Here is a 56175-nt window from a genome sequence, read left to right as displayed (position 1 = left end):
GTCCACGGTCACCACCCGGGCCTCGATGCCCCGCTCGGTCACCGTCTCCGCGGCCTCGGCCGCCACCTGCGCGGATCCCTCCTGGAGCTGGTGGTCGACGACCACCGCGATGAGCGTCGTGCCGGTTCGCCGGGCCGCCCACCGGGCGCCCAGTGCCAGGGCCAGGGAATCGGGGCCTCCGGAGCATCCGACGACCGCCCGGGGCACGCCGTCGATCATCCGGGCCACCGCCCGCGAGACCTCCAGGGCGTGCGGGCCGAGCTCCTTGCGGGCCATCAGCACCCGCAGGAGGCGACCGCCGACCAGGCGGCGTCCAGCCAGGTGTGGGAGGCCGAGTCGTCGGCGGAGTTGTTGAGCAGGAAGGCCTGGACGATGACCCGTCCGTCCGCGGTGCGGATCCATCCCGACAGGGAGGACACCCCGGTCAGGGTGCCGGTCTTCGCGTGGACGACGCCGCGCCCCGCGACGTCGGCGGCGTCCCCGAAGCGGCTGGCCAGCGAGCCGGAGACCTGGGCCACCGGCACGGCGTCGGCGATCGGCTGGAGTCTCCGGGTGGTCAGCGCCGCCCGCCACGCCTTCTCCAGCATGGTGGCGCTCACCCGGTTGCCGCGCGACAGGCCGGAGGTGTCCTGCAGCACCGCCCCCTGCTGCCAGGCGCCCAGCCTGGTGAGCTGGGCCTGCACAGTGGCGGTGGCGCCGGCGAAGCTGCCCGGCTTCCCGGCGGCCAGCGCGGCCTGGCGGCCCAGCACCTCGGTGGCCGAGTTGTCGGAGTGCAGCAGCGCCGTCTTCAGCAGCGTCTCCACCGGGGCGGACTCCACCCTGGCCAGTTCGGCGGCCGAGGTGGGCGCCTTCTTCGCCGCCGGGGTGCCGGTGACAGTGATCCCGGCAGCCTTCAGCTGGGTGGCGAAAGTGGTGGCGGCCTGCAGGGAGGGAGTCGTCGACCTGGTCGCGGAACCGTCGGCCATCCCCTCATTCGCCCACAGCGCGCTGATATGGGTCACCTGATCGGCGTAGCCGGCAGGCCAGGCCGTGCTCCACGTGTCGGCGGTGAACAGCGAGTCGTCGTAGTCGAGGGTCACTGAGGTGAGGCCGTTCTTCTTGAGGGCCGCCGTGGTCCTCCTGGCCAGATCCTGGGTGGAGGCGAACTCGGGATTCGTCGTCGACGGGGTGGCCTGCAGATACGGGTCTCCCCCGCCGACCAGGGTGATCGTCGAGGCCGCGTCCGCGGATCTCACGACCTTCGTCGCGAAGGTCGTGCCGGCATCGACGACGTTGAGCAGGGAGATGCCGGTGAGCACCTTGAGGTTGGAGGCCGGCGTCAGAAGGGCGTCGGCGTTCTTCGAGTACAGCTGGGTGCCGGTGGCCAGGTCGACACTGGCGGCCCCCAGGGTGCCCGGCTGCGCGGTGGGAACGGCCGCGATCCTCGACGCCACCGCGGCCGGGTTCGCCGGCGTCGACGAGTTGGCTGCCGGAGTGGCCGCCGCGACGACGCCGCGCCCGCCCGGGCCCCCCGCCGCCGGGGTCGGGGAGTACAGGGATGAGGGGATCGTCGAGGCTCCTTCGTCGCGGAGCACACCTGACGCCGTGAGCATAGACTTGCCCCACACCGCACCAACTCCAGCGATCACCGCGAGGACGAGTGCAAGAATCAAGAACCGTAAGGGTTGGGACCCTCGCCGACGATGTCTGTCTGCCACTGGGCCCCTCCTCTGAACCGGATATACAGTGTCCGCCATCCGCGCGTCCAAACACAAGAGAGGGTCGACAGTGACCGACGACTTCCAGAATCTGCTCAACGTCACAACGCCCGAGGGCATGACGTTCGACGTCACGATCGAGATCCCCCGCGGAACCAAGAACAAGTACGAGATGGATCACGAGACCGGACGGATCCGTCTCGACCGGACGCTGTTCACCTCGACCCAGTACCCTTACGACTACGGATTCATCGAGGGCACCCTCGGTGAGGACGGCGACCCCCTCGACGCGATGGTGCTGCTCCAGGAGCCCACCTTCCCCGGATGCCTCATCGAGTGCCGGGCGATCGCCATGTTCCAGATGCAGGACGAGATGGGCGGCGACGACAAGGTGCTGTGCGTGGCCACCGCCGACCACCGCCGCGACTACCTGCGCGACATCGACGACGTCGGCAACCTCATGCTGATGGAGATCGAGCACTTCTTCACCGTCTACAAGGACCTGGAGCCCGGGAAGTCGGTCGAGGGCGCCACCTGGACCGGGCGCATCCCCGCCGAGGCCGAGATCAACTCCTCATTCGACCGGGCCAAGGACACCCCCTTCGAGCACCACCACGTGAACCTCGCATAACTCTCCAGAGGGGGCGGACGACCGCCGAACTCCCGATCCCGTTCTTCCGACCCGAGCGAAGGCTGCGAAAGGCGCTCGGACCCGGAAGGCCGGCGCGTGGAAGAATGCTCGGGTGCCCACCTGCCTGGTCCTGCTGGCCCCGTCCGCCAACCACGTCTACGCCGGAGAGGCTCCGGAACTGTCGGCGGCCGAGATCTCCCTCACCTGCCCGGGCGTCCAGGACGTCCGGCAGGTCGCCGTGGCCGGGATCGACTACCTCGAACTCGACGTCGACGACCTCTCCCAGAACCGCCTGGAGGCCCTGTCCCGGGCCTCGGCGTCGATGGCCTGCTTCATCCGCGAGGGCGAGTTGCTGCGCCCCGTCGCCCTGCCCGCCACCGACGTCGTCGACGACGACCTGGTGACCATCCCGAAGTATCAGGGCAAGACCAATGAGCAGTTCACCCGGCTGCTGCTCAATGTCACCCTGGCGTCCCTCCAGGGCTCCCCGGCCGCCCGCCGCGACACCGGTGAACGGCTGTCGGTGCTCGACCCGATGTGCGGCCGGGGCACCACGCTGACCACCTGCTGGCTGGCCGGGCACAACGGCTTCGGGGTCGAGGACGACGCCAGGGCCGTCGAGGCGATGGCCGCCCACCTGTCCACCTGGCTGCGCCGCAAGCGCCTCAAGCACACCGCCCGCACCTCCAAGGTCCGCCGCGAGGGACGCGCCATCGGCCGACGCTTCGACGCCGAACTGCGCCTGCCCGGAGCAGAGCCCCTGAGCATCGGCGTGTTCACCGGCGACACCCGCGACTCGGGCTCGCTGTGGGGCCGCAGGACCTTCGACGCCATCGTCACCGACGCCCCCTACGGCGTCGTCCACGGCTCCCACACCGGAGGAGGGAAGGACCGCTCCCCCGCCGCACTGCTCGCCGAGGCCCTCCCCGTCTGGGCCGGCCAGCTCCGACGCGGCGGCACCCTCGGCCTGTCCTGGAACACCCACGGCCTGTCGCGGGAGGACCTGCTCGATCTCCTCGGGGAGGCAGGGCTGGAGCCACTCGACGGGCCGGCGTGGTCGCACTTCTCGCATCGGGTGGACTCCTCCATCCAGCGCGACCTGGCCGTCGCCGTGAAGCCCTGATCCGCCGGCGCTGCGCGGATCACTCGCTGGAAGGCGCATTTCGAACGATCCTGACAGAAACCCGGGCTCCAGCTAGCAGAATGCGCGCTGTCCTCAGAACATCTGCGCCAGCAGCCCCAGCTGATTCCAGGTCTGCACCTCCTCACCGGCGGCGTGACCGGCGAAGGGGTAGACATTGATGTCCTTGAGCACCCCGGGGGTCCGTTCGCCCCAGTGGTTGTAGGCCGCCCAGGCGGTCGACGGCGGGCAGACCGGGTCCATCATCGCCACCGAGAACAACGCCCTGGTGCGTGCCCGCGCGGCGAAATGCACCACGTCGAACATTCCCAGGGTCCCGAAGGCGCGGCCCACCAGCCCCGGATGGGCGTGCAGATAGGAGACCACCTCCAGGTACGGGCCGCCGGAGGCCAGGTCCACGCTGCGCCGGATGCAGGACAGGAAGGGCGAATCCACACATGCCGCCCGCAACCCGATCCCCCGCATCGCCGCGAGTCCCGCGACCGCGGCGGACTGCGCCCCGCCCTGGCTGTGGCCCACCAGCGCCACCCGGTCGGGATCGGCGACGTCCAGGCTCCTGGCCACCTGGAGTCCGCGGAAGGCGTCGGTGTAGAGCCTTCGGAAGTAGTGGCGGGCCGGGTCGCCGAGATGCGGGGTCATCCATCCGGGGGCGCCCGATCCCCCTCCCCACGGTCCGTCGTCCGGGGCGTTCTCGACGATATTGGGGCGGGCCCAGCCCTGACCGCGCGGATCGATCACCAGGTGGGCGTAACCGGCCGCCGCGAAGGGTGTCGAGAAGGGCAGGCCCCGCGACGAGCTGTACCCCTTGTAGGTGACGACCACGGGCAGCGGGCCCGTCACCCCGGCCGGGACGTGGAGCCAGGCGGAGACCGGGCTGCCCAGGTATCCGGCGTAGCGCAGGTCCCAGGTCCGCACCGTGCGCTGGCGGTTGTCGAAGGGGGTGGCCACGACGTCCAGCCCGATCTCCTCGTGCCGGTCCAGGGTGGTCATCCAGAACTCGTCGAAGTCGTCGGGCTCGGGAATCTCCGGGCAGAAGTCACGGGCCTCGTCGAGGGACAGGTCTGTCAGTGGCATGAGCAGAGTCTATTTGCCGGCCCCGGATGGTAAGCATGTCCCCATGCACACCTTGTTCCTGCTGCGACATGCGCAGCCCGCGAACATCGCCGCCGGTGGCGGCACGGACGCCGACCGCCCACTCACCGCCCTGGGGAGGCGTCAGGCCGAGCTGGTCGGCGAGCGACTGAGACTGCGGGGCGTGGGCCTGGCCCTCTGCTCATCGGCGCTGCGCACCCGGCAGACCTTCGAATCCACCGGGCTGGACTGCCCGGCGGAGGTGATGGACATCCTCTACCACGGCGGTGTGCAGTCGATGCGCCAGCGGATCTCGGAGGTCGAGGAGCAGATCGCCACCCTGTTGGTGGTGGGCCACGCCCCCACCATCCCGGCCCTGGCCGGGCAGCTGTCGGACGACTCGGACGACGCCGGCCAGATCGGCTCCTGGTATCCCCCGGCCACCCTCACCGAGATCGCGGTCGGGGGCCCCTGGGCGGATCTGGCAGAGGACGACTCGACCGGTGTGCTGCGGGGGATCCAGCGGCCCTGAATGCTTCCTGGGGGCAGGCGACGAGGCGGACCGATCAGGCCCGGCCCGGGGTCGCGGACCCCGGCCACACCTGCCCGACCATGGACCCCGCAGGAGCGGAACCGGCCGAGGTCATCGCTCCACCGAGCATCCACCACACGACGATGCCCAGGATCATGAAGGTCAGGATCAGCACGAGGATGAAGACCACCATCCATGCCCGGTTGCGCGGCTTGCGGCTGTGCGGTCCGGGAGGGTCGTCGGAGGCCGATTCAGGGCTCGGGGGCGGGGTGAACACCGGATTCTGGAGGGGTCCCTGACGTCGCATGTCACGGCTGCGCTCCACCTCCGGATCGCGGAACCAGGCAGACGGGAGGGACGGGTCCCCCTGAGCCTCGGCGCCACCGGTCCTGGGCGGCGCGGGGGTGGCGGTCACCGGTTTCTGGCCGGGTTGGGGCCGCCTTCGGGTCGGCATCGCCGCCGGGGGCTGGGACGCCTGGGGCTGAGACGCCTGGGGTCGGGGCCGGCCCGCGGACGGGAGCACCTGGGTCGCGTCGCCCTCCGGCGAGCCTCCCGACGCTGTGCCGTCCTGCGGCTGGATCGGACGCCAGATTCCGGCCCCGGACCCGCCGGGGCGGTCGCCCGATTCGCCGGGGCGGGTCCGGGAATCGCCGGGACTCCGACCGGAGCGTCCGCCCTGGGGCATCGGCCGGACCATCGTGGCATCGGGATCCGAGGGCACTGGGCCGGAAAAATCGGGGCGAGAAGAGTCGGGTCGGGGCGCCAGGGAGGGCATCACCCGGGTGACGGCGTTCTCATCGGTGGGCTGCTCGGGTGGACGCCGGGAGGCCCGCGGCACCGAGGAGTACCTGTTGTTCCCCAGCGCGGGATTGGTCAGACGCACCGCCCCAGACATCCGCAGGTCAAGGGCGCATCTGGGGCAGGTCGTCTCCTGGGACCCCACCCGGGCTCCGCATCGTGCGCAGAACACCGCCGACAACACCTCTTTCCCACCTGTGCATGTTCACATCTGACTCTGTCATGGCCATGGTTGCCCATAGCCCCGTTCAGTAATCCAGAATATAGGGAGCCCCGAACCGGGCTGACCATGTTCTGCTCCACGCCAACCATCTCCAGGAGGCCGCATGCCCACCACTGCCGCAGGGGCAGGTGCACGTCGTCGCGCACTACTGATCGCAGTGGCTGTTGTGGTGGTGGTCGCGCTGGTGATGGCGATCCGCCTGGCCAGATCGAGCTCCTCCGGCTCGGGGGCCCCCACCCCCTCGGGCACCGTCGCCGCGGGCTCCGGGACGGCGCGATGGAGCACACCGGCCTCGAGCCCGCCGACCGCCGGTCAGACCCCTTCGGGCTCCATCTCCCCGGTCCCCGCGCCGGCCGCCGCCACCTCCGCGGTCGCCTCCGCAGAACGGAGCAGCGGTGCCCGGCTGGGTCTGTCCATGTCTCCGGTCGGCGCCTCCTCCTCGACCTCCCAACCCTGGACGGCCGGAATCATGACCGGTGGGCCCGCCTGGTCGACGATCAAGATCCCGATCGTGCTGGCGAACCTGCGCGCAGGCACTGCGACCGGCACCGACTCGACGGTGCGGGCCGCGCTCACCCGGTCCGACAACGAGGCTGCCGAGAACCTCACCCGCCGCCTCGGGGCTGACGCCCAGGCTGCCCGGGCGGTGGGCGCCGAACTGGCCCGCCACCACGACACCCGGACCCGCCCGGCCACCACGACCGACCGACCCGACTTCTCGGTGCTGGGTCAGACGATGTGGTCGCTGCCCGACCAGACTGCCTTCATGGCATCGATGGCGTGTACCGCCGACGCCGCACCGGTGCGGACCCTGATGGGCCAGGTGGCCTCCGACCAGCGCTGGGGGCTCGGCACTCTCGCCGGATCCCGCTTCAAGGGCGGCTGGGGCCCCGGCATCGACGGTCGCTATCTGGTGCGCCAGACCGGGATCATCACTGTGGGGAAGAACCAGTACGCCGTCTCCATGGAGGCGGTGGCCTCCGACGGCAGCTTCGCCGGCGGCACCGCCGCACTGGATCGTCTCTCCGCCCGGCTGCCCGGCGTCGCGAAGGGGATGGCCGGCGGGCATTGCTCGTGACCCCGCCCTCCGGGATCACCCCCGCCTGCGTGCGAGTCAGGGTGAAATCGCTGGTTAGAGCCTCGTTGTAACGGGCTCGAAATCGCCTCGACACAGGGCTGGAACACCAGGCGGGATTCTGTCACCTGCCGGTAACGCCAGCCCAACAGTGCTGCAATCCGGGTCATCCAGGATGTGACCCATGACACCACTCCTTGAGATCAATGCGGGCGACACCGCCTGGGTGCTCGCCAGTGCCTCACTCGTACTTCTCATGACACCGGCCCTGGCCTTCTTCTACGGAGGAATGGTCCGGGCCAAGGGCGTCCTCAACATGGTGATGATGACGGTCATCCCGATGGCAACGGTCGCCGTCCTGTGGATTCTCTTCGGATTCTCCGCGGTCTTCGGCGACTCCAAGGGGTTCATCGGCAACCCCTTCCAGTACATGGGGATGCACGGGGTGATCGGCCAGGAGGTCGGCACGATCCCGATGTTCGTCTTCGCCGCCTTCCAGTCGGCCTTCGCCATCATCGCCGTGGCGCTGGTGGCCGGCACCGCCGCGGATCGCATGAAGTTCTCCTCCTGGGTCGTCTTCAGTGCCGCGTGGGGCATCCTGTGCTACTTCCCGGCGGCCAACTGGGTCTTCGGCACCGGCTGGATCCTCAACAAGATGCATGCCGTCGACTTCGCCGGTGGCACCGCGATCCACATCAATGCGGGCGCCGGGGCCCTGGCCCTGGCCCTCGTCCTCGGCAAGCGGATCGGATTCGGCTCCAAGCCGATGCGCCCCCACAACACCACCTACGTGATGCTCGGGGCGGGCCTGCTCTGGTTCGGCTGGTTCGGCTTCAACGCGGGTTCGGCCCTGGGCGCCAATGAGGTGGCCGGATACGCGTGGATCAACACCCTGGTCGGTGCCGCCACCGCCCTTCTCGGCTGGATCATCGTGGAGCGGATCCGCGACGGCCACCCCACCTCCCTGGGCGCCGCGTCCGGCATCGTCGCGGGCCTGGTCGGCATCACCCCGGCCTGCGCCGCGGTGTCCCCGCTCGGAGCCTGCATCGTCGGCTTCGCCTGCGGCGTCTGCTGCGCCCTGGCCGTGGGCCTCAAGTACCGCTTCGGCTATGACGACTCGCTGGACGTCGTCGGCGTCCACATGGTCGGCGGCTTCGTCGGCACCGTGCTCATCGGCCTGGTCGCCGACAAGAACTACCTGGCCCTGGGCCACTCGGCCGCGCTGGAGGCCAACGGTTACGGCCTCCTCTACGGTGGCGGCGCGAAGCTCCTCGGCGTCCAGCTGGTCTGCGCCCTGGCCGTGATGGCCTACAGCTTCATCGTGAGCTTCCTCATCGCCTGGGTGATCAAGAAGACGATGGGTATCCGGATCTCCACCAAGGACGAGCTCACCGGGATCGACCTCATCGAGCACGCGGAGGCCGGCTACGATCTCTCCAACGTCCGCTACACCTCCTACCGGATCCGCGATTCGCTGGTGCTGCCGGCGTCTCCGCAGAGCCCCGCCGTGCCCGCCGCCCCCGCCGATGATTCCGACAAGACGGGAGCCAAAGCATGAAGCTCATCACGGCGATCGTTCAGCAGTCCGCCCTCGACAACATCCAGATCGCACTGGCACAGCACGGAATCGCCGGAATGACGATCTCCGAGGCCAGCGGGTACGCCCGGCAGCGCGGGCATGTCGAGGTCTACCGGGGAGCCGAGTACACCATCGACTTCGTCGAGAAGGTCCGCATCGAGATCCTCAGCACCGACGACGAGTACCAGCCCATCACCAAGGTCATCTGCGATGCCGCCCGGACCGGAGATATCGGAGACGGCAAGGTGTGGATCACCCCCGTCGACGACGTCATCCGGATCCGGACCGACGAGCGGGGGGTCAAGGCCATCTGACCCGGCGCCGGCCGACGTGAACCGTCGGCCGGCGCCGTCCGCGTCCCGTCCGACGCCCATGATCGCCCGTCCCGTCGCAGTGAATGGGGCTCTGCAGACCAGAACCCCCGCGTGGTGTCACACTGCCGGCGGGGCGGGTTCCCCCTGTCTTCCCTGGGCAGTGCCCGTGGGCGGAGCCCCTCAGCGAAGCATTGGCGGATCGGGTGGCGAGTTCGCCACCCGATCCACCAATGCCTCGTCCGGCTCAGTCGGTACCGCCCGCGGCGTTCCGCTGACTCTGGGTGTAGGCCCCGGCAGTCCGCGCGTCGTCGATGTCCAGACCGGCCAGGCGCGCGGCACGGATCCGCGAGACGCTGGCCGAGTAGCCCGTCATCGCCTCCTGGGAGTGCCCCGGGGAGTAGGTCATCGAGCGGTCGGCGTCGATCCCCAGCCCCGCCCCCACCTCGATGGCGTCCTGGTTGGCGCCCATGTAGGAGAAGGTCCAGGAGTAGTCGCGCTCCTGGCGCTCGATGAGGGCCTTGATCGCCGGATGGGTCCACTCCCGGCTGGCGTTCTCCAGGCCGTCGGTCATGATCCCGACGATGACGGTGCCCGGCCGCTTCTCCTCCGGCATCGCCGCCAGACCGGCGCCGACGTCGGTGATCAGCCTGCCGATCGAGTCGAGCAGAGCGGTCATCCCGCGGGGCCGCAGGTCCAGCTTCGGCACCTGATCCACCGGCCGGGACTCGTAGACCACCTCGTACCTGTCGTCGAACTGGGCCAGGGTGACGGTGCAGCGCCCGGGCTGGCGGGCCTGGTCGGCGACGAAGGCGTCGAACCCGCCCTCGATGTCGGACCGGATAGTCTCCATCGATCCGGACCGGTCGAGCAGGAAGGCGAGATGGGTGTAGGTCGGATCGGTCATGGCTGAACTCCTTCGCTCAGGTCCTGCGACGGGGGACGAAGCGCATCGTCCCTTCTCCCTCGGGCAGGTCGCCTCGGGAGAGATCGCGCTTGGCGAGCGTGATCTGATCGGCACCCACCCGCCCGGATTCGGCGTACCCGGAGAGCAGGCCGGTGCGGGCGAGCCTCGGATTCACCGAGTTGGGTGCCAGCCCGGCCGCCCTGGCCACCTCCCTCACAGAGCTCCCGGCGACCACCGCCTCGGCCATCGCCTCGGCGTGGGCCTCCTCGAGCAGATCCCGGGCCTCGGCGAGAGCCTCGACCAGGCCGAGAGGACCCTCGTTCTCCTCGGCCGCATTCAACGTCGCGATAACGTCGCGGACCAGGTCAGTGGATGACGACACGCTCCAGTATTGCGCAGATTCTGCACGTGTTCAATAGTTGCACACTCATGTCATCGCACATGACCCCGGAGACTCCCTCGGGGCCCAGGGGTCAGCCGGCCAACTCGGCCCGGATCGCCGCACCGGCGTCATGCATCGCCGCCAGCACCTCGTCGCGCGGATCATCCGCGCTCCGGTCCCAGTTGGCCAGCACCGCGTAGGCGATCCGCCTTCTCGGCGACATCACCACGCCGGTGTCGGCGCGCACCGAGCCGACCGTCCCGGTCTTGTTCCACAGCCAGATGTCGCGGTCGAAGAAGTAGTGCGCCAGCGGGTCCAGGCCGAAGGCCGAGGCCACCATCGACAGGTCCATACCCGCCCCCAGCCAGCGCTGAAGGGTGTCGCAGGAGGACGCCGACAGGTCCGCCCGGCTCACCAGACGGGTGCAGAACTGCACCAGCTCGGCCGCGGTGGCGTGCGAGAGGGTGCGCGGAGCGCCGGGCGGAATGGGCCAGCGGACCTGGTCGTCCAGCCCTGAGTGCCGGTAGCCCAGGGCCACGGTGTGGGCATGCACGGCGTCGATGCCGATCACCCGCAGCAGTGTGTTCGTGGCGGTGTTGTCGCTCACCGCGCCGATCAGTGCCGCGACGTCGTAGAGGCTCAACTCGTCGGCCTGCAGCAGGTACCACAGCCCCGAGTTGTCCATCCACTCCACCGGACGCCTGGTCACGGCGTCCTCCAGGCTGCGCCGGCCGTCGTCGACCTCGGCCAGCAGACGGTGCAGCAGGAAGATCTTCCCGACGCTGGCGGTGTCCTGAACCCGGTCGGGATCGAGTTCGAAGAGGGTCCGGCCGGAGTCGACGTCGACCGCCCGGGCGGACCATCGCACCCCTTCGACGCGGGTCAGGCGGGCCGCCACGTCCTGTGATCTGGTCATGCCGACATCCTCTCTCCAGCGGCGAAGGAACTCAGCACACCGCGCCAGGGCTCGCCGGCCCCCTGGACGAGGATCCGGTCGGACGCCGGATCCACGACCGTGCTGGTGAAGGTGTACAGATCCGGCTCGCGGTTCAGCACCCCGTCGGAGCGCAGCGCGGCCAGCACGTCCCCAGGCGCCTCCAGGCGCGGGGACGCCGTCTCCAGCGCGGCGAGGCGGGTACGGCTCTCCCCGGTCCAGCGGTCGTCGACCACCACACCGTCGCGTGCTCCGGCGCGCCGGGCCCCGATGAGACGCAGATGATTGGTGTGCCGCAGGGGTTCTCCGGACGGCGCAGCAGCGGTAGCGGTACCGGCAGTGGCCGAGGACACCCGCCCGGCCGCGTTCTCGATGATGTCGCCGCGACGTCCCGGGCCGTCGGCGACGTCGAAGGCGAAGCCGCCGGCGCAGGGGATATGCCGCAGTACCGCGCGGGCCCGGGCGCCGTCGGCCTGGCGCTGGGCGTGGCGGGCCACCAGGTGCCGGCCCGCGGCGGCGGTGTCGGCCCGGTGGACCGGCACGTGGTCCATGCCGAAGGTGAGCCCGGCCGAGGTGGTGACGAAGGAGTTGGCCGGCAGCATCCCGGGGTACCAGACCACGGTCATCGAGGGGTCCCCGTCGATCCGCAGGGTCACCAGTCGCACCAGTCCCGCGAGCCCGCCGTCGCCGTCCTCGTTGTGGCCCATCAGCAGCCCGGATCCGCCCGCCGTGCACAGGTCGGAGCATCCGGTGCCGTCGCGACCCAGATCACCGCGCAGGTTGAGCGCCCACAGCTCGGCCTCGGGGATTCCGGCCCCCTCGGCCAGCCAGCCCAGCTCGGCGGACTCGACGGGCAGCAGCCGACGGGTGGAGGCCACCACGGCGTCGAACGGGCGCCGACGGGAGGACTCGGCCCGCCCCACCAGTTCCCGCCAGGCGTCCGTCCCCCGCCAGGCGGCAATCGCCCCGGAGTGCTCGGCCCCCAGGGCGGTCATCACCTCGCGCCGCCCCCCGCTCAGCACGGTCCACTCCAGCCCCGAGACCGGCTCGCAGTGTGCCACCAGCGCGGTCATCGGCGCTCCCCCGTCACCTCGGCCGTCCGGCCCTCCAGCGGTGAGCCGTCACGGGCCACTCCCGTGATGTGGGCGCGGATCCGCTCTCCCGTCGCCCGCATCGCGTCGATCGCGACGGCCCGCAGATCGCCGTCCGCCTCGGACCAGTTGGCGGCCATCGCATAGGCGACGCGCCCGGCCGGCCCCGCAGCGTGGCCGACCTCGATCCTGGCGGTGCTCACCGATCCGGTCTTGTGGCGCAGCACGATCCCCTGGTACTCGGGAGCGACGTGGGCCAGCGGATCGAGCAGGAAGGAGTCGGCCAGCATCGAGGTGTCGGTGTCGGCCGCCAGCCAGGAGAGCACCTTGGAGCGCACCTCCTCCGGCAGCAGGTCGGCGCCCGGGGTGTCACCGGGACCCTCGCCGAGCCTCAGGGCAAGATCGGCCAGCTCGCGGGCGCAGCCGTAGGAGGTGGTCCACGGGAGGTCGGGGGTCCGTTCGTCGCGGATGTAGTCGAGCATGAGAGTGTCGTGGTAGCCGAGCCGCTCGGCGACCGCGTGGATCGCGTCCAGGCCGACCAGGTGGGCCAGGGCGTTGGTGGCCAGGTTGTCGCTCACCGCGCCGACCAGCAGAGCGGCGTCGGCGACCGTCAGGTGCTGGTCGAGCATCCGGTACAGCAGGCCGGAATCCTCCACCCGCAGCTCGTCGGGGATCTCGATCCGGTCGGTGGCGTCAAGGCTCCCGTCGACCAGACGGTTCGCCACCTCGACCAGGAGGAAGAGTTTGCCCACACTGGCCGTGCGGCACACCTGTTCGGGGGTGTGCTCGGCCAGCACATCCGGATCGGGCGCAGTGGTGGCGTCCAGTACCCGGATCGACCAGGTGATGCGGGGGTCCAGATTGGGCAGAACGACGGGCATTGGGGGTCCTCAGGTGGCGGTTCGACGGGCAGATTCTCACTCTAGAGCCACGCGGCGGACGGATTTCCCACTCAACAGCCATTTTCGGCCCGCTGCCGACGAGAACCCCCGTTGAGCGGGAAATTCGTCCGACGACCACCCCGAAATCGGCGCGGACCTCAACTCTCGGGCGTCATGGTGGTCACCGACCGCTCGAAATGGATGCGCAGCACCATCGTGGTGCGGGTACGGGTCCGCAGCGCCGCACGAATTCGGGAGAGGACGTGGTCCAGGGCCTGGGCGTCGGCCACTGAGAGCGTCACCAGGTGGGTGGCCTCCCCGGCCACCGACCAGCACGCGGTGACATCCTCGATCCCCTCGAGGATCCCGGGGACCTGCTCGTCCTCCTCGGGCTCGGCATAGATCTCGACGAAGGCCGACATCGGCCGGCCCACCGCAACAGGGTCCACCACAGCCCGGTAGCCGGTGATGACGCCGGCGTCCTCGAGTCTGCGTACCCGGGCCTGCACGGTGGAGACCGACATGCCGGTGGCCTCGGCCAGCGCAGACAGCTTCGCCCGCCCGTCGGCCGCCAGCACGGCGAGCAGGCGCCGGTCGGCCGAGTCGAGCCCCTCCCCCCTGGCCATCACGAGCCACCGGTTCCCACAGCCGCCGGCTCGCCGGCCCGAGCGACCCGCAGCTCCACGGTCGGGTCGGTGAGATCCAGGACGCCGGGGACGTTCAGCGGAATGCTCAGAGCATCCGGGTGGTGGCCGAATCCCTGCTGCCACAGCACCGGAATCCCCAGGCCGGACAGGTGGTCGGCCATCATGGCCCGGATCGGGCCCAGGTCCCCGCAGTCGGTCCATGATCCCAGCACGATGCCGTCGACACTCTCCAACCGGCCACTGCGCACCAGCTGGACCATGAACCCGTCCAGGTGGGAGATGTTCTCCCCGATGTCCTCCAGGAAGAGGATCTCCGGTGCCGAACCGGCCGGTGGCGGACCGGCCTCCACCACCCCGGCCTCCACCGCGCCGAGGGCACCCACGACCCGTGACAGGTTCCCGCCGCGGAAGACGCCGGCGGCCCTCCCGGGCGCCATCGCCTCGGCCTCCGGTCCCACGGCCCACCGCCCGCCCCAGGGTTCCAGTAGCCAGTGCCCCACGTCCTCGCGGATGATCTCCGAGTCGCGGAAGACGTCGTTTCCGACCATCGGGCAGAACAGCGTCGGCACTCCCAGGTGGAACCGGAGGGCTTCATGGATCGCGGTGGCGTCGCTGGATCCGGTGAACAGCTTCGGGCGCCCGTCCCGGCGCAGGGCGGCCCTTCGCATTGCCGGCCAGTCGATGCCGTCCAGCAGCCGCATCGCACCGTCGCCGCCGCGCACGCAGATCACCGCGGCGGCCTCGGGATCGGTCCAGGCGGCCACCAGATCGTCACGACGCTGCTCATCGGTGCCGGCCAGGAACTCGATCCGGTCGTTGCGGGCCAGGATGTGGGGCGCCGTCCGCACCCTCAGGCCGTACCCCTCCAGGTACCCGACCGCCCGCTCCACGCTCTCGGGGGTGCTGGGCGAGGAGGGCCCCACCAGGTGGACGACATCCCCGGCGGCCAGCGGCGCGGTGTCGAGGAACGCCGCACGCAGCGCGGCGTCGTCCACCCCGCCGCATCCTCCGACGACCCTCCCCCCGGTGCTCCCACCGACCGGCGGGGAGCCGGACGTCATGCGACCTCCTCGTCATGGATGCTCGGGGCGGCATCGAGAAGCGTTCGGGTGTACTCATCCCGAGGGCGCAGCAGGACCTCCTCTGTGGGCCCGTGCTCCACGATCCGCCCACGGTGCATCACGGCCACCGTGTCGGCGATGTTCCACGCGAGCCCCAGGTCGTGGGTGATCACCAGGGCCGACAGGCCCAGGCGCTCCCGCAGGGAGAGCAGCAGGGCCAGGATCTCGCCGCGCACCGAGGCGTCCAGGGAGGCCACCGGCTCGTCGGCCACCAGCACCTGAGGGCCGACCGCCAGGGCTCCGGCGATCACGACGCGCTGACGCTGGCCGCCCGACAGCTCCTGGGGAATGGCCCCCATGAATTTCTCGGGCGGGGTGAGCTCGGCGGCCCGCAGGCTCGCCGCGACCCGCTCACGTTCATCGCCCTGGTAGTGCTGGACGCGCAGCCCCTCGGCCACCGACTCGTAGACGCTGAGTTTCGGGTTGAGGGCGGCCGACGGGTCCTGGAGCACCATCTGGACCTCTTGCCGGAAGTCCCTCAGTTCCTTGCCCTTGTGAGGCAGGTTCCTGCCGCGGAAGGCGATGGTCGAGCCGTCGTCGGCGGACTGAAGGCCCAGCACCGTCCGGGCCAGGGTGGACTTCCCGGATCCGGACTGCCCCACCAGTGCGAGGATCTCCCCGGCGTGGATCTCCAGATCGACGTCGCGGACCGCACGCACCGTCGCCCTGCCGGTGCGGTAGGTGACGTTGAGACCCTTGGCCTCCAGCAGCACCTCGTCGGTCATCGCGTGACGCTCCTCGACCGGAGGGCGCGGCGGGAGCTCGTGGCGCGAGACCGGCTTCATCCGCGACGCCGGATCCCCGATGGTCGGGAAGGCGGAGGCCAGCTGCCGGGTGTAGGGCTCGCGCGGCTCCAGGCAGATCTGGTGGGAGCGCCCCACCTCGACCAGCTCGCCGTCCTTCATCACCGCGATCCGCGAGCATGCGGTGGCCAGCACCGAGAGGTCGTGGCTGATCATCATCAGCGAGATGCCTCGCTCGGTGACCAGCCCGTTGATCATGTCGAGGATCTGCTTCTGGACGATGACGTCCAGGGCCGTGGTGGGCTCGTCGGCGATGATGATGTCGGGCTCGCAGGCCAGGGCCATCGCGATCATGATGCGCTGGCGCTGGCCCCCCGACAGCTCGTGCGGGTAGGAGGAGGCCCTCTCGCGCGGCATGTCGACGACCGTCAGCAGCTCATCGACCCTCTCGGCCCGGGCCTTCTCGGTCTTCCACTTCTCGGAGACGTGGAGTTCGAGGGCCTCGGTGATCTGGCGTCCGACGGTGTGCACCGGGTTCAGCGAGTGCATGGCCCCCTGGAAGATGATGGAGGCCTCGGCCCAGCGCACCGCGCGGAGCCTGCCGAAGGACAGATCCGCGACGTCGGTCTCCCCGATGCGCACCGAGCCGGTCAGCGCGGCATTCTTCGGCAGCAGCCGCAGCACGCTCATCGCCAGGGTGGACTTCCCGGATCCCGACTCCCCGGCCACCCCGAGGGTGCCGCCGGCGGGCAGTTCCAGGGACACGTGGCGCACCGCCGGCACCTGGCCGCGGTCATGGCGGCCCGAGGTGGTGTAGGTGATGGAGACGTCATCGAAGATGAGATCGGGCATGACTCATCGGCTCCTCAGGGTCGGGTTGACGATGCCCTCCACGGCGCGCCCCACCAGGGTGAAGGCCATCACCACGAGCAGGATCGCCAGGCCGGGGATCAGCACGTACCACCAGTAGCCGCTGGTCGCGGCGGAGACATCCATCGAGTTCTTGAGGATGGTGCCCCAGGACTGCTTGGTGGTGTCTCCCAGACCGAGGAAGGAGAGCGTCGACTCCGAGATGATGGCCGATCCGACCGTCAGGGTGGTGTTGGCCAGCACGAGCGGCATCACGGCCGGCAGCAGGTGCTTGACGATGATGTGCCAGTGCCCGGCTCCCAGCACCCGGGCCCGCTCCACGTAGTCGCGCGACTCGATGGACAGGGTCTGGGAGCGCACCACGCGCGCGGTGCCCGCCCAGGAGGTGATTCCGATGGCGATGACGATGGTGGTGACCCCGCGCGAGAGCACCGCGGCCAGCACGATCGCCAGGATCAGCGACGGCAGCACCAGGAAGAAGTCCACGACGCGCATCAGCAGGCCGCCGGCCCAGCCGGAGAAGTGGCCGGCGGAGATCCCGATGATGGTGCCGATGACCATCGACATGGCGGTGGCGGCGAAGCCGACGATCAGGGAGACCCGGGCTCCCCACAGCATCCGGACCCAGATCTCCCGGCCCTGATGATCGGTGCCGAAGGGATGGGCCGCCGAGGGCGGCGCGTAGCGGGGGTTGTCGAGCAGCTGGGTGACGTCGAGCATCCGCTCGGGCGCCAGGACGGGGGCCAGCAGGGCCAGCAGCACGATCACCAGCAGCACCGCCAGCCCGACCATGCCGGCCGGGTTGCGGCGGAACTGGGACCAGAAGTCCCTGGCCGCGGCGCCCCGCCGCGCCCAGACCATGGCCCGGGCGGATCGGGTGACGGTCGGCGTGTGAGGGGCGGGGGCGTCGTTCGGCGTGGTGGCGGTCATGACGTCCTCACCCTCGGGTCCAGCTGTCGGTAGACCAGATCGGCCAGCAGGTTCATCAGGATGATGATGGCCGAGAAGACGACGAATGTGCCCTGCAGCAGCGGCAGGTCGGGCCCGCTGATGGCCTCGTAGGTGAGCTTGCCCAGGCCGGGCCAGGAGAACACCGTCTCCACGGTCACGGCGCCGGCGATCAGCCCGCCCAGGTGCATGAAGACCAGGGTGACGGTGGGCAGCAGGGCGTTGGGCACCGCGTGGCGGCTGCGCACCTTGTCCTCCATCAGACCCTTGGCCCGGGCCGTCGTGAGGTAGTCGGCGCTCATCTCCTCGATGAGGGAGGCGCGCATCACCATGACGTACTGGGCGTAGACCACCGCCACCATGGTGATCACCGGCAGCACCATGTGGGAGGCGACGTCGAGCACCCTGTCGAGGGTGCCGTCCGGCGGGTCAGGGCTGGTCATGCCGCCGGTCGGGAACCACTGCAGGGTGCCGCCGAAGGCCATCAGCAGCAGCAGGCCGAGCCAGAAGGTCGGCACCGACCAGAACACCAGGGAGGTGCCCGAGGTGATCCGGTCGAACCAGGAGCCGCGCTTCCAGGCCGACCGCTGTCCCAGCCACAGCCCCAGGACGATGGCGATGACGGCCGAGGTGCCGGTGAGCAGGATGGTGTTCCAGAAGTAGGCGCCTATCAGGCCGGCCACCGACTGCTTGTAGACGTAAGAGGTGCCGAAGTTCAGCGTGAAGACGTTGACCAGGTAGTCCCAGAACTGCTCGATCATCGGCTTGTCGAGGCCCAGCTGCTCGCGCAGCTGGGCCATCTGGGCCGCCGTCATGGGGCGTTCCTTGGCCATCGAGGCGACCGGGTCGCCGGGCATCAGCTTGAACAGGAAGAAGCCGAGGATGATCACCAGGACCAGGGAGATGAGGGCCCCGCCCACCTTGGAGAGGATGTAGCGGGTGGCGGGGACCCCCCGTTGCGGCTCGTCCGCCTCCTCGATCGCTGAGGAGACGGGAGGCAGGACAGTCGTCATGGAAACGTCACTCCGTCTCGTCGGCCCTGCGGCGCCGCACCACCAGGTAGACGACGCCGGCGATGACGATCACCGCGGCGACGATCCCGCCGACGATCAGGCCGGTGTGGGATTCGGAGTCGTTGTCGGAACCGGAGACCGGGGCGATGCTGAGGAAGCCCCAGTATCCGGCCTGGTTGGCGATGATGCCGTTGGACGCCGGCTGCAGCTGGAATCCGGTGAACCGGTCGGAGCGGTAGGCCTCCAGGGAGTTCTTGTACCACATGGCGATCTGCGCGGTGTCGGTGTAGTTGAGCTCCAGCATCTTCTTGACGACGGCCCGGCGCCCGGCCTCGTCCTGCTCGGAGCGCTGCTGTGCGTAGAGCTTGTCGTAGGCGGCCGAGCAGTAGCCGTCCTGGGAGGTGCCGCCGGAGCCGTCGGTGCGCTGGGCGCGGTTGGAGCAGGTGTTGATGCCGAGCTGGTAGTCGGGGTCGGGGTTGACCGACCAGCCGGAGAAGTACAGGTCGTAGTCGCCCTTGATCGACTTCGCGGAGACGGTGTCGGCGTCGGTGGACTCGACCTTCAGGTCCACGCCGACGGCCTTGAGCCAGGGCTTGAGGTACTCCGAGGCGTTCTGCTCGTCGGGCTCCCCGGAGTCGGCCATCAGACGCAGGCTGAGTTTCTGGCCGTTCTTGACGCGGATCCCGTCGGGGCCGGCCTTCCAGCCGTCGGCCTCCAGGGTCTTCTTCGCGGCCGCCGGATCGTACTTCACGATCGCGGGATCGGAGGCCGGCAGCGACCACTTCGGGAAGGAGGAGGGGATGAAGCTGGTGGCGGCGGTGCCCTGGCCTGAGAGCACCTTGGCGACCAAGGTCTTGTTGTCGATGGCCTGGCGCAGGGCCTGGCGGACCTTCACGTCCTTGAGGGCCGCCGCACCGGTGCCGAAGGCCTTGCCGTCGCGGGTCTGCATGCCGACGTTGATGCTGAGTGCGGTGTACCGGCGTCCGACGCCCGAATGGGTGGTGATGCCCTTGGCCCCCTTGAGGGCGTTGAACTGGGTGGACGACAGGCCGGTGACGAAGTCGACGTCGCCGGAACGCAGGGCCTGCACCTGGGCGTCGGAGTTCGTGTAGTAGATGTACTGGACGCCGTCGTACTTGGGGGCGCCGCGCCAGTACTTGGGGTTGGTCCTGAAGGTGATCCGCTGGTTGGCCTTGTAGCCGGTCAGCTGCAGCGGGCCGGAGACCACGGTGTTCGTGTCGTTGGCGAATTTCGCCGGATCCTTGACCTTCTCCCAGATGTGCTTGGGCACGATCGGGATCTCGGTGCCCGGGTTGGGGGCCTGCGGGGTCTTGAGGTGGATGACGAGGGTCTTGTCGTCGGGGGCGTCGACCGAGGCGAAGTTCGTCACCAGGTTGCCGTTGGCCTCGCCCAGGTCGGGGTTCTTGAGCATCTGGTCGAAGGTGTACTTGACGTCGGCCGAGGTGATCGGCTTCCCGTCGGACCACGTCAGGCCGTCCTGCATGGTGTACGTCCACGTCCTGCCGCCCTCGGTGGCCTTCCAGGAGTCGGCCAGGCCCTTCGTCGGGGAGCCGTCCTTCTGATCGTTGGCCACCAGGGACTCGTACATGTAACGGATCGAGTTGGTGGGCAGCAGGTAGATCGAGGTGAAGGGGTTGAAGGAGTCGACGAATCCGGAGGTGGCGATGCGCAGCACATTGCCCTTGGCCGCCGGCGCGGATGACGCCGAGGACTCGGCGACGTCATCGCCGCCGGAGGCCCGCGCCACCCCCGCCCCGCCCATGGAGCCTGCCGCGACCAGTGCCCCGGCCAGCAGACAGGCCGACAGACAGCGTAAGGAACGGAATCTGGTGCGCATCGTGTTGCCCTTCGTCAGAACCGGGAGTCCACCGCCCACAGCGCGGTCGATGGTGAGATCGAACCGCATGCCCGCATCATCGGTCAAGAGGTCGGACCGGATTCTTCGACAGTGTTACGCACTCGGAACAGAGCGTGAACCGTCAGAACTCCGGAAAGACAGGTTGTCGGCGTCGGTTCTGTTGGAATATTTCCGAACCCGTGACAGCCCTGTCCAATTCCTCACAACCCTTCCACGCATGGCACACAGGGCACCGGGGATGGCAGACTGGCGCCAGGCCAGCAGCTGATCACCGCCGACCGCAGCCGACCTGATTTCTCTGGACCCGGACCCGGCACCCCTGTACCTCTCGAGAAGGACATCCATGAAACCCTTGACCCTCCATCTGCTCGACCTCTCGGTCCCCGGTGGCACCATCACCCGCCACGATCCCGGCGAGGCCCTCATCCGCGTCGACGATCTCGGTATCACCCGCGGCGACGGCATCTTCGAGGTCGCGGGCGTGCTGCACGGCGTGCCGCTGGCCCTGGAGGCCCACCTGGCACGATTCGCCCGGTCGGCGAGGATGATGGATCTCCCCGAACCGGATCTGGACCTGTGGCGCCGGGCCGTCCTCGCCGCAGCCACCGAGATGGCCGATCAGGACGCCCTGACCGCGGTGAAGTTCATCATGACCCGAGGCATCGAGGGGGCCGACTCCGCCCCCACCGGATGGGCGCTGGGATTCCTCGCCGACGATCCGGCCCCGGCCCAGGCCGACGGGCTCGACGTCGTCCTGCTGGACCGCGGCTACCGCCACGACGTGGCCGACACCTCCCCCTGGCTGCTGCAGGGGGCCAAGTCCCTGGCCTACGCCGTCAACAAGGCGGCGCTGCGCGAGGCGAAGCGCCGCGGCGCCGACGACGTCATCTTCCTCAGCTCCGACGGCTACGTGCTGGAGGGCCCGAGTTCCACCCTCATCGCCCGGATCGACGGCACCTACATCACCCCGCCGGTCACCCTCGGAATCCTTCCGGGAACCACGCAGGGAGACATCTTCGCCGATCTGGCGCGCCGCGGGGTCCCGAGCCGGGTCGACACCCTGTCGGTCAACGACCTGAAGACCGCCGCCGCGCTGTGGCTGTGCTCCAGCACCCGCGGGGCCGCCCCGATCCGCACCCTCGACGGGCGCACGATCACCGTCGACCACAAGGCCACCGAGCTTCTCAACGCCGACCTGGACGCCCGGAAGGGGTGATGCCCGTGATCCCGGTCATCGACGGGCACAACGACCTGGCCTGGGCCTCACGGCAGGGGCGCGGATACCGCGTCGACGGGCTCGAGGGCCCGCTGCCGCAGCTGCACACCGACCTCCCCCGGCTGCGCGCCGGCGGCGTGGCCGGGCAGTTCTGGTCGGTGTGGGTGGACCCGGTGCTGAGCGGCGCCGAGCAGGTGACCGCGACCCTGGAGCAGATCGACTTCGTGCACCGGATGGCCGACGCCCATCCCGATGAGCTCCGGCTGGCGGCCACGGCCGAGCAGGTTCGCCGGGCGATGGACGATGGCCGGATCGCCTCCCTCATCGGCGTGGAGGGAGGCGCCCAGATCGACGGATCGGGGGCCGTGCTGCGCGCCTACGCCCGGGCCGGCGCCCGGTACCTGACGCTCACCTGGTCGGTGACCACCGGCTGGGCGGACTCGGCCACCGACGAGCCCCGCCACGGCGGTCTGAGCGCCTTCGGACGCGACGTCGTCGCCGAGATGAACCGGATCGGGATGGTGGTCGATCTGGCCCACGTCTCCCCCGCCACGATGCGCGACGCCGTGGCGATCAGTACGGCCCCGGTGATGGTCTCCCACTCCGCCGCCCTGACGCTGTGCGACCATCCGCGCAACGTGCCCGACGACGTCGTCGCCGCGATAGCTGCGGGCGGGGGCGTGGTGATGGTGGCCTTCGTGCCCTCCTTCGTCTCCCAGGCCCGCCGCGACTGGGTGACGGCCGGCGAGACCGGAGAACCCCCCGCGGTCGGCATCGGTGACGTCGCCGACCATCTGGATCACATCCGCGAGGTCGCCGGGATCGGCGCGGTCGGGATCGGCGCCGACTACGACGGCACCGACGCCATGCCGAGTGGCCTGGAGGACGTCTCCCACTATCAGGACCTCCTCGCCGAACTGGCCGCACGAGGATGGTCGCAGGCCGACCTGGAGGCCGTGGCGCACCGCAACGCGCTGCGCGTCCTGGAGGCCGGTGACGACTCCTACCGGGCCTTCCTGGCGGGGCGCGCCGGCCAGCCCGACCCCCACACCATCGTCCCCGCAGCAGACACCCGGGACTCCCGGAAATCCTGAGAAAGGACCGCCGATGACATCTCCCCAGCACGCACCGGTCGGCCGGCCCGAGACGCCGGCCGTCCTGGTCATCGTCAACTCCCCGACCTCCGGCCCCCGCCGGCTCGGCGACTGGCTCCTCGACGCGGGCCTGAGGGTCGACGAGAGGCTGGGCCCCGAAGGGCTCCCCGGCAGCCTCGAGGGCTACCACGGCCTGGTGATGCTGGGCGGCGGCATGATGCCCGACGATGATGACACCGGTCCCTGGCTGCCGGCCGAACGGGCGCTGGCCGCCGAGGCCGTCGCCACCGACCTGCCGACCCTGGGCATCTGCCTGGGCGGCCAGCTGCTGGCCCAGGTGGCCGGCGGCGAGGTGCGCGCCGATCACGGTCCTGCCGAGCGGGGCGCCACCCTCATCTGCCCCAATGATCTGGGACGCTCCGACCGCCTGCTGGGAGCCCTCGGCGAGGGAGCGCCGATGATCGAGAACCACAAGGACATGATCACCGAGCTGCCCCCCGGCGCGGTGCTGCTGGCCTCCTCGGCGGCCCTGGCCAATCAGGCCTTCCGGATCGGCCGGCACGTCCGCGGCCTGCAGTTCCATCCCGAGGCGAGCGCCGAGACGCTGTCGGGCTGGGACGAGGCCGCGATGCGCACCGACGGCTTCTCCCTGGCGGAGCTGGTGGCGGCCGCCCGCGCCGTCGACACGGCCAACACGGCCGCCGCCCGGGATCTGGTGGCGGCCTTCGCCGCCGAGGTGAGGGCCGAGGCCCGGCGCTCCGGGGCCATCCAGGTGCGCGGCGCCACGATCGGTCCCGCGACCACAGACGTCGAGGAGGCCGTCCACGACGCCGTCGAGCGGGTGCGGGCGGCCGCCGAGAAGGCCCTGGCCGAGCGCCTGGACGCCGCCACCCTGGCGCAGGCCCCCGCCTGCGTGGCGGCGGTGACGTTCCGCGGCCGGGTGGTGGCCGTCCAGGCTCACGGGCAGCCGCGCCGCGACGGGTCGACGACCAGCGCACAGACCGTCTTCCGGATCGCCTCGATGACGAAGTCCTTCCTGGCGGCGACCGCCCTGTCACTGCGCGACGACGGCCTGCTGGACCTCTCGATGCCGGCGTCCCGATTCATCGGCGGCATCGATCGGGCCTCGATGCCCGAGGGTCGGGCCGCCTTCGACGCCACCCTGGAGGAGCTGCTGAGCAACCGCTCGGGGCTCGCCGAGGACAACCCGTGGGGGGACGACCACCTTCCCGCCCCCCGCGGCGAGATCGCCGACATCATTCAGCAGGGGCTCACCCTGTCGGCGCACCCGGGTACCGCGTACCAGTACTCCAATCTGGGAGTCTCGCTCATCGGGCGGGCCATCGAGGCCCGCACCCACCGGGCGGTCGACGCGGTGATCAAGGAGCGCATCCTCGATCCGCTCGCGCTGTCGACGACCCGGCCGAAGGCCTCCCTCTACCCCGAGTGGGCCGATCTGGCCGCCGGGTACCGGACCTTCGACCAGGGCGGGAGCTTCGCCGTCCAGCCCGTCATCGAGTCCGGCGCACTGGGTTGCGTCGGCGAACTCTACAGCACGGTCGCCGACATGGCCACCTGGATGCACTTCCTGGGTTCGGCCTTCGACGACTACCCCGACCCGGCCCACGAGTCGGTGCTCAGCGCGGCCGGCCGACGCCGGATGCAGACCGCCCACACCATGATGCTCACCACCGACTGGCCCTTCGAGGGCCGGGCCCTGGACGGCGCGGGCTACGGCTACGGCGTCATCGTGGAGGCCGATCACCGGTTCGGCCGGGTGGTCCATCACTCCGGCGGGCTGCCCGGCTACTCGTCGCACATGCGCTGGCATCCGACCACCGGGGTGGGGGTCGTGGTGATGGCGAACTCCGACACCTTCGGCGCCTGGCGGGCCGGCAGGGACCTGCTCGCCGCGGTCCTTGAGGGGGTCGACGCCCCCTCGGCGAGGGTGACGCTGTGGCCGCAGACCCTCGATGCGGCGCGCAGGCTCGACGCCGCCGTCGTCTCGGGGCGCTGCATCGGGGTGGAGCACTACCGACTGGCGCGCAACGTGCTGCGCGACGCCTCCACCGAGACCCGGCACCGCCGGCTGGCCCGGGCGCTGGAGACGACCGGCCCGATCCTGCCCGATCCCGGACCACTGGAATCGCGGATCCTCACCGCCGACACCCCGGCCGCACTGCGCTGGTCGATCCCGTGCCGGGACGGGGCGCTCATCGCCGACATGCGGATGGTCGGGCTGGCCGATCCCCTGGTCCAGGCCTTCAGCGTCTCGGTGGCCGGATCCGACGGCCGCAAGCCCGCCGGTGAGTGCTCGCTGGCGGCCGATCATCACCAGGTCGTGTGGCAGCAGGACTGATGGCGACCGCAGACCCTGGGATCGGTGTTCCACCGGTCGGGGCCGTGCGCGCGATGGCCGGTTCCCGCCGGGCCGATGACTCGCCCCATGTCTGAACGCCAGGAATAGATCCGAGATAGGTGACGTTTCAACCACTTGGTGGCGGACGACAGCCGCCCCGCGAGTCCTCTCCTGAGGCGTCCTCCGAAAGGTCACGATATGAAGATCGGCATCATCTCCGGCTCCGTGCGGCAGGGCCGCAACTCCGCTCACGTCGCCCGCTGGGTCGAGTCCAGCGCCAAGGATCTCGGTCTGGACGGAGTCGAGTTCGAGGTCGTCCCGCTGGCCGAGTACCACCTGCCTGTCTTCGACGCCCCCGTCAGCCCGATGGCTAACACCGAGCCCTTCCAGGATCCGGCGGTGGCCTCCTGGAGCCGCAAGATGGCCTCCTTCGACGCCTACATCCTGGTGACCCCCGAGTACAACCACTCGGTGCCGGGAGCCATGAAGAACGCCATCGACTGGCTGGGGCGCGAGATCTACGGCAAGCCGATCGCCTTCGTCTCCTACGGGGCCGACGCCGGCGTGCGCGCCACCGAGCACTGGCGTCAGATCGTCGCGAACTTCGAGATGGTCGCCATCCGGTCGACGGTCGCCCTGGGACTGTTCACCGATTTCGATCAGAACGGCATCGCCCCGCAGGCCCGTCGCGCCGGCGAACTGGCCGGTGCGGTCAACTCGCTGGTCGCCACCACCCGCCGCTGGCAGACCGCCGCCTGATCAGTTCGGACTCACATCCGGACGGGCGCCACGCACCCCGCCCGGCGTTCGTCCAGAAATGGGGCGTTCGTCCTGGAATTCCAGGACGAACGCCCCATTTCTGGACGAACGTGCCCCCGGCAGGCTCAGAGCGCGGCGGTCACCTCGGCGGTCACCTCGTGACCGCGGCGCACCGCACCCTCCATGTAGCCGTTGAAGGCGGTGGCGTACTCGGCGCCGGCGAAGAAGACCGTGTCGAGGGGCTGGGCCAGGACCGGACCGGAGGTGGTCCACAGGCCGGGGGCGAAGTGGGCGCCGTGGCAGCCGCCGGTGTAGCGCTCGGACAGCCAGTCGCGGTCCAGGTACTCGACGGGTTCGGAAGGTGCCTTGCCGAAGGCCCCTTCGACGACCTCCTCGAAGGCCCGCTGGCGCAGCGAGACCGACAGCCGGCTGTATCCGGAGGCCTCGGAACCTTCGAAGAATCCCATCAGGACGCCCTTGCCGGTGGCGTCGTCCGAGGTGTCGAACATCACCCGCACCGCCCCCTCGTCGGCACCCATCTGCCCGGAGGCGCCGCTGCGCCGCCACCAGGGGGAGTCGTAGACCAGGAAGGCCTTGATGACGTTGCCCGGCGGCACCTTCTCGGCCAACTCCACCCGCTCCTCGGGCAGCGGCGGATCGAAGGCCAGGTCGATCAGGAGGCGAGGCGGCAGGGCGACCACGACAGTGCGGGCCTCCAGGTGCTCGCCGTCACGGGTCACCACGACGGCATGGTCCGCCTCGTGGATGAGCCCGACCACCGGCGTCGAGAGTCTCAGCGCGTCGCCGAGTCCGGCGGCCAGGTTGTCGGCCACCTGCGCCACGCCGCCCTTCACCCGCTGCTGCGCCAGGTCCCCGTTCACGGCCACCAGGGATTCCAGGTCGACGCCGTCGCCGGCCCTGGCGAGGCTGTCGATGAGGGCCGCGGACTCTGGGTCGACGTCGAGGGCCCGGGCGGTCAGGGCGGTGAAGTAGGCACGACCGCCGTCGGTGCGCAGGTTCGAGCTGATCCACTGTCCCAGCGTCTGGGAGAGCCAGGTCCGATTGGCCTGGGTCCACACCGGGTTCTGGGCGACCCGCTCGGCAAGACGACGGAAGCGCAGCAGTCCCTGCCCGAGGTCGGCGAACTCGAATGGGGTGAGAGACTCCTTGGCCGCAGACGTCGAGGGCAGCTGGGAGACGGTGCCGTGCATCTTCACCACGAGGTCGCCGCTGGTGGGTCCTGCGAACTCGAGCCCCTGCTCCGCGACGAGTGAGCGCATCTGCTCATGGGCCTCGGATATCCACTGCCCGCCGAGTTCGACAACCTCGCCGTCGGCCAGGCCGGCGTTCTCGACTCTGCCGCCGACCCTGTCCCGGGCCTCCAGGACCAGGACGTCACGCCCCTGCGCGACGAGATCGGTGGCCGCTGTCAGACCGGACAGACCGGCTCCGACGATGATGCTGTCGTACATGTGTCCTCCTGATCGGGTGGACCAGGGTGAGGCCGCGCCCGTCGTTGGCGTCATCCGCCCCGGGTCAGAACTGCACAGATGATGTTACCGGCTGGCGATGTTACCGGCTCGGGTCGGGGCTGCGCCTGCGGCCCCCGCCTGAGAGGATAGAGCCATGGACTGGGCGGACTCCGGAGCATGGTACGTGGCGGTGGCCTGGGCGATAGCCCTCATCGCCCTCATCGCTCTGGCCGCCGTGGCTCTGGTGCAGTGGTGGCGCCGACCCCGGGTGAAGTGGTCGTTGACCGGCCAGGCCATGCTGGAGCAGCGGCCGACCCCCGCCTCCGGGATCGACTCCGGGGCCGATCAGGGGCAGGGGTCGGGAGGTGGCTGGCTGAGCGTGCGCGCCGATCTGGTGCTGGCCAATGTGGGCACCGGGCCCGCCTACGGCGTGGAGACGGTGCGCTGCCCCGGCGCCGGGGAGCAGCCTGTCACCGTCTTCGAGGCCGTGTCCCTGCTGCCCGGCCAGGCGATCCGGATCAGTCTCCGGGTGCCCGACGAGGAGCACTGGGAGAGCTGCTGGATCAGGCCTCAGTCCCGCCTGAACCGGCACCGCTTCGAGGCGGGGAGGCGCCGGTACCCGAAGATCCCGGTGGCCGACGCACTGGCCGAGGCCGATGACCCGCAGGCGACGCATTTCCGGTTGTGACCGGTGCTCACCGGTGGAGGGCGGCCCCGGGCGGCCGTCGCGCTGAGGTCAGGCATGTGCGAGCCTCCTGCGACGCCGGGGCCGGACTCTCCTCGCCAGGATCCCGCCTGTCACCAGTGCGACGAGCGAGGCCGCGGCCAGGGCGATGATCCCGTCACGGGTGCCTGCGGTGAGTCCGGCGGCGTGATTGCCCGAGCGGGCGTGCAGCCAGACGAGCGAGCCCCCGACTCCGGTGACTCCGCTCAGGCGCAGTGCCACGCCTAGCAGCAGGAGCAGGGCGATGCCGACCCGTCGTCTCATCAGTGTGACGCCGGAGACGAGATCGCGGGAGATCCCGGTGAAGAATCGGATCGGGACCATGATGAATTCGTCGGAGCTCTCGTCGCCGAGGTCGTGCATGAGGGCCCATGCGCCGGGGCTGTTGGAGACTCCGTGGATGTCGACCGTCTGGGGTCGGCTGAAGTGTCGGGTGATCTCAGGATTGGTCATCTGTCGTCAGTTCCTTGAGGTGGTGAGGGATCGCGTCCGGTGGATTCGAGGGTTGTGATCGGACGGCGTGTGGCCAGGATCGGGTTCATGGCATTTCTCCTCACATGTGACGCGGATATCATGTGTGAGAGCCTGCCATGATCCCGTGTCACGCACAAGAGCTCGATCACGTGTGAGACACTGCGCATAGGAGCAGACATGACTCCGGACGTGCAGACTGCGGCGGGGAAGACCGACGCCGGCCCGAAGGGCGAGGTCGCAGCCCGGGAGAGGAGGATGCGACGTGAGTACAGATGTGACGACGGAGGTCGGGGGGCGATTCGGCTTCATCGCCGGGGATCGGGCCCTGGACTTCGTCAACACCGTCGACTGGAGGCTGGATGAGGAGAAGCGTACCGACCTGTTCCAGAGCTACGGCGACCTGGTGATCTGGGCCGAGTTGGCCGGCGTCGTCGGCGCCGCGGAGGCCGAGGAGATCCGACAGGAGGCCGTCACGGATCCGAGGGCCGCCGATGCGGCGCTGGGCGAGGCCGTGGCGCTGCGAGAGGCCGTGTACGAGACCGTACTCGGTGCACGGAGCCGGATCAGCGCGATCAACGACGCGTACAAGGCGGCGCAGCGGTGCGGGGAGCTGCGTCTGGAGAAGAATCGGTGGGTGTGGCGCGACGTTTGCGTCGACCTCAACACGATTCGCTGCCGGCTGGCCAGGCAGGTGGTTCCGCTTCTGACCTCAGACACGGGGCGGATCGGGCAGTGCGGGGATGCCGCCTGCGGCTGGGTGTTCCTCGACACCAGCCCCCGGCACAACCGCCATTGGTGCAGCCAGGCAATGTGCGGGGAGCGCAACAGGGCCCGCCGCCACTATCAGAAGGCCCGAAGGGAGACCGGTTCGGCGTCGCATCAGGTCAGCTGAGCCGGGATCTCGCCGAGGATGTGTAGGAAGTGAGGGAAATGACGCCCCCACATCCGACACGCTTTGAGGCATTGGCCTGGTTGCCTGCCCATCACGGCACGACTGGTACGATAACCTCGTACCGGATGAGACGATTCAAGGAGGGCCATCTCATGTCTCTGAGCGCCAGTGAGGCACGACGGACACTGTTCCCTCTCATAGAGAAGGTCAACGAGGATCGCGAGGCCGTCGAGATCGTCTCCAAGCACGGCAACGCGGTGCTCATGCCCGCCGAGGAGTACGCGGCCTGGCAGGAGACCGCGTACCTGTTCCGGTCGCCGGCAAATGCTCGACGCCTGTTGGATGCGTACGAGCGCGCCCGGTCCGGAGCCACCGAGGCTCACGACCTGGACCGGGAGAGCTGAGTGCGCCTCGTCTGGGATCGCGACGCCTGGGCCGACTACACGCACTGGCAGACGGCGGACCGCCGCATCCTCAAGCGAATCAACACGCTCATCGACGCCTGCCTGCGTGACCCGTTCGAAGGTATCGGCAAACCCGAGCAGCTCAAGTACGGCGCCTCTGGAGCGTGGTCCAGACGGATCACCGACGAGCACCGGCTTGTCTACCTCGTTGACGGCGATGACCTGATCATCCTCCAGGCCCGCTACCACTACTGACTTCGACGATGTCCACTTCCCCCTCGCGACGCACCTGCCGAACCTGTGCCGGCCCCATCGAGAATCGCAGTGATCCCGTCCCGTCCTCTCGCGTGGGCTGGTTGCAGGTGGCGCACCCGCCGTACTCGCCAACAGGGCCGATCCAAGACCGACGACCGGGGCCGGGCATCACGGAACCCCAGCCAAATGACGTTTGACCAGGGGTTTCATCGGAGCCGTCGACGGGAATCGAACCCGTGACCTACGCTTTACGAGAGCGTCGCTCTACCGACTGAGCTACGACGGCCTGCCCCACCTCAAGCTCCGGGGAGCCGCTGGAGGAACCGGTAGAACTATACCGGTCGCGCCGTCACGAGGTGAAATCAGTGGGTCGCCACCGGGGTGGGCACTGCGTGGGCGTCAGATCCCGTCGATGATGTCTCCCCCGTCGCACCGCTCTCCCGTCATACCGGCGCGATAGCGTCATCTCGTGACCGCAGCTGATGACTCCCCCACACCGCTCGCCGACCACCCGCACACCGAGGTGGATCAGGTCGCAGAGCGCTACTACGACGCGATCGTCGAGGCCAGTCCGATCTTCGCCACCGACCTGGGCCTGGACATTCGCCAGGACGAGTACGACGACCTCTCCCCCACCGGCCAGGAAGCCCACTACCGGCGTGCCATGACGGCTCTGGACGAGCTCGACCAGACCGTCCCCGCCGACGACATTGACAGGGTCACCCGCGCCGCGATGCGCAACCGCCTCGGCCTGGAGGCCGAGACCCACGACAACGGCGACGACCTGCTGGGCATCAACGGCATCGACACGGGTCTGCACTCGATCCGCGCCGTCTACGACGCGATGCCCACCGACACCCCAGAGCAGTGGCAGACCATCACCCGCCGCCTCAAAGCGGTCCCCTCCGCGATCCACGGCTGGCTCGCCACCCAGCACGCCTCCATCGACGCCGGCGTCCTGCCCGCCCGGCGTCAGGTACGCCTGCTGGCATCCCAGGTCGACGGCTGGATCACCACGGGCGGGTTCTTCGACACCTATCTCGCCGGCGCCACCACGGCCGACGGCCCGCTTCCCGACGGCCTTCACTCGGATCTGGCCGACGCCGTCGAGATCGCCAAGGAGGCATATGCCGGCGCCGCCGCCGCCCTTCGCACCGACATCGAGGCGCAGGCCACCGACGAGGACGCCGTCGGCATCCAGCGCTACCGGCTCGCCTCCCGGGAGTTCCTGGGCTCGACGGTCGACCTGGCCGAGACCTACCGATGGGGCCAGGAGGAGCTGGCCCGGATCGAGGAGATGCAGCGCGAGACGGCGTCGCGCATCCGTCCCGGCGCCAACGTCGCCCAGGCCATGGAGGCCCTCGACGCCGACCCCGCCTACCAGATCCACGGCACAGCTGACATTCCAGGCACAGTGGCCCTCAAAGAGTGGATGCAGGCCCGCGCCGACGAGGCCATCACCGCCTTGGACGGCACCCACTTCGACATCCCGGCCCCGGCCCGGCGCATCGAGGGGATGATCGCCCCGACCCATGACGGCGGGGTCTTCTACACCGGCCCCTCCGACGACTTCTCCCGCCCGGGACGGATGTGGTGGGCGGTCCCCGAGGGGGTCGACACCTTCACCACCTGGCGCGAGCTCACCACCGTCTACCACGAGGGCGTGCCCGGTCATCATCTGCAGATCTCCTCGGCCATCGCTCAGCACGACCAGCTGAACTCGTGGCGGCGCAACGCCTGCTGGACGTCCGGTCACGGCGAGGGATGGGCGCTGTACGCCGAGTGGCTGATGCGCGATCTCGGTTTCATGGGGGATTCCGGCCACCTCATGGGGCTGCTGGACGGCCAGTCGATGCGAGCCGCCCGGGTGGTGCTCGACATCGGCCTGCACTGCGGATTCGACGCCCCCGCCGAGGTGGGCGGCGGCGTCTGGAACTGGGACAAGGCGTGGACGTTCTTCAACAACCACGTCTCGATGGACGAGGGATCGGCCCGCTTCGAGGTGAATCGCTACTTCGGCTGGCCGGGCCAGGCACCCGCCTACAAGCTCGGCGAGCGCACCTGGATGGAGCTTCGCGACGCCGTCCGTGCCGCCGATCCGGGCTTCAACCTCAAGGACTTCCACACCCGCGCCCTGGCACTCGGCGGACTGCCTCTCGATGTGCTGAGATCGGCGATCCTCAGCTGACTCCGGAAAACCGTGCCGCCGGGCACGATGACCCACCTTGCCTTCGTTGTGCCTTCGCTATGCGCCAGTTGATCCTGCGTTGGCCCTCTAGCAGGAGGGCCAACGCAGGAGTTAGAGGCGCATAGCAGGGACACAGGATACTCGAGCACGCAATTGCCCAGGCCCACGGATGCGGTCGGCGGAGCGGATCGGAGGGGAGGGGAGGAGCCGCAGAAGCTGCTCGCACCTCACGGATTGCTGAGGCACAGGGCACCGATGTAGCCCGTGTCGTGGCTGAGTTCGTGGCGGACGGCGACCTTCTGCTCCCCGGCGCCGCAGGACCCGTCGAGCCTGATGACGGCGCGGACCATCCGGGCCCCCGAATCGTGACACGGCACCACGGGAACCCGGCCGTTGTCGACGCGTGTCCCCACCATGACGCACTGTCCGGAACTCTTCTCAAGGTTTGTCCAGGAGTGGCTGCGCCACGCCCATTCGAGGCCCAGGACGATGACGACGATGGCCAGCACCCCGGCGAGCCGAAGGCAGCGGCCCCCGATCGTGCCCGGTCCCACCATCGTTCTCCCCTTTCGGCGCCGCGCCCGCTCCACGGCGGCGGCATGTGGACAACGGTAGTTGGCGGATCAAGAATGCGCGGAGGCCCGCGCAAACCCGGACCACCGTCCGATCGGGGCGAGGACGACGCCCGACCACGGTCTGGCCGCGGACCGACACCGGATACGACCCGGGTCGCACCTGTGGTTCCGCAGACAGCCCAACGCCCGCAGACAGCTCAACGACGCCTCGAGCACTCAGCAGGTCAGCCCGTCGGAGGGCACCTGCCCGGAGTTGATATAGCCGGTGACCGCCGAGTGGACGCAGGAGTTGCCCAGCGACCACGCCGAGTGCCCGGCTCCCCGCCATGTCACGAGCACCCCTGAACTCAGCTGGGAGGCCATCCAGCGGGCCTGCTCGTAGGGCGTCGCCGGATCCCCGGTGACGCCCAGGACGACGATCGGAGCCGCCCCTGAGGCGGTGATGCGCATCTGCTCGGCGGGCCGGGCGCTCCAGTAGACGCAGCTCAGCGAGGCGCCGAAGGTCGGTCCGAGGATCGGTGCCTTCTTGACGTCGGCGGTCCACTGGGTCCTGGCGCCGGCGAGCCCACGATCCGCCTCGTCACGGCAGGCGATCGCCGGGAAGGCGTAGGCCGAGGACTCCCACCTGCCCGAATCGGGATCACGGCCGTTGAGGTAGTCGGCGGCCGCCAGCAGGTAGCGTCCCTCTCCCCGCTGGGCCCAGGTGATGGCGGCGCCCAGGTACTGGTAGGACTCGGTTCCCGAGTACAGGTAGAAGGCGATACCGGTCGATGCGAGGCTCTGGGTCAGCTTCCTGGTTCCGACGGTCAGCGGCCGGGAGTCCATCCTGTCGAGGAACCTCGTGGTGGAGTCGATGACCTTGTCGGCGGTGTCTCCGAGGGGGCACTGGTCGTTGTGCTCGGCACACCACTGCGCGAAGGCGCGGAAGGCCTTGTCGAAGCCCATCACCTGGGTCACGGAGTCGTCGTCGGTGATGTTGACCGCCGAGTCCAGCACCATCCGGCCCACCCGGGTCGGGTACATCTCGGCGTAGGTGGCGCCGATGAAGGTGCCGTAGGAGATGCCCAGGTAGTCCAGTTTCGGCGATCCCACCAGATGGCGCAGCAGGTCCAGGTCGCGGGCGGTGTCGATGGTGGAGATGTGATCCAGCAGGCGTCCTGACGCCGCCCGGCACTGCTGCGCGAAGGCCTTGTTGCCCGCGGTGAGGGCGTTCCACTCGTTCTGGTCGTCCGGGGAGGAGTCCAGGTTGAAGTAGGCGTCGGTCTGGGCGCCGCTGCCGCATCGCACCGGCGTCGACTCCCCCGATCCGCGCGGATCCCAGGCGATGACGTCGTGATCGGGGAAGGCGGAGACGTCGAAGCGGTTGAGCATGTCCTGGCCCGAGGAGCCCGGCCCGCCGGGGTTGATGAACAGGGTGCCGCGACGGGTTCCGGTGGCCGGCGCCTTCTTCATCCGCAGGGTGATGGCCGGCCCGTCGGGGTCGTTCCAGTCCAGCGGCACCGCCAGGCTGCCGCACCGGTACTTGCCGCAGGGCTTCCAGCTGACCGTGGAGTTGAGGTAACGGTCGACGCCGGATCCCGCCGGCGGGGAGGTGACGCCGGCCGGTCCGGCAACGCCGGCACCGGTACCCGAGCCCGACGTCTGGCGGTCCGGCGAGGTGTCGCCGGAGAACACCCCGTGGGCCGCGGGATCGAAGGAGGCCACCGGCGGGTCGGACGCCGGGGTGGCGTCGGCGCTGCTCCAGGATCCGGCGCTCGGCCCCGATGCCGAGGAACGTGCCGAGACCGACCCCGAGTTCTCCGGCGACCCGGGCCGCGATCCCGTCCAGCAGCCGGCCAGCAGCATCGAGGCGAGCACGCCGGCCGCGACCGTGCGCAGCGACACGGGGGCCTTCCGGACGTTCATCGGGGCCTCCCGGGCGCCTCCGGCCGAGGTGTTGAGCCGCCGTCGCGGGGTCGCTCCCCGGGTTGGCGGCCCGACCCGCCCCCGGAAGCCTCACGGGAGCGTCTCCGGGCGGCGGTGGTGCATACCGAGACCAGCGGGCAGCTCATCGTGCGCCCGTCGACGGCCACCTCCACGCGCCCGGCCGCCGGATCGTGGCCGACCACCGGCCCCCGGCCCGACGGCGTCTCCACGGTCTGGCCGATCCGCGGGGCCCGCTGGTGGAAGTCGACGTAGTAGGGGTGCTCGTACCGCAGGCAGCACATGAGCTTGCCGCAGACACCGGTGACGGCCAGCGGGTTGGATGCGTATCCCTGGTCCGCGGCCAGCCTCATGCCGATCGGCTCGGGCTCGTCGAGGAAGGTGGTGCAGCACAGCTCCCGGCCGCAGACCCCGGCCCCTCCGACGATCCTCGCCGGATTGCGTCCAGAGACCTGCCGCATGTCCACCCGGCTCCGCAGGCGCCCCGCGAGATCGGGCACCAGATTCCGGAAATCCACCCGGTGCATGCTGCGGTAGTAGACGGCGACCAGCCGGGTGCCGTCGTCGTGGTCGATGTTGTCGACCGCCAGCACGTCCATCGCCAGATCGTGATCGGCGACGGCCCGCCTCACCGTCTCGGTGATCCCGGTGCGTTCGGCGCGACGCGCCATCGCCGCCTCCACCTGACGCGTGCCGGCCGGCCCGGCCCACGCCGGGGCCACCGGCTCCGGGGCCTCGACGGTCTCGGGGCCCCACACGCAGCGGGCCGGCTCGTCGCCGTCGGGAGTCGGGAACAGCACCCAGTCGCCCACCTCGACATCGGCGGTACCGACATCGAGGTAGCGCAGCGTCCCGAACTCCTGGAACGCGACAGCAATCACCCGGGCCATGGGCCGAGCCTATCGGTCCCCGGACGCCGGCCCGCCCCGGCGTCCGACAGGGACACCGGGGCGGGCCGCGAAGTGAACGGCCGGGTCAGCGAGCGGCCCTGGCCTCGGCGCGACGATGGCGGCCCCGGGCGTCGACCGCCCAGCCCCCGGCGCCCACGCACAGCAGCAGCAGGCCGCTGGCGGCCAGTAGCAGGGCGGGCTCCCCCTCGATCCCCGACTCGGCGAAGATGTTGAAGTTTCCCCAGTGCACGAAGACCAGTGCGGCCACGCCCAGGGCCAGGGTACCCAGGCCGGCGATCCTGGTCACCAGACCGAACAGCAGTGCCAGGGCGGCCAGGCCCTCGCAGATGCCCAGCACCCAGACCAGATCGGCGGCATAGGGCAGGCCGATGCCCTCGATCATCTCCAGGGTTCCGGCGCGCTGGGTGAGGTGCTGGAAACTGTGGACGCCCAGCACCCCGGCGATCACGAGGCGGAACAGGAAGAGCCCGAAGGATGGCCACCATCTGTCGGTGGAGGGCCGGGGAGCCGGCTCGACCACCGGATCGGGCTCGTCGACGGGGGTGACGGTACCCAGAGTCCGCTCCCGCGACGCCCGCTCCCGGGCCCGCTCCTCGGCATCCAGGCGACGGCGCTCGTCGGCCTGTCGCAGCCCCTCCTGATCATCCGCCTCGTCCGGGGTGGCTCCGGTCAGCACCTGGGTGTGTTCGGCGGGATCCTCGGACGCCGTCCGGTAGTAGCCGGAATCGCCGGACCCGAGCACCTGGGTGGGGTTCTCGTCGGCGACGTCCGGGGTCTCCGGGATGACTCGGGTGGCCTCGGTGTCGGCGTCGTCGCTCGCGCTGTTGTCAGTCGTCCTCTTGACAGGCTTGCTCACGTCAGCTCCTCACGGCTCGATCGAACCGGGCCTCACTCCAAGGCACGGCACATTCCCACTGTGTCATCGGAACCCGGCGCGTCGTAGGAGCAACACGCACGCGAACTACACCCGTGTAAGTGATCGCTCGCCGCGAACCCGGTACGGCTCAACCCCTGGGTGCCAGGTTCACCAGCAGCGCCTCCATGGCCAGCTGCGGGGAGACGTTCGTCTCCAGGGCGGTGCGCGCCTCCAGGATGGCGTCGATGCGCCTCACGGTCCGGTCGCTGGTCGAGCTCCGGGCCACCTGGCGGATCCGATCGGCGATCCCGGCGTTGACCAGCCTGGACCCGGTGAGCCGCTGCTCCTCGCCGGGGCGCACCGCTCCGGTCTGGAGGGCCAGGACGTCGCGGTGGAAGGTGGTGAGTTCGGTGAGCACCCGGTCCAGGGCGTCGCGCTGGAGCCTCTTGACGCGGGCCTTCTGCTCGTCCTCCAGGTCCTTGATCGCTGCGGCGGCGTGCCTTGGCCGGGCCCCTTTGGTGCCGAAGCCCAGGGCCTTCTCCAGCTCGCCGCGCTCCCGGGCGTCCTGGTCGGCGGTGGCGGCCGCGGCCTCCTGCCCGGTCTCGGCGACCAGCTCCTGGGCGGCCCGCAGGCAGTCGCCGAGATCGTTCAGGCCGGTGGGCAGGGCCAGGATCCGGTCGCGACGGGATCTGGCGTCCTCGTCGCGGGCCAGCCGGCGGGCCCGGCCGATGTGGCCCTGGGCCGCCCGGGCGGCCTCGGCGGCCAGTTCGGGGGCGACGCCGTCGCGGGTGACGAGCAGTTCGGCGACCGCCTCGTCGCGGGGGGTGGCCAGGTGCAGGCGGCGGCACCGGGAGCGGATGGTGACGATGACGTCGTCGGGGGTCGGGGCGCACAGCACCCAGACGGTGCGGGCCGCGGGCTCCTCGATGGCCTTGAGAAGGGCATCGGCACCGCGCTCGGTGACCCGGTCGGCGTCCTCGACGACGACCACCTGGTGGCGGCCCCGCGAGGGGCTCATCGCGGCCCGGCGCACCAGCTCGCGCACCTCGTCGACGCCGATTGAGAGGGTCTCGGTGCGCACCAGAGTGACATCGGGATGGGCCCCCGACAGCGCGGTGCGGCAGTCGTTGCAGGCCCCGCAGCCGCCCTCCGCGCACTCCAGGGCGGCGGCGAAGGCCCGGGCGGCGTTCGAGCGTCCCGATCCGGGCGGGCCGGTGAGCAGCCAGGCGTGACTCATCGCATGGGCCTGCCCGCCGACCGCACGGCGCAGCACGGCGACGGCCTTCTCCTGGCCGACGAGTTCGGACCACACCCCGGTCAGCGGTGGGTCGCGCACGATCTGCGGGTTCACTGTCACGATCTCATCGTGCCATCGGGATCCGACAGATCCGAGCCCGTGTCGATCCCCAGCATCGGCGCCAACCGCTCGCGGACCGCCGCCGCGATGCGATCCCGCGGGTCGCGGGCCGGCAGCACCAGGTAGTGCTGCGGGTCGCGGGCGGCCAGGGCCAGGAACTCGTCGCGCACCCTGCGGTGGAAGTCCAGACTCTCGGACTCCATGCGATCCTTGTCGACGATGGTGGCGGTGGTCTCGGCGGGGTCGGCGTCCAGCAGCACGGTGAGGTCGGGCCTCAGCCCGTCGGTGGCCCAGCGCGCCAGGGCGTCGATCTGCGCGGCGTCCAGGACGCGCCCGGCCCCCTGGTAGGCCAGCGTCGAGTCGATGTACCGGTCGCAGACCACCAGCTGCCCGCGCTCCAGGGCCGGTCGCATCACCTCGGTGACGTGCTGGGCCTTGTCGGCGGCGTAGAGCAGGGCCTCGGCCCGGTCGTCGAGGGTGCCCGATGCCGGGTCCAGCAGCAGGGTGCGGATCCGGGAGCCGAGCGGGGTGCCGCCGGGCTCGCGGGTCATCATGTGATCGACGCCGTGGCTGGCCAGCCAGCGGTCGAGGAAGCGCGACTGGGTGGTCTTGCCCACCGAGTCCCCGCCCTCCAGGACGATCAGAAGCCCTCTGCTCATGCCTTCGTCGCCTTGATGATCCTGCGACGCCGCTCCGGCCATTCCTCGAGGAACTCCGCGCGCGCCTCGTGCTGCTGGTCGAGGTCGCGTTCCAGGCGTCGTCCCGCCTCGAAAGCCTCCTCGGGGGTGAACCCGGAGATCTGCTCGGGGGTCGGCCCGGGGTTCACCGATCCGGTGCGTCCCAGTTCGCGGGCCACCTTCCCCAGCCGCCCGGTCAGTTTTCTCGTGCCGCCGGCCCCCTGCAGGGTGCCGACCAGGGAGGCGGCGGACTCTGCGGCGTGGCGGGCCCGCGCCCAGCCGTGGTCGATCTCCGGATCGAGCTGATCGCACCGCTCCAGGACCTCCCGGACGCCGGTCCTGATCCGCTCGGCCAGCACCGGTCTGGCCGGCACGTTGCCGTCGCCCAGAAGTTTGGGGGCGCGGGTGGCGGTGACCAGCATGTCGAGGAACTGGTAGTAGGACTCGGGCAACCGGTGGACGGTGATGCTGTCCGGGTCCAGGACGAGGACGCGATCGATCCTTCGGGTGAGGTCGCTCACCCAGCGGGGCTCCAGGAGGTCGGAGAGCCCCTCGAGGACGACCCTCAGCTTGGCCACGGCCGCCAGCAGTTTGTCGATCCGGCCGTGGCGGCCGTCGTCGTGGATGCCGTCCCGGGGGGCGGTGATCGGGTCGCCGCCCAGATCCAGCAGTTCGTCGGGCAGCCGGTTGTCGGGCAGCACACCGGGCTCGCGCGACTTCTCGACCGGATGCGCGGCCGAGCCGGACCGAAGGGTCATCCCGTCGCTGCGGGCCTTCAGGTCGGCCTCCATGACCTTCCGCAGGCACCGGATGAGACGGTTGGAGACGAATCCCTCGAGAGTGGCCGCGACATTGGGCGGGACGCTGCGCGGCACGTCCGACATCGCCCCGGCCCTCGGCCCGAGCCGCTCCAGCGTGGAGGGGAAGGCCTCCACCTCGGTGGCGCCCAGGGCGATCATCCGGGTCACCAGCCAGTCCCGCTGGGTCGACGAGAGCTTGGTGCGCGGGGTGATGGTGACCTCGCGGGCGCGGCTGGTTGTCACCCCGGACTCCACGACGCTGATCCGGTCGTCGCGGATGTCTGCCAGCGGGCTGCCGTCGCCGCGCAGCATCCTCATCTCCCGCCGGTCGCAGCTCAGGGCGGCCGAGGGGGTCAGGGTCGCGCCGCGCAGGAAGGGCTTCACCAGGCAGGTGAAGTCCCGGGGCAGTTCACCGGCGGCGTCCAGGGCGATGGAGCAGTCCACCGGCAGCCAGGGGGACCAGGACGGAGCGTCCATGTACCACTCCCCCATCGAGTCGATGACCCGATGGGCCAGAACCACTCCGGCGCGCAGCAGGCGGTGGTCGGTGGAGTCCAGCAGGGTGACGTCGCTGGTGAAGGACCGGCTCGGGCCCCGGGTCACCAGCCTGGCGACCCCGACATCCGGATTGGCGAGCAGTGGTGGCTCGGCCGCCCAGGAGGCCTCGAACAGAAGGGGTTGACGTGCCGATCCCATCGGTTCCCTCTCATCGCTGCTCTCCGGTACGGGTCTGAATCTACCGGCTGTCGCTGGAGCCTGCTGATTGTGAGGGCTTGCCCGCCGGCTTCTTCGAGGTCGCTTTCCTGGCGGTGGTGGACTTCTTGCTGGTCGTCCTCCTGGCCGGTGCCTTGCGCCGGGTCGAGGGACCCTTGGCCCGCTTCTCGGCCAGCAGCTCCTGGGCGCGCTCGGCGGTGATCTCCTCGACCGAGTCGTCCTTGCGCAGGGTGGCGTTGGTCTGGCCGTCGGTGACATAGGCGCCGAAGCGGCCGTCCTTGACGACGATGGGCTTGCCGGACGTCGGGTCCTCTCCGAGCTCCTTGAGGGGCGGCTTGGCGGCCGCCCGGCCGCGCTGCTTGGGCTTGGAGTAGATCTCCTCGGCCTGCTCCAGGGTGATGGAGAAGAGCTCGTCCTCGCTGGTGAGCGAGCGCGAGTCGGTGCCCTTCTTGAGGTAGGGGCCGTACCGTCCGTTCTGGGCTGTGATCTCGGTGCCGTCCTCGGTGGTGCCCACCACTCTGGGCAGCGACAGCAGCTTGAGGGCGTCGTCGAGGGTGACGGTGGCCAGGTCCATCGAACGGAACAGGGAGGCGGTGCGCGGCTTGGACTTCTTCGCCTTCCCTCTGCCGGTCTGCTTCCCGGAGCTCTTAGGGGCGTCGGCGGGCTCGTCGTCCAGCACCTCGGTGACGTAGGGGCCGAAGCGCCCGTTCTTCGCCACGATCATGGTGTGGGTGTGCGGATCCAGCCCGAGTTCGCGCTCCTCGCCGTTGGGGCTGGCCAGCAGTTCGCGCGCCTTTGCGACGGTGAGCTCGTCGGGCGGCAGCTCGTCGTCGACGTTGGCGCGCTTGCCCTCGGCGTCCTCCACGTAGGTGCCGTAGCGGCCCACCCGCACGACGATGCCGGAATCCTGACCGCCGACCGGGAAGGTGGAGGTGGCGCGGGCGTCGATGTCGCCCAGCTCGGTGACCAGCTGATGCAGACCCTCGTGACCCGACGCCGGGGTCGGGCCGTCGTCCCCCGAGCCGCCGCCCTGCCCGTAGTAGAAGTTGGTGAGCACCTCGACGCGTTTCGCGTTGCCCTGGGCGATCTCGTCGAGGGTGTCCTCCATGTCGGCGGTGAACTGGTAGTCCACCAGGTTCGAGAAGTGGTTCTCCAGCAGCCTGGTGACCGCGAAGGCCAGCCAGGTCGGCACCAGCGCCTGACCCTTCTTGAAGACGTAGTCGCGGCTGGTGATGGTGCGGATGATCGACGCGTAGGTCGACGGCCGACCGATCTCCAGCTCCTCGAGCTTGGCCACCAGGCTGGGCTCGGTGTAGCGGGCCGGCGGGCGGGTGTCGTGGCCCGAGGCCGTGACGTCCTGGCAGTCCAGTCCCTGACCGCGGGTCAGCTGCGGCAGGCGCTTCTGGGCGTCGTCGGAGGAGCCCTCGTCGACGGACTCGACGTAGGCCCGCAGGAATCCGTGGAAGGTGATGGTGCGTCCCGAGGCGGTGAATCCGGCGCGGGCGACGTCGCCGCCGGCGATCGCGACCGGGGAGGCGGGCACGGCGTCGATACCCACCGAGAGGGTCTCGCCCTTGGCGTCGGCCATCTGGGAGGCGATGGTGCGCATCCACACCAGCTCGTAGAGCTTGAACCGCTCGCCGGTCAGGCCGGCCTGGGCGGGGGTGCGGAAGTGGTCGCCGGCGGGCCGGATGGCCTCGTGGGCCTCCTGGGCGTTCTTGACCTTGGAGGCGTACACGCGGGGTTTCGCGGGAACGTGGTCGGATCCGTAGAGCTCGACGGCCTGGGCCCGGGCGGCCCGGACGGCCTCGTCGGACAGCGCCACCGAGTCGGTTCGCATGTAGGTGATGTAGCCGCCCTCGTACAGGTCCTGGGCCACCGACATGGTGCGCTGGGAGGTGAAGCCGAGCTTGCGGCCGGCCTCCTGCTGCAGCGTGGTGGTGCGGAAGGGGGCGTAGGGGCGGCGGGTGTAGGGCTTGGCCTCCACCGAGGTGACGGTGAAGGCGGCCTTCTCCAGGGCGTCGGCCAGGGTGGTGGCCGAGGCCTCGTCGAGACGGCGGACCTCGCGGTCCTTACGGGTGCCGACCAGCTTGCCGTCGGCGTCGAAGTCGCGGCCCTGGGCGACGCGCGTCCCGTCGAGGGTGGCCAGCTTCGCGGTGAAGGACTCGTGGGTGTCCTTCGTCTCCAGGACCCCTTCGAGGTCCCAGTAGTTGGCGGAGGTGAAGGCGATCCGCTCGCGCTCGCGGTCGACGACCAGGCGGGTGGCCACCGACTGCACGCGGCCGGCCGAGAGCCGGGGCATGACCTTCTTCCACAGCACCGGGGAGACCTCGTAGCCGTAGAGGCGGTCGAGGATGCGGCGGGTCTCCTGGGCGTCGACCAGATCGGTGTCGAGTTCGCGGGTGTGGGCGACGGCGTCGGTGATGGCCTTCTCGGTGATCTCGTTGAAGACCATCCGCTTGACCGGCACCTTGGGCTTGAGGGTGTCGAGCAGGTGCCAGGCGATGGCCTCGCCCTCACGGTCGCCGTCGGTGGCCAGCAGCAGTTCGTCGGATCCCTTGAGGAGGTCCTTGAGTTCGCGGATGGTGGACTTCTTGTCGGGCGAGACGACGTAGATCGGTGCGAATCCGTGGTCGACGTCGACCCCGGTACGCGCCCACGACTCGCCCTTGTACTTGGCCGGCACCTGGGAGGCGCTGGTCGGAAGGTCCCGCACATGGCCCTGGGAGGCGCGCACCACGTACTTCGGGCCCAGATAGCCGGCGATCATCGTCGCCTTGTGGGGCGACTCGACGATCACGAGGCTCTTGGTGGGTGCCATCTCTACCTTCCCGTAGGACGCTGTTCATGTCCTGGTCCTTGGCCTCCCCGGGGCTCAGGGGGGCCGTCCGACCATGTATACAACGCGACGTGGCGCCCACGGTAACGGGCCGAGGCGCGACACACCCCGCCCACAGCCCTCTGAAGGGTCGGGGCGGGGCGGTCCGTCCGGGCGCCCGCCGGACATGTGCGCGGGGTGGGCGGGCAGCCCACAACGGGTTTCAGCAGAGAGCGCCGGGTCGGGGCCCTCAGGCGACCCGGGTGAGCTTCAGCTTCCAGGCGCCGTCGTTGTCGGCGGTCCCCTCCTCCAGGTAGGAGATGTCCAGAGCGTCGCCGTTGATCTGCTGGAGCTGGCCGAGCAGGGGCAGCGGATTGTGCGGTGCGACGAGGGCCATCGCCTGGCCGGGGGCCAGCTGGGCGAAGGCCCCGATCACAGAGCCGTGACGGATGGCGTGCGGGATGGTGCGCACGTCGAGGACGGGCAGGCCCTCATCGGTCTCCCCGCAGGCGCAGTGGTGGGTCTCGGTGATCGGGATCTCGTGGGTCATCGCATCTCCTTTATCAATGATCAACTCATCAAAATACTAACAGGTGTGCCGAGGCCCGAATCGCAGGGGCTCACGCCCGCACGAGGATCCCCTCCCGCAGGGCCCGGCGCACCCGGGGCAGGACCTGCTCGCGGACCGTCCCGGCGTCCACCTCGAGGATCGCTGCGACCGCCGCCACGATGGCACCCAGATCCAGATCGCCGTCGCAGGCGCCCAGCACCCCGCCGAGCACCGTGTCGACCTCCATGGCCCGGCACAGCCCGGAGCGCTGCCGGTAGACCAGATGCTCCGGGTCGGCCTCGCCGGGCCTCCCGCTGGACTCGGCGACGACGTCGTCGCGGACCGTCCAGTGCCCGGCCAGCAGCGCATTGTCGGTGGCCAGGGCGTCGTCAACCCCCTCGCGGCGCTGCCCGATGGCCTCGCCGACGGGCTGTTCGATGCTCCAGGGCCACTCCTCGAAGGACAGGTCGGGATGCTCCCGGCCGGCCGCGGTGAGGGCGAGCCAGCCCATCGACACCCCGGTGATACCCAGTTCGGCGAAATAGCCGAGCCATTCGTCGTAGCGAGGCCGCCACTGCGCCGATCCGTCGAGGCCGGCGTCGGTGAGCCAGGTCTCGATGTACTCGTGGACGTCCAGGTGCTCGCGCTCCAGCACCCACATGTCGACGCCCAGCCCCTCGACCCATCCGGCCAGGCGCTCGGCCCAGGGCTGATCGCCGATCTGCGCCCAGTTGGCGAGGATCTGCACGGCACCGCCGGGATTGAGGTGAGCCGGCGCCTGGCGGACCACCTGTTCGATCAGCCCGTCGCCGCTGAATCCGGCCTCCCGGTAGGCCAGGCGCTGTCCCTTGGGCTGCGGCGGGCTCATGACGTAGGGCGGGTTGGAGACGATGAGATCGAACTTCTCGGGAACCGGGTCGAAGAGGGACCCCTCGCGCACCTCGACATCCGCCCCCTCGACAGTTCTGGTGCCGGACAGCGCCAAGGACAGTTCGGCCATCCGCAGGGCACGCTGGTTGACGTCGGTGGCGATGACCCGCCCCGCGTGCCGAGCCAGATGCATGGACTGGACCCCGCATCCGCAGCCCAGATCCAGGGCGGATCCCACTGGGCGCCGGGACGTCATCTGCGCCAGGGATGTGGACGCCGGGGAGACGCCGAGGACGTAGTCGGGGCGGGTTCTGGTGGTCTGCTTGTCGAGCCCGGGGGTGGGGTCGGAGACCGCCCATCCGGTGGCGTCGTCGTCCGGAGAGTCGTAGGGGCGGATGTCGACGGCCGCGGTGACGTTCTCGCCGTCGGTCTCGATGATCCCGGCGGCGGCCAGGTCGGCGAGCGGCAGGGCGGTCAGGTGGTCGATCGGTACCGGTCGGCGCAGCAGCCACAAGTTGATCACGGCTGCGAGGGAGTCGTCGCGCCCGGCCAGGGCGGTCTGAGCGGCGACGGTGGTGTTGCGCTCCAGGCCGCGGTGACCGGCTGCTCCCACCGCCTCCAGGACGGCGTCGGTGCGGTACCCGATCTCCTCGAAGGCGTCACGGAGGCGGGCGACGGCGTCAGGTTCCAGCAGGCTCATGTCCCCCAGTGTGGCGCGGCCCCGGACACAGCGCGCATTTCACTCGCTGGAGACCCGTTTCCGGGATGCTTCTGTCGGATCCTGGCCTCCAGCTAGTGAAATGCGCAGGCGACGCAGCATCCCTGGATGTCACCGGAAGGTGGCACGCTGTTCCCGTGGCTGTTCCCGGATGGATGCGTGGCGACCAGGTGGTCCATGTGGATCATCGCGGCGCCTCGGCGGGCCGCACCACGAGCTGGCCGGAATGGCTTCCCGCCGACTGCCGGGACTCGGTTCGGGCGGCCGGTATCAAGGCGCCGTGGGGGCATCAGCGCTCGCTGGCGGATCTGGCCTTCGCCGGGCATCACAGTGCGATCTGCACCTCGACGGCCTCGGGCAAGACGCTGGCGTATCTGCTGCCGGTGATGGCCGCAACCGCCTCCCACGAACCCGCGCTGGGCGTCCCCGACACGTCGCTGCGCGCCCAGCTGACCTCAAGGCGGCGCCATTCGGCGCTGTACCTGGCGCCGACCAAGGCCCTGGCCCACGACCAGTGGCGGGCTTGCCGCGAGCTGGGCCCTGAGGGCTGGGCGGTCTCGGCCCTGGACGGTGACTCCGACCAGGCCGAGCGGCAGTTCGCCCGCGATCACGCCAGCTATGTGCTCACCAATCCCGACATGCTGCATCACTCGGTGCTGCCGAATCATGCGCGCTGGTCGTCGCTGCTGGGCAGCCTGCGCTACGTGGTGGTCGATGAGGCGCACCGGTACCGCGGGGTCTTCGGCGCCCATGTGGCCCAGGTGCTGCGGCGACTGCGCAGGCTGTGCCGGATGCACGGCTCCGATCCGGTGTTCATCCTGGCCAGCGCCACCTCCACCAATGCCGCCGAGGCCGGCGCCCGGCTCATCGGGGCGCCGGTGGAGGTGGTGGATCGCGACGACTCCCCCCACCCGGCCCGCGACGTCGTGCTCTGGCAGCCCGAAGAGTCCACGACCGCCGATGCCGCGCGGCTGGTGGCCAGACTGGCCGACGAGGGGCGCCAGACCATCTGCTTCGTGGCCTCGCGCAGCCTGGCCGAGGTGATCGCGGTGCACGGCCAGGACCAGGTGATCGGGGACGCGGTGATCGCCTCCTACCGATCGGGCTATCTGCCCGAGGAGCGCCGGGCCATCGAGGCGGGGCTGCAGGACGGCTCGGTGCGGGCGGTGGTGGCCACCAATGCCCTGGAGCTGGGGGTCGACGTGTCGGGGATGGACGCCGTGGTGATCGTCGGCTATCCGGGCCGGCTCTCGACGCTGTGGCAGCAGGCGGGTCGCGCCGGGCGGGCCGGACGCGACGCCCTCGTGACGGTGCTGGCCCGCGAGGACCCGCTGGACCAGTACCTGTTCGGCCATCCCGAGCTGCTCTTCGGTCGGTCGGTGGAGACGACGGTGTTGCATCCGGACAATCCGTATGTGATGGGGCCGCATCTGGCGGCGGCGGCCCAGGAGGGGTTCGTCTCCCCCGCCGATGAGGAGTTCTACGGGCCGGCGCTGGCGCCGGTCGGCGACATGCTGGTGGCTCAGAAGGTGCTGCGTCGCCGCGGTCAGAAGCTGTTCTGGACGCGGCCCGAGCGGGCGGTCGACGCCATCGACCTGCGCTCGATGGGGGGCATGGGCATCGACGTCATCGATCATGTGACCGGCCGGGTGGTCGGCGTGGTGGACGAGCGGGCCGGCGACCGGACGGTCCATCCGGGGGCGGTGTACCTGCATCAGGGGGATCAGTGGCTGGTCGACGAGTACCTGCCCGCCGATCATCAGGCGCTGGTGCACCGTGAGGTGCCGGGGTTCTGGACCCAGCCGCAGTCGGCGTCGAGTGTGCGGATCGTCGCCGAGGAGCAGCGTCGGGCCTTCGGGGACGGGTATGTGGCATGCGGGCAGGTGGAGCTCACCGAGCAGGTGATCGGCTATCTGCGCCGCGACGAGGTGACCAACGACGTGTGGGACTCCACCGCGCTGGAGATGTCCGAGCACACCATGGTGACCCAGGCCTGCTGGTGGGTGGTCCCGGATGCGGTGACCGACCGGCTGGGGTTGGACGCCGTGGCCCTGGCCGGGGCCGCGCACGGCACGGAGCACACCGCGATCGGCATCCTGCCGGCCTTCGCGCCGTGCGACCGGTGGGACGTCGGCGGGGTGTCCAGCGCCCTGATGGCCGATACCGGCGCCTGCACCATCGTCGTCCACGACGGGCAGGCCGGCGGGGCGGGTTTCGCCCGCGCCGGATTCGAGCGGGCCGAGGAGTGGTGGCATGCGACGGCCAGGAGGCTGGCGGAGTGCCCGTGCGAGGCCGGCTGCCCGTCGTGCGTGGTCTCGCCCAAGTGCGGAAACGCCAACCAGATGCTCGACAAGGACGCCGCCCGCCGGCTCGCCGCGGCGATGGATCCGCTGTGGTCAGAGACCGGTCCACCTGCCCCGATCCGCAATTAGCCGCTGCTGTTTCTCGGATTCAGCCGCACATGTTTTTCGTACCAAGCCGCGGGACCGTCGCCGAACGTGCCACCACGCTCGTCGGCCAGAAGGGTCAGAGTCGTGGCCGCCGCTGGCGACGCGTTAGGTCTTCAGCGCCGGTACACCTCGCGTCGATGCCCAGCCCGGACTACGGTCACGATGAGTTCCTCGTCGAGCACGTCGTAGATCACCCGGTAGTTCCCGATCCGGATTCTCCAGGCCGTGTCCTCGCCGACCAGCTTCTTGGCGCCCTGGGGGCGCGGCTCGGCGGCAAGACCGGCAACGGCCGTCAGGATCCGATCTCGGATCTGGCGGGGCAGCTTACGTACCTGCTTGGCGGCGGCGCGGGTGAACTCGACCCGATAGGTCACTGGCGCAGCCCGGCCCGCAACTCATCGAGGCTGACCCTCGTGCCGTCGTCCTCGGCCTTCGCCTGCCGGTAGGCGGCCACATCCTGGGCCATCTCGAACTCCTCGAGGGCCTCCAGATCATCGGGGGAGATGACGACGGCAACCAGCTTGCCATTGCGGGTGACCCCGATGCGCTCTCCTCCATACATGGCCCGGCCCAGCACATCCGACAGCCTGGACCTCAGCTCTCGAGTAGTGACCTCATCATCAATGGTGCCCATAAATGCGAGTGTAGCCCTCTGGTACATTGTGTACACAATTTCGGCCACGTGCTTGTCGGAGTGCGGCGCGGCCTTCGGCCACATCATCAGCTGTGAGGTCGAGAGTGGAGGCCAGCTCGGAGAGGGGCCGGCTGCGGGCGCCGCCGGCCGTGAAGTCCTTGATGGCCCAGTCGGCGGTGTAGGCGTCCTCGAGTCCGTCGAGGTACTCGCGTACGGCGGTTCGGACGTAGAAGCTCTTGGTGCGCCCGGTGCGCCGGGCCAGGGCGTCGAGCCGGGCCTCCTCGTCGGGAGTGAGCCGAACAGCCACGGTCATAGTCACCTCCTGTAGGACATGTACACAATCTGAACTGCCTTGGCTCCCTCGACCGGCTCATGCTCATGGAGCCGCCAACGGTGCGCAACCCGAGCGTAAGGGGACTTGATTAATGCCAAGGCCTTGAGAGCATGTGAGCAGCGTCAATCGATGCCGGTCGCGCTCGTGAGTCCTGATATCGGGCAGGAATCGAGAGCAGCACCGAGCGTCGAGTGCCCGGCAACATAGAAATAGGCGTCCGGGTCGATCAGCTCGAACAGTACCCGTACCTCAGCCAGACGATTCTCCAGACCGGTACGGGTGGAGAACACCGGCTCGTTGTGAGCCAGCCTGTTGCGGAACTTCACGACACTGGTGACCAGCCCATGCACCCTCGCCCGCCCGGTACCCTTCGGGAAGGCGCGATGCAGGATCGGGTTCCAGATCGTTGGCGCTCGCTCGCCCACGGTCAGGGTCGACCAGAACCCGAACGTCAACACCGCCACGACTTCGGCATGGGTCGGCCGCGAACTCAGCCCGCGCTTCGCATCGCTCAACCGCGCGAGACTGGCCTGATTGCGGCGATGCTGCTGCGCGCGCGCTCGCTGGACGCCCTGCTCCAACTGAAACAGCGCCGACTGCGGATCGACCGCCCATTCGGGGTAGCGCCGGGACAGCTCTCGGTCATAGGCATTGCGAATCGCGATTTCGAGATGCCCGACATCCACGATCCCGGCGGCAGCCACACGTGAGTTCCACATGTAGGTCTCCATCGCGAGGGTGTGGTCGTCGGCTGCGACACGCAGGTAGCGCCGGTAGCGAGGCGCGCTCAACCACCGCACGGCTTGTGCGGCATCGAGCGCGGGCACCGGATTGGGCATACCTGCTATCCTAGGGACATCGCCCTGCGGATAACCGCCCTCTGTCTGGCTTAAGTCAGTTAGGCACCGCGGGGCTTTGTTCTGCCCGCGAGACGTGCCGGGGCCGTCCGGCCGCATCGCCGCGTTCCCCGACCCCGGACAAGAGGCTGACAAGCAATCCTCCGCCTGCGGCGATGCCAGGTCTGCGCCGGGCTCACCAGCGCTCCCGGATCGGACAGGGCAACTTGCGTACCTCTTGGCAGCGGCGCGGGTGAACTCGACCAGCCGACCGGGAGTTGGGTTCACTGTTCGGCGGTGTTCGCGGCACGGCCTCCGGCCACGTCATCAGCTGTGAGGCCGAGGGTGGCGACCAGGAGGAGAGGAGCCAGCTGCGGGCTCCCCGGCCTAGTGTGCGAACGGAGGCACAACTCTACCGTTTTCGGTATAGTTGTGTCATGGTCGCCAAGACAAGCTACCGGGATGTCGTGCGTGAGATCGCGTACGACAACTATGGCTACGTCACTACCAAGAACGCCATGGATGCCGGGGTTCCCGCGATTGAGCTGCCCAAGCTGGCGGCTCGCGGGGGTCTGACGAACGTCGCCTACGGCCTGTATCGCGTTCCGGACGTTCCGCCGACGCGCTTCGACCAGTTCGCCGAGGCTCTGCTGCGGGTCGGTGAGGGTGCGTATCTGCACGGGGAATCGGTACTGGCCTTGTTCTCTCTGGCCGACGTGAACCCCAAGCGGATCAAGGTCGCGGTTCCCCGCCGGGTGCGCACCAGACTCCCGGCCGTCATCGAGTTGACGCAGGTTCCCGCCGACGCGCGCACCACCTTCTATGAAGGATTGGCGTCGCAGCAGGTGGCCGATGCGATCCTCGAATGCCGCGGGCGGATCGAGACCGATCGCTTGGTGGACGCGGCGGGTAAGGCACGGCGAGAAGGCTTGCTGACCACTACGGAGTGGCGGCGGGTCGGGAAGGGACTACGGCCGTGAACTACGACAATGCACCGGTGAGCGTGCGCTCCTTGGAGCAGCGCATACGCAACCTCGAAGGTTCGGAAGGGCTGGCACTGCGCCGCCGTGTCTCGATGGCCTTGGTTGTTGTCGGCCAGATGCTTCCCGAGGGTGCCGTCAAGGGCGGCAGCGCTATGGCTCTGCGGTATGGGCGGGGAACTCGGTTCACCCAGGACTTGGACGCCGCGCGAGTTCAATCCCTGGCTGGGTTTCGCAGCGATTTCGAGGACTCGTTGGCGACGGGGTGGGCAGGGTTCACGGGGCGTCTCGTCGAGCGACCAGCGCCTCGACCCGCGGCCGTGCCGACCGCATACGTGATGCAGCCCTTCGATGTGAAGCTGGACTATCGCGGCAGGCCGTGGTGCACGGTGACGTTCGAGCTGGGACACAACGAACTTGGCGACGCCGACAAGCCCGAGTACCAGCTCTCCAGCAGCCTCGCCGGGATGTTCACCGAAGTCGGGCTGGACGAGCCGAAGCCCGTCCCGGTCATGCGCGCCGACCATCAGGTCGCGCAGAAGCTTCACGCCGTATCGAGTCCAGGCAGCGAACGCCCCAAGGACTTGGTCGATCTCCAGCTGCTCGACAAGAGCGAAGGCCTTGACCTCGTCCAAGTCGCCGAGACCTGTGTGCGGTTGTTCGGCTATCGCCGCCAGCAGTCCTGGCCGCCAACCATCCATATTGGCGACCAATGGGACACCCTCTATACCGAGGCAGCGGAGGGTATCGACGTCCTGTCGACCGTGGAAGACGCCGCCGCGTGGACCAATGAACTGATCCAACGCATCGTGGCAGCATCTTCACGCGAGTCTGGTCCCGCAACGTCGAAGTACTAACGCTGCTGTGCGCGGGCGCGCTGGACGCCCTGCGGCCATGCCAGGACGACGCCGGCTCACCAGCGCTTCCGGCTGCCCCAGACCCACCGGGATGCTCCGATGAGGCCCTGGCCCTCCAGCGTCGTCTGGCCTGTGTCGCGGACCAGTTCGTGGTGGACGACGCCGGGCACCGCTCCGCTATCCGGCAGACCGCCATCGCCCGGCTCGGAGTCCTCGCCGCTGGTCAGGGCGTCGACGAGGTGGCGGTCGTGGGAGACGAGCACCACCTGGCGGCGCAGCGCGGACTCGGCGACCAGTTCAGCCAGGGCGGGCATCACCGAGGGGTGGAGGCTGGTCTCGGGCTCGTTGAGCACCAGGAGTTCCGGGGGCTGCGGGGACAGCAGCGCGGCGGCCAGCATGATGAATCTCAGGGTGCCGTCGGACAGTTCCGGGGCGCCGAGGGGCCGCAGCAGTCCGGTCTGGTTGACGGCCAGGTGGAGGGATCCGTCACCGCCCTCCTCGACGCCGACGCGAGCCCCGTCGAGGGCCCGGGCGACGGCCTCCTGGAAGGGTGCGGCCCAGGCCGATTCGAGGATGGTGGCGACGGCGGCCGCCAGGTCGTGGGCGTCGTCGGCCAGGACGTCGGTGCGGGTGGCCACGCACGGCCGACGGGCCGGGGAGGCGGGGTCGGTGCGCAGCCCGTCGTAGAACCGCCACGATGACATGGTCCGGCGCAGCGCGACCAGTTCGGGGGTGGTGGCGCGGTCGGCGACCTCGTCGATGATGGAGTCGCGCGGCGGCAGCCGGGTCTCCAGCTCTGCCCAGCGACCGTTCTCGCGGGCCCGGACCTTGGACCAGCGCCGATCGACCAGGGTGCTGGCAGGCCGCAGCACCGGCGGCACGAAGACCTCTTCGCGTTTGATCTCGGGGTCGCGGAAGAAGAGCGTCGAGTCGGGGCCGGCCTGGGGCAGGCCGAGATCGACGAGGTAGCCCAGGTCGTCGGCCAGCACGCCCAGCCCCAGGCTGATCGGGCCGGTGCGCGTCCCGGTGCCCTGGATGGGAACCTGACCGGTGCGCATCGCCGAGGTGATCTGCTCGGGGCCGGCCCACAGCACCTGGGACAGTCCGCCCTCGGCGGCCAGGGAGCCGATGAGCCGGCCGTGGGCGATACCGGCCAGCAGCCGCAGGGCCCGGTACAGGTTGGTCTTGCCCGACCCGTTGGCGCCGGTGACGACGGTCACCCGCCCCAGCGGCAGCACCAGGTCGCGGATGCTGCGGTATCCGTGGACGGCCACCAGAGAGATCATGGAGACGACGCTACGTATCGCCTCCGACAGGGCCGGAGCGGGGCCGTAGCAGCCGTCAGAGCGCGAGAACCAGGCGCAGTGCTGCGTCGACGGTGCGGAGCTCATCGAAACTCAGATGTCCGGCCCGGTCCCCAAGCCGACTGGGGGTCGACGGCTGACGTCTGTTCGACGAGGACGCGCGTCTGGGCGCCGTCGAGGACGACAGCCGGGCGAAAGGTCGCGGGCCTGGCAGATGTCGATGTGGGCGCGACCATCCAGGTCGACAGCAGATCAAACTCGTCGGACTGTACGACGACGCCATACCGGCCCCCGTCTCCCGAAACTCTCGGCGGATCAGACCGAAGCGGTGACGCCAGAGCGCCCCATACTTCTCTATCCGACGGGCCTCTCTCGCTACGGGTGGCGGAATCGATGCCCAGCGGGTAGCGGAACGGACCGTTGCGGCCGGCTGTCCTGGTCGTGTTCTGGCCCGTCGGGGTCAGGTGACTTCCCGGGGGAGGAAGTCCTTGGGGCTGGCTGCGGTGATGATCTCGGAGAGTTGGCGGCGGACCAGGATCTGGCGCCGGAGTTCGTCGGGGTCGTACCAGGACCGGCCGGCGGTGGGTATGACGATCTGCCAGGCCTGCCCCGCGGGGGTGGCGGGCCAGGCCACGGGACGCAGGTCAAGTGAGAACCGGCCCCGGAGGGTGTCGGCCAGACCGTCATCCACGCAGATCATGTCGTAGTTCCAGTAGGGCACCCAGTCCCCGACCGGGGTGAGGTTGCGCCGCTGCAGTGTCAGTGATCCGGTCTGCGGAGCCTGGGGAATCCCGCAGGAATGGCACCAGCCCTCGGCCCCGAACATCGGATCCCTGCCTAGCCTCGGCATTTCATCGTTGAACGTGGGAGGGGCGGTCCGGGAGTAGGCGAAAGTGCTCCTGACTTGGCAGGATAGGGCTTGCTGAGAGTCACTGTCCGTCAAGGTCGAGGAGCACCTTCGAGGTGAAGACTACCGGGTCGTATCCACGTGTTCATGTCGATGCCGCACCGACCACGGCAGTGGGCCAGGCCGGCGGGGTGCTGCTGGTCGAGACGATCCGGGCCGCGGGCCTGGACCGGGAACTCTCGAAAGCACTGGCCCGGTGGGCCAAACCGCTGGCCATCCATGACCCGGGCAAGATCCTGTGCGACCTGGCGGTGTCGGTGGCACTGGGTGGGGACTGCCTGTCCGACCTGGCCGAGATCCGCGCAGAACCGGGCCTCTACGGCCAGGTGGCCTCCGATCCCACGGTCTCCCGGCTGATCGGGCTGCTCGGCGCCGATGCCGACGTCGCGGAGAAGGCCATCTCGAACGCCCGGAGAACAGCGCGGAGGCAGGTGTGGCGGCTGGCCGGCGAGCATGCTCCCGACGCGCGGATCAGCGCCGCGGATCCGTTGATCATCGACGTGGATGCGACCCTGGTCACCGCGCACTCGGAGAAGGAGGAGGCGGCCCCGACGTTCAAGAAGGGGTACGGCCATCACCCGTTGTGCGCGTTCATCGACCACGGAGCCCAGGGTTCCGGGGAGGCTGCGGTGATCATGCTGCGCCCCGGCAACGCCGGATCCAACACCGCCGCCGACCACCAGACGGTGATCCGGGCCGCTCTGGACCAGGCCGGTGCGGGCGGGAGGCCGGGCCGCAAGGTCCTGATCCGGATCGACGGGGCAGGATCGACCCACCAGACCCTGGCCGAACTGGTACGCCGCAGGGTCTCCTACTCGGTCGGGTTCACCCTGCCCGCCGACACTCCGCAGTTGTACGCCACGGTTCCCGAGTCGGTGTGGATCCCGGCCTACAACAGCGACGGCGAGATACGTGCCGGCGCCGATGTCGCCGAGTTCACCAACCTGTTGGACCTGACGGGCTGGCCGGCCGGGATGCGGGTCATCGTGCGGCGGGAGCGGCCTCATCCCGGGGCCCAGTTGCGCTTCGACAACGTCGACGGGTACCGGCTGACGGCCTTCGCCACCAACGCGACCCGGGGCCAGTTGGCGGACCTGGAGGTCCGCCACAGGCGCCGGGCACGGTGCGAGGACCGGATCCGCAATGCGAAGGACACCGGGCTGGTCAACCTGCCGTTGCACGGATTCGGGGCCAACCGGATCTGGTGCCAGATCGTGGCGATCGCCACCGACCTGATCGCCTGGATGGGACTGCTGGCCCACCCTGAATCAGAGGCGCGCCGGTAGGAACCCAAGAAGCTGCGCCACCGCCTCTTCGTCATCCCCGCCACGATCGCCCGCACCGGACGGCGCGTCATCCTCCACGTCTCCGAGCGCCACCGCTGGGCCAACACCGTCGTCGCCGCGTTCACCGCGTTACGGCGGCTTCCCGCGCCCGTCCCATAACCCCCCGACGCCGTCTACCCGCCCACGATCTGAAAGACTCCTCGGCCCGGACAGCCCGACCCCCGCAACGACATGCGGCGCACCGTCACACCCCTGTGCCAGAATCAAACCTCAACCGGCGGCACAGCCGCTGGACGACCATCAACCCCCGATCGATGAAAGATCGAGGCTAGCGATTGCTCGGGCCACAGCCAGCCACGATTGCGCCTGGCCTCAAGTGCAACGAACTCTCTCATTTCGCCTTTGTGGCATAGATCCATGAGACGCCGTCATGTGGGTCGAGTCTTGGACGATCTGTGAACTCGTACGAATAGTCGACGTAGATCTCCTGCGCAACTAAGGCCTCGAGTTCGCTGACGATATCTCTCATATCCTCTTCGTCTTCCTCGGTAAGACGGGACAACTGGAAGCGAAGCCTCAGGTGCCGTCCGTTCACCTCTACCCCGACCGCGTAGGCATGGTCGGGGATGAGGCCGAGGGAGGCCTGCGAGGTCTGCGCGGTGGCGTAGTTCTCCCATATCGGCGCCCGGGCGGGATCTTCGGGAGTTGGTAGTGTCATGGTTTCCACCTCGGATTATATGGTACGACACTTGGAGATTTAGTCCCCTTGATGAAGAATACATGCGTCGGTTGATCTATGTATCCTGACCTCGGATTTTGATTGAATCCTGTAACGCTATTCACCCTCACGACTATATCATTTCCTTTGACGCCCAGGACCTGAGCATCTCCATTATGAAATGCGTCCAGCACGTCCTGGGCATCATCAGCTGACTTGAAGTAGCTTCCTCTATAATATTCACGAGCTCCACGCACGTGGCGACCCTGCTTCTGGACACTGATAGTCTTCCTCACCGCGGCGCGGTCGATCGTCACGCCCTTGCTCGTGGTGATAAATCGCGGTGGGGCCGGTTGTGCCTTGGGTCCGAAGATGCGTCCGAGCCATCGGCCGATGAAGGGGGCGGCGGCTCCGAAGATCATGCCGATCCCGGCGGAGGTCAGGATGCCGTTGCCGGTGATGGGTTCCCCGAGGATGAGTTGAACAATGAGGTAGAAAGCGACTCCTTCGACCGCGCCGAGTGCCGCGCCCTGGGCGATGGCACCGAACGGAACGCATCCGAGGCACAGCAGGTAGGGGTTGGGTGGTGGGGGCAGGGGTGTGACGGCCGCGGGTCTGGCCGGAGCCTTGTATCGGGCTTTGGAGACGGCGTGGCGGGCGGGGGCCCGTCGGGGGGTGGTGTAGCGGTAGGCGCGGTGGCCCCCGCCGTTGTATCCCCCGCCGTGGTACCGGCTGCCCCCGCGCCCAGACCCGCCACCACCGCTACGGCTGCCGCCCCCGCCGCTGCTG

The 56175-nt window shown here is 69.6% G+C and carries 53 protein-coding genes, 1 tRNA gene and 1 pseudogene (2 of these 55 only partly in view); 19 read left to right on the top strand and 36 right to left on the bottom strand.

Features of this window, described 5'->3' with window-relative positions:
• Positions 1-276: the beginning of a tRNA lysidine(34) synthetase TilS gene (gene tilS, locus JS278_RS03280; protein WP_114046087.1), read on the bottom strand. 702 nt of this gene lie to the left of the window's left edge; 276 of the gene's 978 nt are visible here — the first part of the coding sequence; the start codon lies at positions 274-276; its stop codon lies off the left edge, out of view.
• Complete coding sequence (dacB, locus tag JS278_RS03275; RefSeq protein WP_114043949.1) at positions 276-1697, bottom strand: D-alanyl-D-alanine carboxypeptidase/D-alanyl-D-alanine endopeptidase; 1422 nt, start codon at positions 1695-1697, stop codon at positions 276-278. The genes tilS and dacB overlap by 1 nt, the downstream gene beginning before the upstream one ends.
• A 70-nt stretch (positions 1698-1767) precedes the next feature.
• Between dacB and JS278_RS03270 the strand changes: the two genes are divergently transcribed.
• Positions 1768-2328 carry an inorganic diphosphatase gene (locus JS278_RS03270; protein WP_425451462.1) on the top strand — a complete coding sequence of 187 codons (561 nt, stop codon included), beginning with the start codon at positions 1768-1770 and terminating at the stop codon, positions 2326-2328.
• A gap of 112 nt (positions 2329-2440) precedes the next feature.
• A complete protein-coding gene (locus JS278_RS03265; protein WP_114043948.1) occupies positions 2441-3451 on the top strand; it encodes a TRM11 family SAM-dependent methyltransferase in 1011 nt (336 codons plus the stop codon).
• A gap of 93 nt (positions 3452-3544) precedes the next feature.
• Here the strand turns inward: JS278_RS03265 and JS278_RS03260 are convergent, their stop codons facing one another.
• Positions 3545-4543 (bottom strand): acetylxylan esterase, encoded by a 999-nt coding sequence (locus JS278_RS03260; RefSeq protein ID WP_114043947.1) that lies wholly within the window; start codon positions 4541-4543, stop codon positions 3545-3547.
• 43 nt (positions 4544-4586) lie between these two features.
• On the opposite strand from JS278_RS03260, the gene JS278_RS03255 reads away from it, so the two are divergent.
• Entirely contained in the window at positions 4587-5072 is a 486-nt protein-coding gene (locus tag JS278_RS03255) for a SixA phosphatase family protein (RefSeq protein WP_114043946.1), read from the top strand.
• 34 nt (positions 5073-5106) lie between these two features.
• On the opposite strand, the gene JS278_RS03250 is transcribed toward JS278_RS03255, so the two are convergent.
• Positions 5107-5955, bottom strand: a complete 849-nt coding sequence (locus JS278_RS03250; RefSeq protein ID WP_147243139.1) for a hypothetical protein — start codon at positions 5953-5955, stop codon at positions 5107-5109.
• A gap of 241 nt (positions 5956-6196) precedes the next feature.
• On the opposite strand from JS278_RS03250, the gene JS278_RS03245 reads away from it, so the two are divergent.
• The 3 genes from JS278_RS03245 to JS278_RS03235 all read left to right on the top strand — a co-directional run bounded on the left by JS278_RS03245 (position 6197) and on the right by JS278_RS03235 (position 9061).
• Positions 6197-7171 carry a hypothetical protein gene (locus JS278_RS03245; protein WP_147243138.1) on the top strand — a complete coding sequence of 325 codons (975 nt, stop codon included), beginning with the start codon at positions 6197-6199 and terminating at the stop codon, positions 7169-7171.
• 181 nt (positions 7172-7352) lie between these two features.
• The gene (locus JS278_RS03240; protein WP_114043943.1) at positions 7353-8726 is read left to right on the top strand and encodes an ammonium transporter; all 1374 of its coding nucleotides are present in this window, start codon (positions 7353-7355) and stop codon (positions 8724-8726) included.
• Positions 8723-9061, top strand: coding sequence for a P-II family nitrogen regulator (locus JS278_RS03235; RefSeq protein WP_114043942.1), 339 nt, complete (start codon positions 8723-8725; stop codon positions 9059-9061). The genes JS278_RS03240 and JS278_RS03235 overlap by 4 nt, the downstream gene beginning before the upstream one ends.
• A 244-nt stretch (positions 9062-9305) precedes the next feature.
• On the opposite strand, the gene JS278_RS03230 is transcribed toward JS278_RS03235, so the two are convergent.
• The 11 genes from JS278_RS03230 to JS278_RS03180 all read right to left on the bottom strand — a co-directional run bounded on the left by JS278_RS03230 (position 9306) and on the right by JS278_RS03180 (position 20522).
• Complete coding sequence (locus tag JS278_RS03230) at positions 9306-9965, bottom strand: vWA domain-containing protein (RefSeq protein ID WP_114043941.1); 660 nt, start codon at positions 9963-9965, stop codon at positions 9306-9308.
• Between the two features lie 16 nt (positions 9966-9981).
• Positions 9982-10347, bottom strand: coding sequence for a hypothetical protein (locus tag JS278_RS03225; protein WP_114043940.1), 366 nt, complete (start codon positions 10345-10347; stop codon positions 9982-9984).
• Between the two features lie 91 nt (positions 10348-10438).
• Entirely contained in the window at positions 10439-11263 is an 825-nt protein-coding gene (locus JS278_RS03220) for a serine hydrolase (RefSeq protein WP_114043939.1), read from the bottom strand.
• On the bottom strand, positions 11260-12354 hold the full coding sequence (locus JS278_RS03215; protein WP_114043938.1) for a C45 family autoproteolytic acyltransferase/hydrolase: 1095 nt from the start codon (positions 12352-12354) through the stop codon (positions 11260-11262). The genes JS278_RS03220 and JS278_RS03215 overlap by 4 nt, the downstream gene beginning before the upstream one ends.
• Positions 12351-13253 (bottom strand): serine hydrolase, encoded by a 903-nt coding sequence (locus tag JS278_RS03210; RefSeq protein ID WP_114043937.1) that lies wholly within the window; start codon positions 13251-13253, stop codon positions 12351-12353. The genes JS278_RS03215 and JS278_RS03210 overlap by 4 nt, the downstream gene beginning before the upstream one ends.
• Positions 13254-13411: 158 nt before the next feature.
• Entirely contained in the window at positions 13412-13879 is a 468-nt protein-coding gene (locus JS278_RS03205; protein ID WP_114043936.1) for an Lrp/AsnC family transcriptional regulator, read from the bottom strand.
• A complete protein-coding gene (locus tag JS278_RS03200) occupies positions 13879-14961 on the bottom strand; it encodes a S66 peptidase family protein (protein ID WP_114043935.1) in 1083 nt (360 codons plus the stop codon). Before JS278_RS03200 ends, JS278_RS03205 begins: the two co-directional genes overlap by 1 nt.
• On the bottom strand, positions 14958-16616 hold the full coding sequence (locus tag JS278_RS03195; RefSeq protein WP_114043934.1) for an ATP-binding cassette domain-containing protein: 1659 nt from the start codon (positions 16614-16616) through the stop codon (positions 14958-14960). The genes JS278_RS03200 and JS278_RS03195 overlap by 4 nt, the downstream gene beginning before the upstream one ends.
• Before the next feature lie 3 nt (positions 16617-16619).
• Positions 16620-17564: an ABC transporter permease gene (locus tag JS278_RS03190; protein WP_114043933.1), complete on the bottom strand. Its 945-nt coding sequence runs from the start codon at positions 17562-17564 to the stop codon at positions 16620-16622.
• A complete protein-coding gene (locus tag JS278_RS03185) occupies positions 17561-18595 on the bottom strand; it encodes an ABC transporter permease (protein WP_114043932.1) in 1035 nt (344 codons plus the stop codon). Before JS278_RS03185 ends, JS278_RS03190 begins: the two co-directional genes overlap by 4 nt.
• Before the next feature lie 7 nt (positions 18596-18602).
• Positions 18603-20522, bottom strand: a complete 1920-nt coding sequence (locus JS278_RS03180) for an ABC transporter substrate-binding protein (RefSeq protein WP_245935181.1) — start codon at positions 20520-20522, stop codon at positions 18603-18605.
• Between the two features lie 295 nt (positions 20523-20817).
• On the opposite strand from JS278_RS03180, the gene JS278_RS03175 reads away from it, so the two are divergent.
• From JS278_RS03175 to JS278_RS03160, 4 genes are all read left to right on the top strand, one after another.
• Positions 20818-21690: an aminotransferase class IV gene (locus JS278_RS03175; protein ID WP_114043931.1), complete on the top strand. Its 873-nt coding sequence runs from the start codon at positions 20818-20820 to the stop codon at positions 21688-21690.
• Entirely contained in the window at positions 21690-22784 is a 1095-nt protein-coding gene (locus tag JS278_RS03170) for a dipeptidase (RefSeq protein ID WP_245935180.1), read from the top strand. The genes JS278_RS03175 and JS278_RS03170 overlap by 1 nt, the downstream gene beginning before the upstream one ends.
• Positions 22785-22797: 13 nt before the next feature.
• Positions 22798-25143, top strand: a complete 2346-nt coding sequence (locus tag JS278_RS03165) for a serine hydrolase (RefSeq protein ID WP_220150029.1) — start codon at positions 22798-22800, stop codon at positions 25141-25143.
• Between the two features lie 198 nt (positions 25144-25341).
• Positions 25342-25902, top strand: coding sequence for an NADPH-dependent FMN reductase (locus JS278_RS03160; RefSeq protein ID WP_114043930.1), 561 nt, complete (start codon positions 25342-25344; stop codon positions 25900-25902).
• 125 nt (positions 25903-26027) lie between these two features.
• Here JS278_RS03160 and JS278_RS03155 read toward each other — a convergent pair whose 3' ends face one another.
• On the bottom strand, positions 26028-27374 hold the full coding sequence (locus JS278_RS03155; protein WP_114043929.1) for a flavin monoamine oxidase family protein: 1347 nt from the start codon (positions 27372-27374) through the stop codon (positions 26028-26030).
• A 154-nt stretch (positions 27375-27528) separates the two neighbouring features.
• Here JS278_RS03155 and JS278_RS03150 point away from each other — a divergent pair, with 154 nt between their 5' ends.
• Positions 27529-28062 carry a hypothetical protein gene (locus JS278_RS03150; RefSeq protein ID WP_114043928.1) on the top strand — a complete coding sequence of 178 codons (534 nt, stop codon included), beginning with the start codon at positions 27529-27531 and terminating at the stop codon, positions 28060-28062.
• A 48-nt stretch (positions 28063-28110) separates the two neighbouring features.
• Here the strand turns inward: JS278_RS03150 and JS278_RS03145 are convergent, their stop codons facing one another.
• Positions 28111-28551, bottom strand: coding sequence for a hypothetical protein (locus tag JS278_RS03145; RefSeq protein WP_114043927.1), 441 nt, complete (start codon positions 28549-28551; stop codon positions 28111-28113).
• Positions 28552-28834: 283 nt separating this feature from the next.
• Between JS278_RS03145 and JS278_RS03140 the strand changes: the two genes are divergently transcribed.
• The 3 genes from JS278_RS03140 (at position 28835) to JS278_RS03130 (ending at position 30123) form a co-directional block, all read left to right on the top strand.
• Entirely contained in the window at positions 28835-29464 is a 630-nt protein-coding gene (locus tag JS278_RS03140; protein WP_114043926.1) for a CGNR zinc finger domain-containing protein, read from the top strand.
• A 125-nt stretch (positions 29465-29589) separates the two neighbouring features.
• Positions 29590-29868 carry a type II toxin-antitoxin system Phd/YefM family antitoxin gene (locus JS278_RS03135; protein ID WP_281269212.1) on the top strand — a complete coding sequence of 93 codons (279 nt, stop codon included), beginning with the start codon at positions 29590-29592 and terminating at the stop codon, positions 29866-29868.
• On the top strand, positions 29869-30123 hold the full coding sequence (locus JS278_RS03130) for a Txe/YoeB family addiction module toxin (protein WP_114043924.1): 255 nt from the start codon (positions 29869-29871) through the stop codon (positions 30121-30123).
• Positions 30124-30336: 213 nt separating this feature from the next.
• Here the strand turns inward: JS278_RS03130 and JS278_RS03125 are convergent.
• Positions 30337-30409: transfer RNA gene (locus JS278_RS03125), tRNA-Thr, on the bottom strand.
• 183 nt (positions 30410-30592) lie between these two features.
• Here JS278_RS03125 and JS278_RS03120 point away from each other — a divergent pair.
• Positions 30593-32311 carry a DUF885 domain-containing protein gene (locus JS278_RS03120; protein ID WP_114043923.1) on the top strand — a complete coding sequence of 573 codons (1719 nt, stop codon included), beginning with the start codon at positions 30593-30595 and terminating at the stop codon, positions 32309-32311.
• Positions 32312-32538: 227 nt separating this feature from the next.
• Here the strand turns inward: JS278_RS03120 and JS278_RS03115 are convergent, their stop codons facing one another.
• The 10 genes from JS278_RS03115 to JS278_RS03070 form a co-directional block, all read right to left on the bottom strand.
• A complete protein-coding gene (locus tag JS278_RS03115) occupies positions 32539-32868 on the bottom strand; it encodes a hypothetical protein (protein WP_114043922.1) in 330 nt (109 codons plus the stop codon).
• Positions 32869-33102: 234 nt separating this feature from the next.
• A complete protein-coding gene (locus JS278_RS03110; RefSeq protein WP_425451461.1) occupies positions 33103-34791 on the bottom strand; it encodes an alpha/beta hydrolase in 1689 nt (562 codons plus the stop codon).
• Positions 34788-35621, bottom strand: a complete 834-nt coding sequence (locus tag JS278_RS03105) for a PSP1 domain-containing protein (RefSeq protein ID WP_425451488.1) — start codon at positions 35619-35621, stop codon at positions 34788-34790. Before JS278_RS03105 ends, JS278_RS03110 begins: the two co-directional genes overlap by 4 nt.
• Positions 35622-35784: 163 nt before the next feature.
• Complete coding sequence (locus JS278_RS03100; protein WP_114043921.1) at positions 35785-36576, bottom strand: DoxX family protein; 792 nt, start codon at positions 36574-36576, stop codon at positions 35785-35787.
• Between the two features lie 148 nt (positions 36577-36724).
• Positions 36725-37933: a DNA polymerase III subunit delta' gene (locus JS278_RS03095; RefSeq protein ID WP_425451460.1), complete on the bottom strand. Its 1209-nt coding sequence runs from the start codon at positions 37931-37933 to the stop codon at positions 36725-36727.
• Entirely contained in the window at positions 37930-38592 is a 663-nt protein-coding gene (tmk, locus tag JS278_RS03090; protein ID WP_114043920.1) for a dTMP kinase, read from the bottom strand. Before tmk ends, JS278_RS03095 begins: the two co-directional genes overlap by 4 nt.
• Positions 38589-40106, bottom strand: a complete 1518-nt coding sequence (locus tag JS278_RS03085; RefSeq protein ID WP_114043919.1) for a hypothetical protein — start codon at positions 40104-40106, stop codon at positions 38589-38591. The genes tmk and JS278_RS03085 overlap by 4 nt, the downstream gene beginning before the upstream one ends.
• Before the next feature lie 40 nt (positions 40107-40146).
• Positions 40147-42945: a type I DNA topoisomerase gene (topA, locus tag JS278_RS03080; RefSeq protein WP_114043918.1), complete on the bottom strand. Its 2799-nt coding sequence runs from the start codon at positions 42943-42945 to the stop codon at positions 40147-40149.
• A 247-nt stretch (positions 42946-43192) separates the two neighbouring features.
• Positions 43193-43492, bottom strand: a complete 300-nt coding sequence (locus tag JS278_RS03075) for a DUF2249 domain-containing protein (RefSeq protein ID WP_114043917.1) — start codon at positions 43490-43492, stop codon at positions 43193-43195.
• Positions 43493-43562: 70 nt separating this feature from the next.
• Positions 43563-45062 carry a DUF7059 domain-containing protein gene (locus JS278_RS03070; RefSeq protein ID WP_114043916.1) on the bottom strand — a complete coding sequence of 500 codons (1500 nt, stop codon included), beginning with the start codon at positions 45060-45062 and terminating at the stop codon, positions 43563-43565.
• A 173-nt stretch (positions 45063-45235) separates the two neighbouring features.
• Here JS278_RS03070 and JS278_RS03065 point away from each other — a divergent pair, with 173 nt between their 5' ends.
• Positions 45236-47512 carry a DEAD/DEAH box helicase gene (locus tag JS278_RS03065; protein ID WP_114043915.1) on the top strand — a complete coding sequence of 759 codons (2277 nt, stop codon included), beginning with the start codon at positions 45236-45238 and terminating at the stop codon, positions 47510-47512.
• Between the two features lie 131 nt (positions 47513-47643).
• On the opposite strand, the gene JS278_RS03060 is transcribed toward JS278_RS03065, so the two are convergent.
• From JS278_RS03060 to JS278_RS03045, 4 genes are all read right to left on the bottom strand, one after another.
• Positions 47644-47904 (bottom strand): type II toxin-antitoxin system RelE family toxin, encoded by a 261-nt coding sequence (locus JS278_RS03060; protein WP_114043914.1) that lies wholly within the window; start codon positions 47902-47904, stop codon positions 47644-47646.
• Positions 47901-48164 (bottom strand): type II toxin-antitoxin system Phd/YefM family antitoxin, encoded by a 264-nt coding sequence (locus JS278_RS03055; RefSeq protein WP_114043913.1) that lies wholly within the window; start codon positions 48162-48164, stop codon positions 47901-47903. The genes JS278_RS03060 and JS278_RS03055 overlap by 4 nt, the downstream gene beginning before the upstream one ends.
• On the bottom strand, positions 48151-48477 hold the full coding sequence (relB, locus tag JS278_RS03050; RefSeq protein WP_114043912.1) for a type II toxin-antitoxin system RelB family antitoxin: 327 nt from the start codon (positions 48475-48477) through the stop codon (positions 48151-48153). Before relB ends, JS278_RS03055 begins: the two co-directional genes overlap by 14 nt.
• A 143-nt stretch (positions 48478-48620) precedes the next feature.
• Positions 48621-49337, bottom strand: coding sequence for a DNA-binding protein (locus JS278_RS03045; protein WP_114043911.1), 717 nt, complete (start codon positions 49335-49337; stop codon positions 48621-48623).
• 434 nt (positions 49338-49771) lie between these two features.
• Between JS278_RS03045 and JS278_RS03040 the strand changes: the two genes are divergently transcribed.
• Positions 49772-50314, top strand: a complete 543-nt coding sequence (locus tag JS278_RS03040; RefSeq protein WP_114043910.1) for a hypothetical protein — start codon at positions 49772-49774, stop codon at positions 50312-50314.
• A complete protein-coding gene (locus JS278_RS03035; RefSeq protein ID WP_220150027.1) occupies positions 50311-51171 on the top strand; it encodes a nucleotidyl transferase AbiEii/AbiGii toxin family protein in 861 nt (286 codons plus the stop codon). The genes JS278_RS03040 and JS278_RS03035 overlap by 4 nt, the downstream gene beginning before the upstream one ends.
• Positions 51172-51227: 56 nt before the next feature.
• Here the strand turns inward: JS278_RS03035 and JS278_RS03030 are convergent, their stop codons facing one another.
• Positions 51228-52562: an AAA family ATPase gene (locus tag JS278_RS03030; protein ID WP_245935179.1), complete on the bottom strand. Its 1335-nt coding sequence runs from the start codon at positions 52560-52562 to the stop codon at positions 51228-51230.
• Positions 52563-52935: 373 nt separating this feature from the next.
• The gene (locus JS278_RS03020; RefSeq protein WP_114043908.1) at positions 52936-53301 is read right to left on the bottom strand and encodes a hypothetical protein; all 366 of its coding nucleotides are present in this window, start codon (positions 53299-53301) and stop codon (positions 52936-52938) included.
• Positions 53302-53438: 137 nt separating this feature from the next.
• On the opposite strand from JS278_RS03020, the pseudogene JS278_RS03015 reads away from it, so the two are divergent.
• A pseudogene (locus JS278_RS03015) lies at positions 53439-54827 on the top strand (IS1380 family transposase).
• A gap of 232 nt (positions 54828-55059) precedes the next feature.
• On the opposite strand, the gene JS278_RS03010 reads toward JS278_RS03015, so the two are convergent.
• The gene (locus JS278_RS03010; RefSeq protein WP_114043907.1) at positions 55060-55386 is read right to left on the bottom strand and encodes a MafI2 family immunity protein; all 327 of its coding nucleotides are present in this window, start codon (positions 55384-55386) and stop codon (positions 55060-55062) included.
• On the bottom strand, positions 55383-56175 hold the final stretch of the coding sequence (locus JS278_RS03005) for an RHS repeat-associated core domain-containing protein (protein WP_114043906.1). Its footprint extends 1436 nt past the window's final position; the window shows 793 of its 2229 coding nt (coding positions 1437-2229); its start codon lies off the right edge, out of view — the gene reads right to left on this strand; it ends in the stop codon at positions 55383-55385. The genes JS278_RS03010 and JS278_RS03005 overlap by 4 nt, the downstream gene beginning before the upstream one ends.

Source organism: Acidipropionibacterium virtanenii, from assembly GCF_003325455.1.
In the GTDB taxonomy this organism is placed as follows: Bacteria; Actinomycetota; Actinomycetes; order Propionibacteriales; family Propionibacteriaceae; genus Acidipropionibacterium; species Acidipropionibacterium virtanenii.
The sequence above is the reverse complement of the archived record's forward strand: the minus strand, read 5'-3'. Positions and strand labels throughout refer to the sequence as shown.

What these genes read in the sequence shown, in the direction of transcription:
- JS278_RS03260 (WP_114043947.1), bottom strand. Translation starts at nt 4,543, where the DNA reads ATGCCACTGACAGACCTGTCCCTCGACGAGGCCCGTGACTTCTGCCCG.
- JS278_RS03255 (WP_114043946.1), top strand. Translation starts at nt 4,587, where the DNA reads ATGCACACCTTGTTCCTGCTGCGACATGCGCAGCCCGCGAACATCGCC.
- JS278_RS03245 (WP_147243138.1), top strand. Translation starts at nt 6,197, where the DNA reads ATGCCCACCACTGCCGCAGGGGCAGGTGCACGTCGTCGCGCACTACTG.
- JS278_RS03240 (WP_114043943.1), top strand. Translation starts at nt 7,353, where the DNA reads ATGACACCACTCCTTGAGATCAATGCGGGCGACACCGCCTGGGTGCTC.
- JS278_RS03235 (WP_114043942.1), top strand. Translation starts at nt 8,723, where the DNA reads ATGAAGCTCATCACGGCGATCGTTCAGCAGTCCGCCCTCGACAACATC.
- JS278_RS03230 (WP_114043941.1), bottom strand. Translation starts at nt 9,965, where the DNA reads ATGACCGATCCGACCTACACCCATCTCGCCTTCCTGCTCGACCGGTCC.
- JS278_RS03220 (WP_114043939.1), bottom strand. Translation starts at nt 11,263, where the DNA reads ATGACCAGATCACAGGACGTGGCGGCCCGCCTGACCCGCGTCGAAGGG.
- JS278_RS03215 (WP_114043938.1), bottom strand. Translation starts at nt 12,354, where the DNA reads ATGACCGCGCTGGTGGCACACTGCGAGCCGGTCTCGGGGCTGGAGTGG.
- JS278_RS03210 (WP_114043937.1), bottom strand. Translation starts at nt 13,253, where the DNA reads ATGCCCGTCGTTCTGCCCAATCTGGACCCCCGCATCACCTGGTCGATC.
- JS278_RS03205 (WP_114043936.1), bottom strand. Translation starts at nt 13,879, where the DNA reads ATGGCCAGGGGGGAGGGGCTCGACTCGGCCGACCGGCGCCTGCTCGCC.
- JS278_RS03200 (WP_114043935.1), bottom strand. Translation starts at nt 14,961, where the DNA reads ATGACGTCCGGCTCCCCGCCGGTCGGTGGGAGCACCGGGGGGAGGGTC.
- JS278_RS03195 (WP_114043934.1), bottom strand. Translation starts at nt 16,616, where the DNA reads ATGCCCGATCTCATCTTCGATGACGTCTCCATCACCTACACCACCTCG.
- JS278_RS03190 (WP_114043933.1), bottom strand. Translation starts at nt 17,564, where the DNA reads ATGACCGCCACCACGCCGAACGACGCCCCCGCCCCTCACACGCCGACC.
- JS278_RS03185 (WP_114043932.1), bottom strand. Translation starts at nt 18,595, where the DNA reads ATGACGACTGTCCTGCCTCCCGTCTCCTCAGCGATCGAGGAGGCGGAC.
- JS278_RS03180 (WP_245935181.1), bottom strand. Translation starts at nt 20,522, where the DNA reads ATGCGGTTCGATCTCACCATCGACCGCGCTGTGGGCGGTGGACTCCCG.
- JS278_RS03175 (WP_114043931.1), top strand. Translation starts at nt 20,818, where the DNA reads ATGAAACCCTTGACCCTCCATCTGCTCGACCTCTCGGTCCCCGGTGGC.
- JS278_RS03170 (WP_245935180.1), top strand. Translation starts at nt 21,690, where the DNA reads ATGCCCGTGATCCCGGTCATCGACGGGCACAACGACCTGGCCTGGGCC.
- JS278_RS03165 (WP_220150029.1), top strand. Translation starts at nt 22,798, where the DNA reads ATGACATCTCCCCAGCACGCACCGGTCGGCCGGCCCGAGACGCCGGCC.
- JS278_RS03160 (WP_114043930.1), top strand. Translation starts at nt 25,342, where the DNA reads ATGAAGATCGGCATCATCTCCGGCTCCGTGCGGCAGGGCCGCAACTCC.
- JS278_RS03155 (WP_114043929.1), bottom strand. Translation starts at nt 27,374, where the DNA reads ATGTACGACAGCATCATCGTCGGAGCCGGTCTGTCCGGTCTGACAGCG.
- JS278_RS03150 (WP_114043928.1), top strand. Translation starts at nt 27,529, where the DNA reads ATGGACTGGGCGGACTCCGGAGCATGGTACGTGGCGGTGGCCTGGGCG.
- JS278_RS03145 (WP_114043927.1), bottom strand. Translation starts at nt 28,551, where the DNA reads ATGACCAATCCTGAGATCACCCGACACTTCAGCCGACCCCAGACGGTC.
- JS278_RS03135 (WP_281269212.1), top strand. Translation starts at nt 29,590, where the DNA reads ATGAGACGATTCAAGGAGGGCCATCTCATGTCTCTGAGCGCCAGTGAG.
- JS278_RS03115 (WP_114043922.1), bottom strand. Translation starts at nt 32,868, where the DNA reads ATGGTGGGACCGGGCACGATCGGGGGCCGCTGCCTTCGGCTCGCCGGG.
- JS278_RS03110 (WP_425451461.1), bottom strand. Translation starts at nt 34,791, where the DNA reads ATGAACGTCCGGAAGGCCCCCGTGTCGCTGCGCACGGTCGCGGCCGGC.
- tmk (WP_114043920.1), bottom strand. Translation starts at nt 38,592, where the DNA reads ATGAGCAGAGGGCTTCTGATCGTCCTGGAGGGCGGGGACTCGGTGGGC.
- JS278_RS03085 (WP_114043919.1), bottom strand. Translation starts at nt 40,106, where the DNA reads ATGGGATCGGCACGTCAACCCCTTCTGTTCGAGGCCTCCTGGGCGGCC.
- topA (WP_114043918.1), bottom strand. Translation starts at nt 42,945, where the DNA reads ATGGCACCCACCAAGAGCCTCGTGATCGTCGAGTCGCCCCACAAGGCG.
- JS278_RS03075 (WP_114043917.1), bottom strand. Translation starts at nt 43,492, where the DNA reads ATGACCCACGAGATCCCGATCACCGAGACCCACCACTGCGCCTGCGGG.
- JS278_RS03070 (WP_114043916.1), bottom strand. Translation starts at nt 45,062, where the DNA reads ATGAGCCTGCTGGAACCTGACGCCGTCGCCCGCCTCCGTGACGCCTTC.
- JS278_RS03065 (WP_114043915.1), top strand. Translation starts at nt 45,236, where the DNA reads ATGCGTGGCGACCAGGTGGTCCATGTGGATCATCGCGGCGCCTCGGCG.
- JS278_RS03055 (WP_114043913.1), bottom strand. Translation starts at nt 48,164, where the DNA reads ATGGGCACCATTGATGATGAGGTCACTACTCGAGAGCTGAGGTCCAGG.
- relB (WP_114043912.1), bottom strand. Translation starts at nt 48,477, where the DNA reads ATGACCGTGGCTGTTCGGCTCACTCCCGACGAGGAGGCCCGGCTCGAC.
- JS278_RS03045 (WP_114043911.1), bottom strand. Translation starts at nt 49,337, where the DNA reads ATGCCCAATCCGGTGCCCGCGCTCGATGCCGCACAAGCCGTGCGGTGG.
- JS278_RS03040 (WP_114043910.1), top strand. Translation starts at nt 49,772, where the DNA reads ATGGTCGCCAAGACAAGCTACCGGGATGTCGTGCGTGAGATCGCGTAC.
- JS278_RS03030 (WP_245935179.1), bottom strand. Translation starts at nt 52,562, where the DNA reads ATGAGCTCCGCACCGTCGACGCAGCACTGCGCCTGGTTCTCGCGCTCT.
- JS278_RS03020 (WP_114043908.1), bottom strand. Translation starts at nt 53,301, where the DNA reads ATGTTCGGGGCCGAGGGCTGGTGCCATTCCTGCGGGATTCCCCAGGCT.
- JS278_RS03010 (WP_114043907.1), bottom strand. Translation starts at nt 55,386, where the DNA reads ATGACACTACCAACTCCCGAAGATCCCGCCCGGGCGCCGATATGGGAG.